At 56.0% G+C, this 57,671-nt stretch carries 46 protein-coding genes and 8 pseudogenes; 28 read left to right on the top strand and 26 right to left on the bottom strand.

The genetic code is table 11. The annotated features are described in order from the left end of the window. Positions 1-244: 244 nt before the first annotated feature. Positions 245-1,573, top strand: coding sequence for a GGDEF domain-containing protein (locus tag ACZ5A6_RS23810; RefSeq protein WP_464111542.1), 1,329 nt, complete (start codon positions 245-247; stop codon positions 1,571-1,573). A 355-nt stretch (positions 1,574-1,928) separates the two neighbouring features. Here the strand turns inward: ACZ5A6_RS23810 and ACZ5A6_RS23805 are convergent. Next, positions 1,929-2,591 (bottom strand): annotated as a pseudogene (locus tag ACZ5A6_RS23805) (alpha/beta hydrolase family protein); the annotation flags it as partial. Between ACZ5A6_RS23805 and ACZ5A6_RS23800 the strand changes: the two are divergent. Further along, positions 2,586-3,419, top strand: a pseudogene (locus tag ACZ5A6_RS23800) (Tn3 family transposase); the annotation flags it as partial. The pseudogenes ACZ5A6_RS23805 and ACZ5A6_RS23800 overlap by 6 nt on opposite strands. 100 nt (positions 3,420-3,519) lie before the next feature. Continuing rightward, positions 3,520-4,628 (top strand): annotated as a pseudogene (locus tag ACZ5A6_RS23795) (IS110 family RNA-guided transposase). Between the two features lie 128 nt (positions 4,629-4,756). Here ACZ5A6_RS23795 and ACZ5A6_RS23790 read toward each other — a convergent pair. Next, on the bottom strand, positions 4,757-5,017 hold the full coding sequence (locus tag ACZ5A6_RS23790; protein ID WP_162714135.1) for a hypothetical protein: 261 nt from the start codon (positions 5,015-5,017) through the stop codon (positions 4,757-4,759). Between the two features lie 232 nt (positions 5,018-5,249). Here ACZ5A6_RS23790 and ACZ5A6_RS23785 point away from each other — a divergent pair, with 232 nt between their 5' ends. Continuing rightward, on the top strand, positions 5,250-6,059 hold the full coding sequence (locus ACZ5A6_RS23785; RefSeq protein WP_112402613.1) for a transglutaminase-like domain-containing protein: 810 nt from the start codon (positions 5,250-5,252) through the stop codon (positions 6,057-6,059). Positions 6,060-6,121: 62 nt separating this feature from the next. Here the strand turns inward: ACZ5A6_RS23785 and ACZ5A6_RS23780 are convergent. Together ACZ5A6_RS23780 and ACZ5A6_RS23775 are read right to left on the bottom strand one after the other, a co-directional pair. After that, positions 6,122-6,286 (bottom strand): annotated as a pseudogene (locus ACZ5A6_RS23780) (IS21-like element helper ATPase IstB); the annotation flags it as partial. Positions 6,287-6,504: 218 nt separating this feature from the next. Continuing rightward, a complete protein-coding gene (locus ACZ5A6_RS23775; RefSeq protein WP_112402612.1) occupies positions 6,505-7,608 on the bottom strand; it encodes a nucleotidyltransferase family protein in 1,104 nt (367 codons plus the stop codon). A gap of 765 nt (positions 7,609-8,373) precedes the next feature. Here ACZ5A6_RS23775 and ACZ5A6_RS23770 point away from each other — a divergent pair. Together ACZ5A6_RS23770 and ACZ5A6_RS23765 are read left to right on the top strand one after the other, a co-directional pair. Beyond that, the gene (locus ACZ5A6_RS23770; protein ID WP_112402611.1) at positions 8,374-10,011 is read left to right on the top strand and encodes an AAA family ATPase; all 1,638 of its coding nucleotides are present in this window, start codon (positions 8,374-8,376) and stop codon (positions 10,009-10,011) included. After that, positions 10,011-10,889 (top strand): hypothetical protein, encoded by an 879-nt coding sequence (locus ACZ5A6_RS23765; RefSeq protein WP_112402610.1) that lies wholly within the window; start codon positions 10,011-10,013, stop codon positions 10,887-10,889. The genes ACZ5A6_RS23770 and ACZ5A6_RS23765 overlap by 1 nt, the downstream gene beginning before the upstream one ends. 79 nt (positions 10,890-10,968) lie before the next feature. On the opposite strand, the gene halB is transcribed toward ACZ5A6_RS23765, so the two are convergent. Beyond that, a complete protein-coding gene (gene halB, locus ACZ5A6_RS23760) occupies positions 10,969-11,652 on the bottom strand; it encodes an anti-phage Hailong system nucleotidyltransferase HalB (protein WP_112402609.1) in 684 nt (227 codons plus the stop codon). A gap of 22 nt (positions 11,653-11,674) precedes the next feature. Then, entirely contained in the window at positions 11,675-12,601 is a 927-nt protein-coding gene (locus ACZ5A6_RS23755) for a helix-turn-helix transcriptional regulator (RefSeq protein ID WP_112402608.1), read from the bottom strand. Positions 12,602-12,819: 218 nt separating this feature from the next. Here ACZ5A6_RS23755 and ACZ5A6_RS23750 point away from each other — a divergent pair, with 218 nt between their 5' ends. From ACZ5A6_RS23750 to ACZ5A6_RS23720, 7 genes are all read left to right on the top strand, one after another. After that, positions 12,820-14,046, top strand: coding sequence for a nucleotidyltransferase domain-containing protein (locus ACZ5A6_RS23750; protein WP_464111541.1), 1,227 nt, complete (start codon positions 12,820-12,822; stop codon positions 14,044-14,046). Further along, positions 14,043-15,758 (top strand): ThiF family adenylyltransferase, encoded by a 1,716-nt coding sequence (locus ACZ5A6_RS23745; RefSeq protein ID WP_112402607.1) that lies wholly within the window; start codon positions 14,043-14,045, stop codon positions 15,756-15,758. The genes ACZ5A6_RS23750 and ACZ5A6_RS23745 overlap by 4 nt, the downstream gene beginning before the upstream one ends. A gap of 38 nt (positions 15,759-15,796) precedes the next feature. Further along, on the top strand, positions 15,797-16,249 hold the full coding sequence (locus tag ACZ5A6_RS23740; RefSeq protein ID WP_464111595.1) for a Mov34/MPN/PAD-1 family protein: 453 nt from the start codon (positions 15,797-15,799) through the stop codon (positions 16,247-16,249). Continuing rightward, entirely contained in the window at positions 16,231-17,310 is a 1,080-nt protein-coding gene (locus tag ACZ5A6_RS23735; protein WP_112402605.1) for an SAVED domain-containing protein, read from the top strand. Before ACZ5A6_RS23740 ends, ACZ5A6_RS23735 begins: the two co-directional genes overlap by 19 nt. 49 nt (positions 17,311-17,359) lie before the next feature. Next, entirely contained in the window at positions 17,360-18,412 is a 1,053-nt protein-coding gene (locus tag ACZ5A6_RS23730) for a hypothetical protein (RefSeq protein ID WP_112402604.1), read from the top strand. Positions 18,413-18,475: 63 nt separating this feature from the next. Next, a complete protein-coding gene (locus tag ACZ5A6_RS23725) occupies positions 18,476-20,713 on the top strand; it encodes a KAP family P-loop NTPase fold protein (protein ID WP_464111540.1) in 2,238 nt (745 codons plus the stop codon). Positions 20,714-20,766: 53 nt separating this feature from the next. After that, on the top strand, positions 20,767-21,735 hold the full coding sequence (locus ACZ5A6_RS23720) for a hypothetical protein (RefSeq protein WP_464111539.1): 969 nt from the start codon (positions 20,767-20,769) through the stop codon (positions 21,733-21,735). A gap of 39 nt (positions 21,736-21,774) precedes the next feature. Here ACZ5A6_RS23720 and ACZ5A6_RS23715 read toward each other — a convergent pair whose 3' ends face one another. From ACZ5A6_RS23715 to ACZ5A6_RS23705, 3 genes are all read right to left on the bottom strand, one after another. Beyond that, on the bottom strand, positions 21,775-22,245 hold the full coding sequence (locus ACZ5A6_RS23715; RefSeq protein WP_112402602.1) for a GIY-YIG nuclease family protein: 471 nt from the start codon (positions 22,243-22,245) through the stop codon (positions 21,775-21,777). Positions 22,246-22,268: 23 nt separating this feature from the next. Next, the gene (locus tag ACZ5A6_RS23710) at positions 22,269-23,186 is read right to left on the bottom strand and encodes a DUF6615 family protein (protein WP_112402601.1); all 918 of its coding nucleotides are present in this window, start codon (positions 23,184-23,186) and stop codon (positions 22,269-22,271) included. 178 nt (positions 23,187-23,364) lie between these two features. Beyond that, positions 23,365-24,504, bottom strand: a complete 1,140-nt coding sequence (locus tag ACZ5A6_RS23705) for an RHE_PE00001 family protein (protein WP_112402600.1) — start codon at positions 24,502-24,504, stop codon at positions 23,365-23,367. Positions 24,505-24,694: 190 nt separating this feature from the next. Here ACZ5A6_RS23705 and ACZ5A6_RS23700 point away from each other — a divergent pair, with 190 nt between their 5' ends. The 3 genes and pseudogenes from ACZ5A6_RS23700 (at position 24,695) to ACZ5A6_RS23690 (ending at position 26,632) form a co-directional block, all read left to right on the top strand. After that, entirely contained in the window at positions 24,695-25,843 is a 1,149-nt protein-coding gene (locus tag ACZ5A6_RS23700; protein ID WP_162714133.1) for a site-specific integrase, read from the top strand. A gap of 145 nt (positions 25,844-25,988) precedes the next feature. After that, positions 25,989-26,233, top strand: a pseudogene (locus ACZ5A6_RS23695) (type II toxin-antitoxin system prevent-host-death family antitoxin). Further along, positions 26,230-26,632, top strand: a pseudogene (locus tag ACZ5A6_RS23690) (PIN domain-containing protein). The pseudogenes ACZ5A6_RS23695 and ACZ5A6_RS23690 overlap by 4 nt, the downstream one beginning before the upstream one ends. An 874-nt stretch (positions 26,633-27,506) precedes the next feature. Here ACZ5A6_RS23690 and ACZ5A6_RS23685 read toward each other — a convergent pair. The 4 genes from ACZ5A6_RS23685 to ACZ5A6_RS23670 all read right to left on the bottom strand — a co-directional run bounded on the left by ACZ5A6_RS23685 (position 27,507) and on the right by ACZ5A6_RS23670 (position 30,457). Then, positions 27,507-27,767, bottom strand: coding sequence for a hypothetical protein (locus ACZ5A6_RS23685; protein WP_464111538.1), 261 nt, complete (start codon positions 27,765-27,767; stop codon positions 27,507-27,509). 410 nt (positions 27,768-28,177) lie between these two features. After that, positions 28,178-28,333, bottom strand: a complete 156-nt coding sequence (locus tag ACZ5A6_RS23680; RefSeq protein ID WP_464111537.1) for a hypothetical protein — start codon at positions 28,331-28,333, stop codon at positions 28,178-28,180. Positions 28,334-28,907: 574 nt separating this feature from the next. Continuing rightward, a complete protein-coding gene (locus ACZ5A6_RS23675; RefSeq protein WP_112403069.1) occupies positions 28,908-29,726 on the bottom strand; it encodes a sugar phosphate isomerase/epimerase family protein in 819 nt (272 codons plus the stop codon). After that, positions 29,723-30,457 carry a GntR family transcriptional regulator gene (locus tag ACZ5A6_RS23670; RefSeq protein ID WP_112403068.1) on the bottom strand — a complete coding sequence of 245 codons (735 nt, stop codon included), beginning with the start codon at positions 30,455-30,457 and terminating at the stop codon, positions 29,723-29,725. Before ACZ5A6_RS23670 ends, ACZ5A6_RS23675 begins: the two co-directional genes overlap by 4 nt. A gap of 248 nt (positions 30,458-30,705) precedes the next feature. Here ACZ5A6_RS23670 and ACZ5A6_RS23665 point away from each other — a divergent pair, with 248 nt between their 5' ends. From ACZ5A6_RS23665 to ACZ5A6_RS23640, 6 genes are all read left to right on the top strand, one after another. Beyond that, positions 30,706-31,599 carry an intradiol ring-cleavage dioxygenase gene (locus ACZ5A6_RS23665; protein WP_112403067.1) on the top strand — a complete coding sequence of 298 codons (894 nt, stop codon included), beginning with the start codon at positions 30,706-30,708 and terminating at the stop codon, positions 31,597-31,599. A gap of 19 nt (positions 31,600-31,618) precedes the next feature. Beyond that, positions 31,619-32,401 (top strand): 2-oxo-hept-4-ene-1,7-dioate hydratase, encoded by a 783-nt coding sequence (hpaH, locus tag ACZ5A6_RS23660; protein ID WP_065658968.1) that lies wholly within the window; start codon positions 31,619-31,621, stop codon positions 32,399-32,401. Positions 32,402-32,408: 7 nt separating this feature from the next. Continuing rightward, on the top strand, positions 32,409-33,179 hold the full coding sequence (gene hpaI, locus ACZ5A6_RS23655) for a 4-hydroxy-2-oxoheptanedioate aldolase (protein WP_065704155.1): 771 nt from the start codon (positions 32,409-32,411) through the stop codon (positions 33,177-33,179). Between the two features lie 370 nt (positions 33,180-33,549). Further along, the gene (locus tag ACZ5A6_RS23650) at positions 33,550-33,690 is read left to right on the top strand and encodes a hypothetical protein (RefSeq protein WP_003518781.1); all 141 of its coding nucleotides are present in this window, start codon (positions 33,550-33,552) and stop codon (positions 33,688-33,690) included. Positions 33,691-34,282: 592 nt separating this feature from the next. Continuing rightward, on the top strand, positions 34,283-35,389 hold the full coding sequence (locus tag ACZ5A6_RS23645) for a Fic family protein (RefSeq protein ID WP_112403066.1): 1,107 nt from the start codon (positions 34,283-34,285) through the stop codon (positions 35,387-35,389). A 50-nt stretch (positions 35,390-35,439) separates the two neighbouring features. Beyond that, complete coding sequence (locus tag ACZ5A6_RS23640) at positions 35,440-35,832, top strand: hypothetical protein (RefSeq protein WP_162714261.1); 393 nt, start codon at positions 35,440-35,442, stop codon at positions 35,830-35,832. 304 nt (positions 35,833-36,136) lie between these two features. On the opposite strand, the gene ACZ5A6_RS23635 is transcribed toward ACZ5A6_RS23640, so the two are convergent. From ACZ5A6_RS23635 to ACZ5A6_RS23610, 6 genes and pseudogenes are all read right to left on the bottom strand, one after another. Further along, positions 36,137-36,568 (bottom strand): type II toxin-antitoxin system VapC family toxin, encoded by a 432-nt coding sequence (locus tag ACZ5A6_RS23635; RefSeq protein WP_065688988.1) that lies wholly within the window; start codon positions 36,566-36,568, stop codon positions 36,137-36,139. Then, complete coding sequence (locus ACZ5A6_RS23630; RefSeq protein ID WP_035200721.1) at positions 36,568-36,867, bottom strand: hypothetical protein; 300 nt, start codon at positions 36,865-36,867, stop codon at positions 36,568-36,570. Before ACZ5A6_RS23630 ends, ACZ5A6_RS23635 begins: the two co-directional genes overlap by 1 nt. A 173-nt stretch (positions 36,868-37,040) precedes the next feature. Further along, a pseudogene (locus ACZ5A6_RS23625) lies at positions 37,041-38,097 on the bottom strand (Fic family protein). 398 nt (positions 38,098-38,495) lie between these two features. After that, positions 38,496-38,699: a cold-shock protein gene (locus tag ACZ5A6_RS23620; RefSeq protein ID WP_065658963.1), complete on the bottom strand. Its 204-nt coding sequence runs from the start codon at positions 38,697-38,699 to the stop codon at positions 38,496-38,498. Positions 38,700-38,824: 125 nt separating this feature from the next. Further along, positions 38,825-39,916 carry a nucleotidyl transferase AbiEii/AbiGii toxin family protein gene (locus ACZ5A6_RS23615; protein ID WP_112403065.1) on the bottom strand — a complete coding sequence of 364 codons (1,092 nt, stop codon included), beginning with the start codon at positions 39,914-39,916 and terminating at the stop codon, positions 38,825-38,827. Next, positions 39,897-40,604, bottom strand: coding sequence for a DUF6088 family protein (locus ACZ5A6_RS23610; RefSeq protein WP_464111536.1), 708 nt, complete (start codon positions 40,602-40,604; stop codon positions 39,897-39,899). The genes ACZ5A6_RS23615 and ACZ5A6_RS23610 overlap by 20 nt, the downstream gene beginning before the upstream one ends. A gap of 680 nt (positions 40,605-41,284) precedes the next feature. Here ACZ5A6_RS23610 and ACZ5A6_RS23605 point away from each other — a divergent pair. The 3 genes from ACZ5A6_RS23605 to ACZ5A6_RS23595 all read left to right on the top strand — a co-directional run bounded on the left by ACZ5A6_RS23605 (position 41,285) and on the right by ACZ5A6_RS23595 (position 44,932). After that, on the top strand, positions 41,285-42,739 hold the full coding sequence (locus tag ACZ5A6_RS23605; RefSeq protein ID WP_113049348.1) for a histidine kinase dimerization/phosphoacceptor domain -containing protein: 1,455 nt from the start codon (positions 41,285-41,287) through the stop codon (positions 42,737-42,739). Continuing rightward, a complete protein-coding gene (locus tag ACZ5A6_RS23600) occupies positions 42,739-43,107 on the top strand; it encodes a response regulator (RefSeq protein WP_112403062.1) in 369 nt (122 codons plus the stop codon). Before ACZ5A6_RS23605 ends, ACZ5A6_RS23600 begins: the two co-directional genes overlap by 1 nt. A gap of 106 nt (positions 43,108-43,213) precedes the next feature. Further along, positions 43,214-44,932: a sensor histidine kinase gene (locus ACZ5A6_RS23595; protein WP_464111535.1), complete on the top strand. Its 1,719-nt coding sequence runs from the start codon at positions 43,214-43,216 to the stop codon at positions 44,930-44,932. 444 nt (positions 44,933-45,376) lie between these two features. On the opposite strand, the gene acuI is transcribed toward ACZ5A6_RS23595, so the two are convergent. The 3 genes from acuI to ACZ5A6_RS23580 form a co-directional block, all read right to left on the bottom strand. Continuing rightward, positions 45,377-46,357 (bottom strand): acrylyl-CoA reductase (NADPH), encoded by a 981-nt coding sequence (gene acuI / locus ACZ5A6_RS23590; protein WP_065658955.1) that lies wholly within the window; start codon positions 46,355-46,357, stop codon positions 45,377-45,379. Between the two features lie 12 nt (positions 46,358-46,369). Continuing rightward, positions 46,370-47,032: an acrylate utilization transcriptional regulator AcuR gene (acuR, locus tag ACZ5A6_RS23585; protein WP_112154675.1), complete on the bottom strand. Its 663-nt coding sequence runs from the start codon at positions 47,030-47,032 to the stop codon at positions 46,370-46,372. Between the two features lie 63 nt (positions 47,033-47,095). Next, positions 47,096-48,025: a LysR family transcriptional regulator gene (locus ACZ5A6_RS23580; protein WP_112154676.1), complete on the bottom strand. Its 930-nt coding sequence runs from the start codon at positions 48,023-48,025 to the stop codon at positions 47,096-47,098. A 160-nt stretch (positions 48,026-48,185) separates the two neighbouring features. On the opposite strand from ACZ5A6_RS23580, the gene ACZ5A6_RS23575 reads away from it, so the two are divergent. The 3 genes and pseudogenes from ACZ5A6_RS23575 to ACZ5A6_RS23565 form a co-directional block, all read left to right on the top strand. Next, the gene (locus tag ACZ5A6_RS23575) at positions 48,186-49,874 is read left to right on the top strand and encodes a GMC family oxidoreductase (RefSeq protein ID WP_112154677.1); all 1,689 of its coding nucleotides are present in this window, start codon (positions 48,186-48,188) and stop codon (positions 49,872-49,874) included. A gap of 24 nt (positions 49,875-49,898) precedes the next feature. After that, positions 49,899-52,412: a CoA transferase gene (locus tag ACZ5A6_RS23570; protein WP_112403061.1), complete on the top strand. Its 2,514-nt coding sequence runs from the start codon at positions 49,899-49,901 to the stop codon at positions 52,410-52,412. 151 nt (positions 52,413-52,563) lie between these two features. Further along, a pseudogene (locus ACZ5A6_RS23565) lies at positions 52,564-52,722 on the top strand (recombinase family protein); the annotation flags it as partial. On the opposite strand, the gene ACZ5A6_RS23560 reads toward ACZ5A6_RS23565, so the two are convergent. From ACZ5A6_RS23560 to repA, 4 genes are all read right to left on the bottom strand, one after another. Further along, positions 52,685-53,356 (bottom strand): glyoxalase superfamily protein, encoded by a 672-nt coding sequence (locus ACZ5A6_RS23560; protein WP_080802252.1) that lies wholly within the window; start codon positions 53,354-53,356, stop codon positions 52,685-52,687. The pseudogene ACZ5A6_RS23565 and the gene ACZ5A6_RS23560 sit on opposite strands and share 38 nt — an antisense overlap. 552 nt (positions 53,357-53,908) lie before the next feature. After that, positions 53,909-55,123, bottom strand: a complete 1,215-nt coding sequence (repC, locus tag ACZ5A6_RS23555) for a plasmid replication protein RepC (protein ID WP_112403060.1) — start codon at positions 55,121-55,123, stop codon at positions 53,909-53,911. A 202-nt stretch (positions 55,124-55,325) separates the two neighbouring features. After that, positions 55,326-56,351, bottom strand: coding sequence for a plasmid partitioning protein RepB (gene repB, locus ACZ5A6_RS23550; protein ID WP_065687698.1), 1,026 nt, complete (start codon positions 56,349-56,351; stop codon positions 55,326-55,328). After that, positions 56,348-57,631: a plasmid partitioning protein RepA gene (repA, locus tag ACZ5A6_RS23545; protein ID WP_003518687.1), complete on the bottom strand. Its 1,284-nt coding sequence runs from the start codon at positions 57,629-57,631 to the stop codon at positions 56,348-56,350. Before repA ends, repB begins: the two co-directional genes overlap by 4 nt. Positions 57,632-57,671 lie beyond the last annotated feature (40 nt).

Here is a 57,671-nt window from a genome sequence, read left to right as displayed (position 1 = left end):
TATTCGGGCAGAGCCGGATGCATGCCTGATCGAGAGCACCGGATACGTTCCGGAGCGCTAGCAGGATATGCCTGATCCGTTCCGGGCGTGGCAAAAGCTGGCGGTGTGGCGGCTGCAAATGCGGATCGGGCCATCCGCTAGTTTTGTGGGTGGGCCCGCCTCTCACCATTGTCTTCGCGATCCCGACGCATGCCCTGCCCATCGTGGAGGCAGACCTAAATGCGCGGACTTACTCGGCAAGCAAATGCAGCGGGCTTCCCCGTATCTGGCGATAGTCCAAGCACCGATAATACTCTCGCGAGACAAGTCCCCTTGTATCGTCGAATTCGATCAGCCGGCAAACACTTTCGCGGAACGCACTCAGATCGATTTACAAACCCTTTGGTATTTAGCCGTCGGAACGCTCCTGGTGTCAGCGTCGCTTCTCCTTTGGGAAAGGCAGGCTCATCCAGGTCGCGCACGCGTGCTCGGTGTTCTGGCCGCGGCACTCTTCGCGTTCGTTCTCGGCTGCATGCTTGCAATGAGCCGCAGCCACCTTCCGGTCGCGCTCGGCATGGGGGCGATCAACATCCTAATGATGTTGGGCTACCTTCTGGTCCTTAACGCCATCGCCGGTCTCGACGGTCACCGGTATCTCTGGTCGTCCGTCGCGGCGCTAAGCTTCCTAGCCATCGCCTGGGCGATAGCTGGCACGCACTTCCCGGTCGCCTTCTGGAACCATGTCTCGTCTATCCCCATCGCGCTGACCTGCGGCCTGACAGCATGGACACTTCTGCGCAGCCGCACGGTCCAGCGGTTGCGCTCACGTCCGATCGCAGTATCGATCTCGGCCGTCCATGCCTTGTTCTACTTTGGCAGAGCGTTCATTGTCCCTGTTCTCCTTGAGCGGTACGGGCAAGATATAATCTCCATCGTCGGGAAGGCGACGATGTACGAGGCCGTCTTGTACTCGGTAGCGATGCCGATGTCCTTTCTGATGATTATTCGAGAGGAGGAAAAGCTCCATCTGCTCCGCATGTCACAAACCGATCAGTTGACCGGGCTTGCAAACCGTCACGCCTTTTTTGAGCAGGCATCTCGGATCCTCCGGGAGCGGCATGGTGACCCGGTCTCACTGCTCGCCTTCGACCTCGACCACTTCAAGGCGATCAACGACCGTCATGGACATCAAACCGGAGATAAGGTTTTGCAGCTGTTCGCCGAAACCGCCCGCGAAGAAGCGGGGCCCGACGCGCTTATTGTCCGGCTGGGCGGTGAGGAATTCGCTGCGCTTCTGCCACGGTGCGACCATTCCCAAGCTCTCAGTCGCGGCTTGGCGATCGCAAGCCGGTTCGCCAAAGCAGCCGCTCGGGCAGAGGGCTTGGAAACCCATGCCACCGTCAGTATCGGCGTTGCGGCACCAGACTGCCACGACCTCGCCGGGATGCTAGCAAGCGCCGATGGCGCGCTGTACCGCGCGAAAGCCCTTGGGCGGAATCGCGTTGAGACCGCAGGACCAAACGAATTGCTGCTCCACCCACAAGCCGATCCCTTGCGTCGTCAGTTGCGGGTAGTGGCGACGGGGGCGTCCTAATTCTGTGTAGCACATTTGGACAAGCACGCCTTGAGCGGAATCGAACCTGCGACCTGCCAATCAGACATAACAGCTAACTGAAATATTGATTGATCGTACGTGGATTGGTAGTGCGGCGTAATCGCCTGTCATGGAAATACTCAATGCGCGGCGGCGTTGGGACCATGAACAGCGCGGATCTGGAAGAGCGACCACATCAACAGGTACGGGCGAGTAGCCCCACCCGCGTGCCCGCGACGTAAGCCGCGAGGGTCGCCTGCGTTGAAGTGGTCGCCATCAATATCGCCAGCGATCTCGATAAAAGCGGGCATAACAAGATCAGTCCCGACGATGCCTAAGACAATCGCCCCCAGGTCTAGATCTGCTTCTCTCTGACCGCCGCAAGCGTTGCGACCTCGCCCTTAAGTGCGAGGCAAGCTCTCGGCCAAGCGCCCTTGTCCGCGCCGAGCGCGGTCTGAAGCCAGGCGAGCGTAAGACGTCGGGTAGCTTCCAGTACGTCTGGTGCTTCAGTGTCTGTTTCCTTTGCGTCGAGAGCTGCAATGCCGCCAAGACCATGCCCGACCCCGTGCATCATCAGCATTTCTTTAGCGCCCGGTGCATCGTGGAATGCATCTGCATGCCACTCAGGACCGCGGGTTGTAAAATGCGGATTGTCCATATCACCGCAAACGACGAGGCTGTGTGTCGAGAGCTTCGAGAAATCGACGTCGAAAAACGGAAACCGGGCAGCACTCTCAGGCGTCATGTCCTTGCCGCCGCGGCCCGGTGTCGTCAGGAGAACGCCGGCCGAGATTCTTGGATCGGAAAAATCCTCACCATCCACCTGCGCGCCGAGCAGGAGCCCAACGGTGTGGCCGCCAAAGGAATGACCGACCGCGCCGATGCGTGCATGATCCATCCGGCCAGCAACGGCTGGCGCCTCCCGTTCAATTTCGGCCAACTGGTCAAGGATCGCCTTCATCTCATTGACACGCTCGCGCCAGAAGAATGGCGTGCCGGATGAATTTGACGTCAGTACGGCTACTTCGGCATTTTGCCCATCAGTCCGACCGAAAGCGAGGCGGCCTATGTGCTCGATGGGCTCTTCGACCAGGACACGGTGCTCGACATTCAGGAACACTTTACCGACACGGGCGGTGCCAGTGATCATATCTTCGGGCTGTTCGCCTTGATCGGAAAGCGGTTCTCACCGCGACTGCGCAATCTCAAAGACCGGAAGTTCCACACGTTCGAGAAGAGCGATGCATATCCAACCCTGTCGAACCATATCGGGGCGCCGATCAACACCGCCCTGATGCTCGACCATTGGGACGATCTGCTCCATCTCGCGGCGTCGATCACGACGCGGTCCGTGGTACCGTCTACGATCCTGAAGAAGCTGTCCGCATCTCCGAAGCAAAGCCATCTGGCGAGGGCGCTCCGCGAACTCGGTCGTATCGAAAGGTCGCTTTTCATGATCGAATGGTACTCAAGTCTGGCATTGCGGCGGAGATGCCAAGCCGGTCTCAACAAGGGAGAGGCCGCCCATAAGCTGAAACGCGCTGTGTTCTTCCACGAGCGAGGAGAGATCCGTGACCGGTCGTTTGAAAGCCAAGCTTTCCGCGCCTCGCGGCTCAATCTCGTCGTCAGTGCGATCGTGCACTGGAATACGGTTTATCTTGATCGCGCGGTCACACAGCTGAAACGAGCGGGGCGAGACATACCTGATACTCTATTGAAACACATATCGCCGCTCAGTTGGGAACATATCAACCTTACCGGCATCTACACATGGGATGCCGAACATCGGATGCCAAACGGATTTCGATCGCTCCGCCTTCCGGCTAGGCTAAGGAACGCCGCGTAAGTTCTCATTCCGTTCGTCCTTAGACCAGATGAGCGATTTTTGGCGGCAAAGCCGCTAGGTTTTCCTTGCTGAGCCAATATTGGTTTCGAAGGGAAAAGCCATGGAGAAAATAGTTTATGTAGGCCTCGACGTTCATGCTGACACGATAGCTGTCGCCATTGCTGACGACGGTCGGAATCGAGAGATCCGATTTCACGGTGTGATTGAAAATACTGCAGATAGTGTTCTACGTCTCACCAAGCGGCTTGTTGCCGCAAACACCCAACCGATCTTCTGCTATGAAGCAGGCCCATGCGGATACGGTCTGCATCGCTTGCTCACGAAGCTTGGATTTGATTGTGCTGTCGTCTCTCCGGCCATGATCCCTCGTCGTGCAGGCGACCGGATCAAAACCGATCGACGCGATGCGGAAATGCTGGCGCGGCTGTGGCGAGCAGGCGAATTGACCCCGGTCTGGACACCGGATGAAGAACAGGAAGCTATGCGGGATCTGATCCGAACCCGCAAACAGTCCCTGGATGCGCTGAAGATTGCAAAACAGCAGCTCCAGAGCTTTCTGCTGCGGCATGGCCTTCGCTACAATCGACCGACTTACTGGACCAAAATCCATTGGCGCTGGATCAATGAGTTGCGCAAATTCCGCTTTCCACATCAGCAACTGGCTTTTGAGGAACTGAAGCGAACCATCCGCCAGATCGAAGAGCGCATCGCCACGTTGGATCAGGCCATTGAAGATGCTGTAAAGGATTGGCGTTTTGGTGCACTGGTCGATGCCCTGCGATCATTGCGCGGCGTCAACACGATCATCGCTGCGACACTGGCCGCAGAGATCGGTGACATCAACCGCTTCGACAATCCACGCCAACTCATGGCCTGGTTGGGGCTGGTGCCAAGTGAGCATTCCAGCGGCAGCACAGTCAGACGAGGTCGCATTACAAAGACAGGTAATGCCCTGGCCCGAACCATGATGGTTGAAGCTAGTTGGTCGTATCGACACCCACCTCGAGAAAGACATCCTTTTTTGAAGCGCAGTCAGCATCAGCCTCAAGAGATTAAAGATATTGGCTGGAAAGCGCAGACGCGATTGTACAAGCGGTACCGGGACCTTTCAAAACCGGGAAGCCACAACCTCGTGTTCTGACCGCTATTGCGCGCGAACTTGCTGGCTTTATCTGGGATATTGCCCGGCACGTGCCGATCCCAGCCTAGCCCGAGACGTACCGCACCTTTCTGCCTGTGCAGCATGCTGGAGATGACGGCCAAAGATCAGGGAACCCTCGACTTACGTTGGGATAGATATCCGTCCTTAGAGAGAGGCAAGCCCGCATCGAATATGGTCAGGCGGTGAAAATCCGCGGATGAGAGTATGATAACCATCGGTTCGGATCGCCATCTCCAGCACCGTGCACAGGCTCCATCAATTGACTGACCTCGCGAAAACGGGGTAGTTTAAATGCGCCCGGAAAACCTAAATCGCTCATGAGAGCGTACGATTTCGGACTGCTCTTGTTCTGACCCCAGAAGGCCGAACTCGCCTTCAGCCACATCCAGACACCGTTCTTCGCAAAAGAAAAAGCGCTTGAGGAGCTCGATTCCATTGCGCAATCCCGCGATGCAAAGACCCTGCGCCTTCGGGAAGCCCGTCTTGCCAAGGAATTGTCGGATCGTACCGCCGCAACATCCGCTCTCCTTGCCAAACGCGCCCGCGCGCGCTGATCGATATCCGCACAAGACCTGCCTTGACAACCTGACCACCGGCCGGAACGTCGCGAGCGTAAAAGCGTTGCAGACTAAAGGACATGACGATGGCTCTTTCAGGGACAGCGCTGCATGAAGATACGCGCCGGGTTCGATATTGCCTATGAATGCGAAAATGAGACGGCGATGCTGCTGGTTCTCAACATCCATCCCGACCGGCGCGCGGATTTGCTCACCGAACAAGTCCTGACTTTCGACCGGCCGATCGAGGCCTGGGGATATCTGGACATCTTCGGCAATGCCTGCAGCCGCATATCCGCACCGCCCGGACTGACGACGATCTCCACGCGCTTCGACATATATGACGGCGGCCTGCCGGATCCCGTTCCTGAAAACGCCTTCCAGCACGATATCAAGGATTTACCGGACGATGTTCTGGTGTTCCTGCTGGGCAGCCGCTACTGCGATACCGACCGGCTGGCGGACTTTGCCTGGAAAAACTTCTCCGCTACACCACTCGGCTGGCCCCGTGTTCAGGCGATCGTCGATTTCGTCCATTCCCGTATTGTCTTCAACTACGAGAAAGCCGATCCGCTGAGGACGGCTTTCGGCGGGTTCAATGACAGGACCGGCGTCTGCCGCGATTTCGCGCATCTTGCCATCACCCTCTGCCGCTGCATGAATATCCCGGCCCGCTATTGCACCGGTTATCTCGGTGATATCGGCATGCCCAAAGACCCCAACCCGATGGATTTCAGCGCCTGGCTTGAAGTCTATCTCAGCGGCCGCTGGTATACGGTCGATGCCCGTCACAACACGCCCCGCATCGGACGCATATTGATGGCGACAGGACGTGATGCCACAGACGTCGCGCTGTCCACCGCTTTCGGGCCGGCCGTCTTGAAGCGGTTCGAGGTGGTTACAGGAGAATTGGCTGGATAACGACCGGTAAAGCGCGAAGGTTCGCGCCTGCCTTTTTTGCCATGGCACCGCTGCGGGCGATAAACGAAACATCCTGTCGCCCTAGAGCGAAAGAGCAGCCGAGATTCATTGACGGGCGTGTCGGCGAAGTCGAAGCCGTCGATGTCTTTTGCCAAAGGCAATTTGGCGATGCTGAACTGGTAGCGGATGGACCGGGCCTGTCTCTCGGAGATCTCCGACTGCAGGAGTCCAGCGTGGCCCAAGCAGGTAGCGAGCGTACAAGACTACCCGTCTTAGTTGACGCAGGCAGAAGCAGAAGCGGTGGCGAAGCTGTAAAATCGTATCAGATCATTCCTGGTAGCGGATAGCAATTCCGGTCTCTTGATGAGATTCGAACCCAAGCACCCCGACTGAATAATCCAGATCCAATTTATTTCCTTTGTTAGACTGGATATCTACTTTTTTATCAAGCGTTCTTTTCCCGTAAGAGGACTCGGGACTTTTCTATTTCATCAGCCGGTAAAATGCCGAACGTGCGATGGATGGCCGGTTGATATTGCTTCTGGACGGCATCAACGCCCGCTGTGATAGCGCTTCTCCAAGATGGGCCCCTGCCCCATGCTTCGCGAAGAGCATCTGCCAGATCGCGGCCAGTTCCGGTTTCTTGCAATGCCTCGAACAGCATTCCGGCCTGACGCAAGTCCTTTTCTTTCTTTGCCCTGCCACCGGCATCATCTTGACGCCGGCCGGCCACGATCAGTTTGTGAACGGCGAACCGTGATGGATCGGGCACCACGACCGAGACACCGGCACCATGCAGCAAGATCGTTCGCACCGGATCACGGATGAGGAAGTCCATATATCGCAGAGGTTCGGCAGACGCGCCGCCGAGAGCCGGCATTTGCGCCGGTTGATCCGCGTAATCTTCCGATCCCCGGTTTGTCGTCAGGAACTCTACTCGATAACCGGTCGAGTTGCGGAAAGCATTGGAGCGAGGGGAACCAGAAACATGAGGTACGGCCCGGAATGACGGATCGATGGACTGAAGGAGAGCGACAATCGGCGGAATTGAATCTTCGACCTCGCTCGAGATCGCGTAATCTTGAGCCAGATCCGCGTCACCTGTCAGGATCGCAGCCATAGGCAGGCGGATACCGAGATGGGCCGCATAACATTGGAACGCGACTGTGCCGACGAGGACACCACGGAGCCGGAATAACCCAGCCGATGCCAACGCCTCAACAACTGTGCCTGTGAAGCGATCCGGAGCAATTAGACCCGCTTCGCGCGTCAGTGCCGCCACTATCTTTCGCCGGTTCTGGTAATCGTCCTTTTCGCCCCTGAAGGCTTCAACCCGGGTTGTGATCTCGTGATCATCAGCAGGGCCGACATAGCGGCGCTTTTGACCACCTTTGCCATCCGGTTGGTCGAAATACCAGTATGAGCGGTTGTCGACCTTGACCGAGACAAAGCGACCAGTTGGGGGGAAATCGGCCGACCACTGCGCATCAAAAGTCCGTTGCTGTAACTCCGCGACCATCGTCCGGAACATGAGGTCGATTTGCTTCATTTGAGGCGCCCTATAACATTTCCTCAAATCTAGTATAGTCAACCTATTTTCGCAAGCCGGACAACGGGAATACGACACAGACCGTTGAGATTTTCAACGGGCCAAAATCGTCAATCTTTTCCAGGCGAACGTAATCTGCAACAATTGAAAAATTCAGCGTCACCTTAAAGGGAACCATCAACCTCGCTATTCCAAAATAGTTTTTTGCTCTTGAAGGGATGTGAACCTGCTACCCGTCGGCCAATGGAAGCTAAAATATTGAAATTATACGACAATATCGTAACTGTCCGCCTTTGCTGGCGTCTTGTGCGAAATCGCTGTGGGTAAATTTTCATTCGCTCGACCGACAACGACTTGCCTGGCATTCAACGTGAGGCCCTACATGCGGGAAGGTGTCCCAGCCACGCAAAGCTATGTTAGTGTTTTCATTTCTGAAGTGTCACTCCGTGCCAATCGGCATGGTCTTGGCCCGTCCGGTCATAGTCATGTGCCAAACGGCGGAAAAACAGCCGCATTCTCACGTTCAACCGCCAAACGCACAGCTAGTTTCACGCTGCCGGGCAAACCGCAACCTCATGGCGATCGACCCCGCAGCCCTTTAAGGCCTGCGAAATAATTACGCCGGCAAGGAGCGGCGCGAGGCCACGTGCTCTGTGCAAAAGACTGCTACTATCAGGCGAAGATAGATTGCTTGCACCACCAAAATAAGTATCTTGCATGCCACGCGAGCGATCAGTTGTTGCGCGAAAATAACATGGAAATCAAATGACGGCCTCGCCATCGGATGCCCCTACAGAAGAGTTCAAGCTCCTTTTCTCTTCTCAGACCCTGTCCGACGCGCAATCGATCGAAAACAATACTATTCTAATCGTCCCGTCTGGAGACCGTTTCGACGATTTCCGCTTCAAGACTAGGGTCACCGTGTTCGTCCGCCGAGATGCCGATCATTTGAGGACCGAATTCTCAGCAATGATCGGCTTTCTTCAGAGCTCCGACGACGAGGCAAATGGCGCTGACCTCATCAAGAAGGTGGCTTCAGACAAAGAATTCGGCTCTGAGGACGAGTTTCCCAAGTTCTTCACGCTTTTGCCTGACCTCGACGCCTATCGCAGCCTTGTTTCAGATGCTCAGGTCGCCGGTGCTCGCGAGATACTAATGAAAATCTGCGATCTCGTCGCTCTGGGCGAGTTTTCAACGCAATCTCAGACATTGCGCGACGCACCGAACACGGCGGTCTTCCAATTTTCTTTGACGCGAACCGCCGAAGCCTTTTTTGCATACAAGAACGCAGGACCGATCCTGAGGGGGTTGGGCCATGAAGAAATCGGGAGAATGTCGCCGACGATTGCCGTCTCGTTCAAGCTTCCCGCCTTTGAAAACGAGCATCAACTTAGGTTCAACTTCGAGCATGGCGGATTCTTGCCAAAACGGATGGCGGTCATCATCGGGAAAAACGGTGTTGGGAAAAGCCAGGCGCTTGGCACCATCGCAAAACGAGCGCTCAAAGGCGGCGGCCTGATCGATCCAGAGACGAAAGAACGGGCTCAATTCAATCGAATGCTCGCATTTGCACCCACCCAGGAGGCGCTTTCCGTTTTTCCGAGCCCTTCCAGACGCCGGCAGTACGTCCGCTACACACGCTATGCCCTCGCAAGATCCTCGACTAACCGGCGGGTTGGAGGTCTGATCGATGCGATCCTCAGTGTCGCCAGATCTAATAAGGCAATCAAGGACGCGTCTCGATGGCAGATATTCCACAAAGCCATTGAAGCGCTGGGCGACGCCAGATCCATTTTCATCTGGACGCGCGATGGCGGGGTCATTCCATTGCGCTCACTGAACCAGGGAGGTGAGCAGGAGCTACTTCAGCGATTTGCTTCAATCAACACCAGGCGGGATCCAGTGCGTTTCGTCAGCGGAAGTGCGCTTCGCCTAAGCAGCGGTGAGATATCGTTTCTCAAGTTCGCGGCTTACGTGAGCTTGGAAATCGACAACAGCTCTCTCCTTCTTTTCGATGAACCCGAGACCCATCTGCATCCGAATTTCATAGCTCGTTTCGTTTCGATCCTGGATAGCCTGCTCGCCCAGACGGGTTCTGCGGCGATCATTGCCACGCACTCCGCCTATTTTCTTCGCGAAGTATTCAGAGAACAGATCTCGATCTTGAGGACCGACGCCGACAGGCGGATCGAGGTTCTGCGTCCACGTCTTGCGACCTTCGGAGCGGACGTCGGGGAAATTTCCTATTTCGTGTTTGGAGAAGATGAGCCTTCGTACCTAGCACAGGAGTTGGAAAGGAACATCCGATCATCGGGAATGACTTGGGATGAGATCCTTGAAAGGTACAGTAGCGAGCTGTCGCTGGAATTCCTGAACGAACTTCGGGCAAAGATTTCCAACTGATGCGCGGACTCCCGCTCCCCAATTTCGATGACATCGCAGGCGTTGATGCCCTCGTCGACAACGCCAAGCTCGGTAGCTACCCGAACCTCCAGGCATTTCGTCAGGCTTTGAAGGATGGCTACACGCAATATCACGTCGCCGCTGGCAACGCTCAGACGGTCCTGCACGTCCCAATCCCGGATCCGTTAGACACGTGGCTGCGTAAACATTACAAGGATCTGCCCACCAGCCATCTTCCGATCGATGACATTCGTGTTGAAAATCTTGCGTTACCATGCTCGATGTGCGGTTCCTCGCATGCGTCCACGCTGGATCATGTGCTTCCGAAAGAAGACCATCCGGCATTTGCGGTCTTTTCCAAAAACTTGGTCCCTGCATGCGATTGCAATATCAAACGTGGCCGTAACTATCGGGGCAATGCCGTTGGCACTCGAATCCTACATCCATATTATGATGCGTGCATGGACGAACGGCTTTATGCGGCGAAGTTCTCCGGCATGGGTAAAACCGCGCTGGTAGAGCTTGAAATTCTGGTTGCCGATACCCATCCTGACCGGACGGCGATCGAATTCCATCTGGATAATGTGATCAAGCGAACCGGCGTGCTTAATTGGCTTGGGACGCAGTGGGTGAAGTTCATCCGCGCGCCCCGAAAGATCGTGGGCAGCTTGAATTTCATTCCCGCAAACGACCAGGAGTTGATTGCGGCTATCTGCGATCATCAAGATTCACGGGACTATGCTCAAGGCTCGCCGAACAACTGGGAGTCGATGTTTGCGCAAGGTTTGCTGGACCCCGCCGTAATAACCTGGCTTTTTCCGAAACTGTCGGCTGTCGGCCGCGGGATCAATGATCCGGTCATTCCCGGGGTAAAGTAGCTGATCTCGGAGCCCGCCTACCACGACCTCTCACCTTGCCTTTTCACCGTTGAACGCCAGTATAGCTAATGGTGTGATTTCAGTAATCAAACGTCTCCGACAATGCCTCAGCCTTGATGAGCGAGAGAGCAACGCTGTTTGAGGTTTCTGAAAAGCGTTTAACGTATGCACCATAGCTTGACTTACCAGGCTGAAACCTCCCCGCGCCAAACTTCGATAGAAAACTGCCGAGCATTGCTAACGCCTCAGGATCAGAACGATCTGTTTCTTTGTTCTTTATGAGCTTCAAAACGTCGCTGGATTCTGCAAATGCCGCCAACTCCGCCGCGGCAAAGACGGGCCGTTTCAGTTCCGCCGATTTTGCAATCAGAATGGTCCGGACACACCAGGCAATTCGTCGGTTAAGTAGGGACTGAAGATGGCTCTCGTGCCCAAAGTCGACAATGAACCAGCCAAGATCCGACGCTTGGGTGATCTCCTGCTTGTAGGACGCCCGCAGAACAAAATGATCGCGCAGCAGATTAAGTTGGTCGGTAGGATCGTAAATCGCCTTCGCCTCGCGGGCGATATGACATACAAAGAGATCGCCGTCTCGCGCTCGCCTCAGCAAGTCGTCAAGTGGATAGATCGATGTTGATAAATGCCCCTTCTGAACATGCTGAGGCCGATCGCCCTCTGAAATGAGGAGCAAATCGGTATCAGAGAAGATGTCTTCATCACCCCTGGCGTGGCTGCCAAACAAGAACATTGCTGAAACGGTCATGCCAGAAGCCCACACATCCGGGTCATGCTCCGGCCCCGACACCCTTGACCTTTCGAAGCGCTTCCACGGACAAACGCCGCACTACTTCCCTGGTTTGGACAACCTCGTCGAGATTCTTAAGCACAAGTTGCTGTTTCTCTGGCTTCAAAATATCGGGCTCGACGTCGAGATTGTGCTCGTTAATGATGTAAAAAGCTGCGCTCAGACGTGAGGGCACCCGCAGTTCCTGATCTACCATTTCGTATTCCGCAGCCACTGCGGCCTGCTTCAGAAGCTCGAGCTTTGGATTTGGAACCAGAACCAGCTCCATCGTGTGATGCCATTCAAGATCCAGATCGGCAGCCACGCTGCTAGTTCCCACAAGGACGGCGCTGGCGATGCGGTTTAGGCTATAATCTCGGAAGTCATTATGATCCCTTGACCAGGCACGCACATACCAGCGGCCTGCGGCAAACAAGAATGAATGAGGTGCGATAGCCCGCTTGCCAGCAGGTGAGCCGGTTAGTGAGGCATATTCAATTTGAAGTTCAGCCTTCTGCTTAATGGCGTCGAGTATTTCAATCAGGTTTCCCGGGCTGGTCGAGCGCCGTTTGATGGAACCCACCACTTCGACAGGAGGCGTCTCTGAGAACCAGGTGTCTGAGGCGCTCATCCAGCCATTTTTCACTGCCATAAGTTGCAGGAGATATCGGTCCGAATAGGGGCCAATAAATTCCGGCTTGTACCCTTCTGAGCGGATAAAACTTTTCAGGCTTCGATCATATTTGAGATTCTGATCAGCTCTAGACTGGTACTGTGCGATGTCGGAGGAGGCCTGCTGCTCGGAAATCCCAAAAAAATCCACAAGATCTTTTCGATTGAAGGATCCATCCCAAAAAAGCCGAAAATCTATAAATTCCAATCTCTTGGAAACTCCCCACCTTAGGTCGCGATCGCCGGAATCCGCCATAGACTCGTCTCCTTTTCCGATTCATCCAAAAAAGATGCATCGCATTACTTGATTGGTTTCCCAATCGCACTTACCTTTTATGGAGGCGCTTATCTGTGCCGTCAACGCATCGGAAATGGCAGTGCATCGATTGTCGGCAGTTTTGCTCGACCTAAGCGCGTAGTCTCTTGAAGATCGCCTGTCGGCGATGACACGCATAACCATGAGGACTCCCAGTCATGAACATGCATGTGAATACCATCGAGGCATTTTTAGAGGCTCTGGTAAAAGAGCTTGACGTTCCGGACCACCGTTATGAGCAGGCGGAAACGAGTTATACCTCTCTCGGGGAATGGCTTCATCGTCCCGCGAGTACCGTTCGCCAATATGATCCGCAGGTCTACTGCCAGGGCTCATTCCGGCTCGGAACTGCGATCCGTCCCCACACTGATGCAGAAGAATACGACGTCGATTCCGTTGTCGAGCTTCGACTCCTGACCAAACGCGACAAGACGCAGCACGAATTGAAGGCAATGCTTGGTGCCGAAATAAAGGCATATCACGATGCCATGGCGATGGTGAAACCCGTTCGCGAAGGCAATCGTTGCTGGATCCTCGACTACGCCGACGGCGCCCAGTTCCATATGGATGTCGTTCCCGCAATACCGAACCATGAACAGCAGTACAGGCTTCTAAATGCAAGGAAGCTCGACGCGAGTTGGGCATCGACCGCCATCTCCATCACGGACCGGCGGGAACCGACCTACACGATCCTTACGGAGGACTGGCCCCGCTCCAACCCCAAAGGCTATGCAAACTGGTTTGCATCGAGGCAAGCAGTAGTCTTCGAGCGCCGTAAGCGCGCGCTCCTTGAGGCGATGCAGAGGCAAGGCGTCACGGCAAGTGTAGAACGCCTTCCTTCATTTAAGGTGAAAACCCCTCTCCAGTCGGCGATCATGATCCTCAAGCGGCACCGGGACAACATGTTCGCGCGCGATCTGGATATGCGGCCGATCTCGGTGATCATCACGACTCTCGCGGCACATGCCTACAACAACCAAGATACCATTGCCGGAGCGCTGTTTGCCATTCTGAACGATATGGACAAGTTCATCGTTTACGACGGCACCAAATACATTGTCGCGAACCCGACTGACCCCTTGGAGAACTTTGCTGACAAGTGGAACCGCGAGCCACAGAAAAAAGCCGCGTTTGATGCTTGGCTCCGCCAGGCCAGGGCGGATTTCCATGCGGCCGCGCAGGCGGCGACGTTCAAGGATATGGCCGACGCGCTTAACCCACGCATGGGATATGCGCTGTCCATGCGCGCAATGGACCGCCTTACCGGAGGTTCGCGTTTGCTGCGGGCAGCCACGGGCGCCTCTGCTGTCACAGCAGGTGTGACGAGTGCACCGAGCTTTGCAAATGCGGAGCGCCGCCCAACGAAACCGCAGGGTTATGCATGATCTGGTGGCTTCTCGATCAGAACAGGGCCAGGGCAGAAAAGGCGGCATTCTCCGCCCTTCAAGAGGAGCATGACTGGCTGACAAACGTGCGCACGAGGCACTTGGCCAATCTGCAACTCTGCGTCGATATCGAGATCACGCACGGTGGCGAGAAATTCCAACTGGCCGTGATCTATCCGGTGACGTTTCCTGACACGCCGCCGATCGTGATGCCACACGGCGAAAAACGACTTTCCCAGCACCAGTATGGTCCGGGGGGCGAGCTCTGCCTCCAGTGGCGCCCGGACAACTGGGAGCCCGCCGTCACAGGAGCAATGATGGCCGAGAGCGCGTACGGATTGATCTCCGGCGAACGTCCGTCGGACGGGCAAGCAGCCTCCGTACCATCTGACCATCGGTCATCCCTCGGGGGGGAGCTGCGCTTCGAGACATGGCGGCTGATGGTTCCGGATGGCGCATGGAACTCCCTTGACCGTCAAATGCCAGAAGCCGTTTTCGAGATATCTTTGACAATGACCGCACGCAGGTCACAACGGGTTGTGCATCTCAGGTCGATCGGGGCTGCCGGCAACGAGATTTGGAAATCACCAGCCCCCGCGCCGACGGCCGCACGACGTCGTGTTGGCTTTTTGCTGCGCACGGGACAAGACATGGGGCTGCTGACGCTGCATGGAGGTGGCGAGTTCAAGGATCTCGCAAAGCGTGTACCGGAACTTGCTTCTCTTCTCGAGCGGCCGGACTGGCCCTTCATCGTCGTCCTCGAAAAGAGCGGCCGTCACACGGCATTCGACATCGTGCGCGGCGACCAAGGCCATCCGATCCTGATCCCTTACAGAATTGTTGAAGAGAACGAGCTGGCCAAGCGGTCGGCGTCGAACCGTGATGCGGTTTCCAACCTGCGGGTAGCCATCATAGGCTGCGGCTCTATTGGATCCAAGATCGCAGCGTCGCTCGCACGTGCAGGCGTCAGGAAATTTGTGCTCGTCGATGAGGACATCTTTCTAACCGGCAATCTGGTCCGGAACGAACTCGATGCTTGGGCCATCGGCTGGCACAAGGTCGATGCTTTGGCTGACAGGATCGGGCAGCTCGCCTCGGACACCGACATTGATACGCACCGCGTTGCGATCGGCAGCCAGACTTCAGGACTTGCGATGGAATCCGCATTGGAGTCGATCGGCGAATGTGACCTTATCGTCGAGGCGACGGCGAACCCCACCTCGTTCAATCTATGCGCGGGAGCCGCACGACGCCACATGAAGCCCATGATATGGGCAGAGGTTTTCGGAGGCGGTGTCGGTGGAATGATCGCCAGGGCACGTCCTGACACCGACCCTCATCCATTGGCTGCGAGAAAGCAGATTGTGACGTGGTGCGATGACCATGACACGCCGTGGGAGTGGAACATCGCGAGCAACTATGAAGCTGCACAGGAGGATGGCCAGCCTTTCATCGCGGACGATGCTGATGTGTCTGTCATAGCAGCGCATGCTGCTCGATTTGCGCTCGATATCCTGCAAGGAGCGGAGACGATCTTTCCGTCTTCCGCCTATTTGATCGGGTTGAAAAAAGCTTGGCTTTTCGCCGCACCGTTCGATACTTGGCCGATCGACCTCAAACTAACCGAACCATGGCAAGTTGCTACCGCCGTCTCTAGCGGCGATGACATTTCAAGCTTCCTCTCCGATCTTATAGACGAGGACGGTCAGTGACAGTGGAGTTAATCCTTCCTGATACGATAGTAGGTCGTATGAGGGTAGGCTTGCGGCGTGCCAAAGATCGCGAAATCGGCGGCATCTTGATGGCGCGGCAGATCGTGCCCGGATGTTTCGATATCATAGATTTTTCGGTTGATGAGCTGACGGGCGAGCGAGCCCATTTCGTGAGGGACCCCGCGTTTCACAACGCCTTCCTCGATCAGTTCTTCGAGAGGACCGGCAATGACTACGAGCGCTACAACTACATCGGTGAATGGCATTCCCACCCCCAGCTTCCAATCCTTCCCAGCCTGACCGATCTCGAGAGCATGGAAGATCTTGTGAATGGCGAGCGCAACATACCTTTCGCGGTACTTCTTATCGTCAGATCGGACACGCCGAGCGAGTTCGTTGCCACCGCGACCTTTCACCAGCGCGGGACGGCTCCAACGCCCGTGCGCATTAAAACTGGAAACCGGAGGCAGCCATGTTTCGTGAAACACTAAACTGGAGCATCCGTGAATTCGTGAAGTTCCTCTTCAGGCCGAGAGGGTTCGAAGGAAAGATTGCTAGTCTCTGCGTGCCAATTCTCGTTGCATTGCTCGGCGGGAATTGGATTTTAAAAGCTACGTTCAGTGGCGACTATTCATTCGAGGTCGGCTCGACTAACATCATTCCGGAATGGGCACAGTGGCCTCTGGTGTTCCTTTTTGTAGTGATCTTCGTTTTTTGCGTCTGGATCGGCTGGAAGAGGTTCTCGCGCGAAAACGAACTTCGAAACAGAAAGAAGGTCATTGTCATCGAAGGCCGCGGGCTACGCGAGGATGACGGGTCTCCGCTTGCTGCGGCAGTTCCGTCAGAAATTGTAGGTCACCGTATCGGCGTTCTGCTCGACCTGCGCCAGCGGAAGGATGGCGTTATCGTAGACCCCACAGAACTCTTGCACGAAGTCGACGCGACCAGAAGGAGCGTGCTGCAGCATTCGAAACATGGCGACGCTCAGGACGTAACGCTCGTTTACGGCGGGCTGACTCCTGTTCCCTTCACCTTCCTTACAGGGGTTATGTTCGATGACGAGGGCCGGGTTATTGTCATGGACTGGGACAGGACACGCGAGGCTTGGCGTGACCTTGACGGGGCAGACGATGGTCACCGGTTCCAACTAGAAGGCTTCGATGACATCGGCGATGCGACGGAAGTCGTGCTTGCGGTTTCCTCATCTTACCAAATCAGGTCGGAAAACATTGCCACGACGTTCGCTTTCCCTGTGGTACGGCTATCGATGCCGGACCTGAACTCATCGCACTGGTCGCAAAAGAAGCAGAACGCATTGGCGGAACAGTTTTTCCACGCCACTAAGGCTCTTGAAGCAAAAGGGGTAACGACCATTCATCTTCTTCTCGCTGCGCAGAACAGCATGGTATTCAATCTGGCTCGCCGCTACGACAAGCGAAATCTTCCAAATATTATTGCTTACCAATTCGAGGCCAGTAGCGAAAAAAAATTTCCTTGGGGAGTACGTATGCCTGTCAGAGGTATGGCGCTCCCATCAATTGTTCAATCTTAGCAGAGAGCGGGCACAGAATACATTCGGCGGGCAAAATCTTGGAACTTGAATGACGGACGAACGTTTTTGCAGCCTTGCTGACCTGTCGCACATAGACAGCTCACAACTTCTCGGACGAACTGTTTTCCTCGTGCCGCTTTGGGACGGAAAGAAATGGAAGACGTGGATGCCTGTCGATGGCGGCAGGCTTCTTATGATGTCTCCACTCGGCGTGGTGCGGTCCAACTATCTTGCCAAAACAGTCGAGCGCGACGAGGATATTCACGTTCCATTCTTGGAGTTTATGTGGCAACACATGAGCTGGCCCGATGTAGCACACGTCGTCAGCGGCCTGTCACAAGACATACACCTCCTGGCGACCAGCGCGGCCAAGCTCGAACATTTTCATCAGGCACGGGACATTATTGGCACGGACCTCCTCGCCACATTCGTCAACTCGGAAATCGAGCACATGCTTGTGGTCACGCGCTCGATCTTCGACTTGCTCCAAGAAGCGTTGGCGCATTTCTGGAATAGGCGCGTGCAGCTCCTCGATCCTGTCATGGAGAAAAGCCGTAAACAGCGGCCGATGCAGCTGACGTTCTCGAAAACGGTTTTGGACAAGGAGAACATCAGAACGGCCGAAGACATCGCCTACAGATATAGCGTCCCCGCCAGTATGGCAGAGATGTATGCTAAACATGCGCCGTTTTTCAAATCAGTTCGCGGAGCCCGGGACCAGATCGTTCATTCCGGGAAAACGCCGGATTCTGTCTATGCGACCAACCGCGGCTTCTGCGTTGACCCAAAAGCTCCATACTTCCGGGATTTTTCCTGGAATGAAGAGCACTATTACAACGAAAATATCGTAACTCTAGTACCGTGGCTTGCGCGGTTGGTAGCTGGGACTTTGGAGGCCTGCTCCGACATCGTCTTTTCGTTGAACGGCCAGATTCAGTTCCCGCCGCCGTTGGCACCCGACTATCGTTTGTTCTTGCGCGATCCAGCCAATCCCGCCCTGTTGCGACTTGTCGAGGCGACCAAGAAGCCCAGCCACTGGTGGCATGAGGCGCCGGTTACTGCGCATGACGAGGTCGTTGCGCAAGGGAGCAGTGTCACATAGGCCGACTGAACCCGGCGCGAAATATTCGGGCAATTGTAGCGATACTTTGAAGAGCTTAGATTTATGGCGAAAGACGAGAGCTTACTGACATCAGAGACCGATCGAGCGCTCGACGATATCTCGGCCGACGAATACGGCTTCAATGAGATTGCCGTAAAGCTTGCACCGTCGCTGGTTGATGCAGCCAAAAGTGACGGGATGGTCATTGGTATCGAGGGTCCCTGGGGGTCGGGAAAGACAAGCCTCCTGAATTTCCTTAAGACGCAACTCGCAGCACAGAAGGTCGATCGGCTGCACGTCATCACGCTCGCGCCGTGGCTCACCGGTGACAATATCAGCCTGGTCGAGACGTTGACTGATGCGATAGCGGACATTCTCGACAAGGAAGAGGAAAAAGCCAATCCTCCCGGCTTCTGGTCCCGCAAGAAAAAGGAAGCTGCGAGCTACACGGATGTCTTTCGGAAATACGGTGCCCGCACGGGACGTGCGCTTGCGCCGGTCGCAAATCTTGCGGGCCTGATCTATCCAGCTGCTGCCATTGTCGGGACCGGGTTGGGGGTGGGAGCCGACTATCTGGACAAGCTGGGTCGAACACCAACCGATGCGGAGGTGAAGAAGCTCATATCCGACAAGCTTGCCTCGCTCGATGTCCGGTTTCTGGTCCTTATCGACGACCTTGATCGCTTGGAGCCGCAACAGGCGGTCGAGGTCATTCGCATGGTCCGGTCAGTGGCCGATTTCCCGAAAGTGGCCTATGTCATGTGTTACGACAGGTCCGTGCTTTCCCACGCATTGGAACGTGGCCTGCATGTGAAGGACGGCGACCTGTTCCTGCAAAAGGTGGTGCAGCTCACCTTTAGCATTCCGCTACCTGAGCCCTTCGATCTGCGGCTCTCGCTTCGAAGCAAGGCGCTTGCCGTCTATCGCGAAATCAATGGGAAAGATCCCGGCGTGGCCGAGCAAAACGAGATCGGTCACGCGATCGATCGGGAAGGCGCCAGCCTCAAAACCCCGCGAGAGGTCAAGCTTGTTCTCAACGCCATCAAATTCGCCTACCGGAGCATGGCCGACGATCTGTATTTTCCGGATCTCTGCCGCATCAGCTTGCTCAAGATTTTGAATCCACCGCTTTACCGCTGGCTGGAGAACTATCTCTCCATCCGGTCAGTGATTTTTTCCGGTGATGCGCACGTAAGCGAAGATGACCGGGTGGATATGGGAACATCGCTCAAGGCATTGCTTCCATCGGCGTCGACGAGTTCGACGCGATCAATCTGGTGCGTCGCGGAGTTTATTCCCGGGCTGCAAGACGATGACAACCCGCAGGAACGGGTGTTTCAGACAGAGCACAGCAGCCAGATCGCGAACTATCTCGCCGTCAAAAGACTTGGCAGCCCTGTCCACTATCGCTTCTACTTCGCACTGACAGGGCCAAGAACCGTGTTGCCCGATGACAAAATCAATGAGTTGAAATCACTGGCTGGTTCCGACATCCCGGAGCTTACGGCAAAGCTCATCGAATATATTCGCGCCCCGCGCCCTTTGGGCCAAAGCTGGCTAGAGCATATTATCGATCGCTTTTCACTTTCCGAACTTCGTACGCTGTCCGTTGCCCAACTTACCGGCCTGGCAACGGCTGTCACCGCCGTCATGGACATTGCGGTCAAAGAGAAAAGTCAGATCCGCTTCCGCTCGCGCACGCTCGCCGATAAAGCCGAAACCTTGGCGGGCGATGTTCTGGATATCCTCCGCGCGAAAGATCCTCAGGCAAGAAACGAACTTCTTCAAACGATTTTCGCACAAAGCCCATCCTTGAGTTGGCTCGTGGCCAGTCTCTTCAGACAGGAATTATTCGACCACGGTGTCGTCGGTGATCGGGCGAAGCGCGTCGAAGACCGTCATCTGACGGCGGATGAGCTCAACACATGCCGGCAGATCCTGCAGGAGCGACTGGCTGCGGCCGCCGCTGACACCTCACTTCAGGACCTTCCAGACCTCGCCGATATTCTTTACGGCTGGCGCGACATGGCGGGGATCGACGAGCCTCGAGCCTGGGTGGCTGATTTCATAGCTGACGACAGCAATCTTGTGACGCTTCTGCTCGAATTGCGGGGAATGACGGTTTCGGACCGAGTCTACCGGCCTCTTCGAAGCTCGACAATTGAACTTTTCATGGATCGGGAAGCGGTGCTGCAGAGGCTAGCGGAGCTCAGGCAGAGCGCCCCGCTCCCAGCATTGAAGGCGAAGCTCGACGAGATCGATGAGGCCATATCCATTGGTGCGACTGACCACTTTAATTGACAGTTCAACAAGACAAGGGGCGCGAGCCAATGTTCAAGAACCTAGAGAAGGAAATGCGGCGGCTTGCCGCCCGTCAGTCGATATCGGTTCCGTTGGAGGGCGATGCCGAAGGTTATTTCGACAAGGAATGCCCGGACAACAATTGCCTTTTCCAGTTCAAGATCTATGGGCAGGACTGGAAAGATATCGTTCGGGACGAGGAAGTGTTCTGTCCGTCGTGCCGGCACTGTGCGCCATCAAACAGCTGGTATACGACCGAGCAGTTGGCGGGTGCGCGCCAATATGCCCTGAATTCAGCCAAAGCTGGCATCAATCGCGCGATGCGCGCCGATGCGGCGGCCTCCAATCGGCACCAGGCACGGAATTCGTTTTTCAGTATCACGCTCAAAATGAAGGGCGGGCATGAGGTCGCGCTGTTGCCCGTGTCGGCAGCTGCCCCCATGCGGCTGAAGACCAAATGTGAGAAATGTCAGTGCCGCTATTCCTATGTTGGTGCGGCGTTCTTCTGCCCGAGCTGCGGCGAGAATTCAGCTAGCCATACGTTCGACCAGACATTGACGACGATCCGCGCTGCAGCACAGGTCGGCGATACGCTTCGGGGAGCACTCGATGCGGATCAGGCCGAAACGCTCGCCCGCAGCCTGCTCGAAAAGGGTATGCAGGACACGGTCATGTCGTTCCAGCGCCTGTGTGAGCAACTATATGAGAGACCGAGTTGGCAGAAGGCCCGCCGCAACGCCTTCCAAAATCTCGACGCTGGTTCCGAACTCTGGGGAAACGCGATCGGTGTACGATACGATCAGCTGCTCAGTGCCACCGAGATGAGCAGTGCGGTACGATATTTCCAGCAAAGACACTTGCTGGCCCATCAGCAGGGTATGGTGGATGCCGACTATGTTTCACGCAGTGGCGACAGCACCTACACACCGGGGCAGAGGCTCATCATAAAGCCGGCTGCCGTACTCGACTTTGTCGACATCATCGAGAAACTCGGACGAGAACTGATTGCCCGGACGTCGTGACGGCACACCCAGTCGGACGTTCGATTGGTCATCACCCGATCAGGTCGTATTGAAGTCGTTATATGGCGAGCCGCAAACGACCGACACATAGACCTCGAGGAGGCATTGCCGGGTTGGATCGGGCTCGGCGACGAACCGAAACTCCATCTGTCGAATGCGCTCAAGCGCATCGGAGAACGCCGTCGCGAAACCTGGATCGAGAAGAAGGCCGGCGCGGGAGTTTTCTCCCGGCTTATAATCGGCCTTCACGCGACCGGTGGCGTGGCGGGCAAGCTTGAAGGCAAACGGAGCGCTATTGTGGCCGCTGGACCGGCGGGTATGCTGGCCATAGCGCCTACGGACGTCGCGGGTACGACCAACATACAGGCTTTTTCCGCCCTCGGAGAACATGTAGATCCCGGAGCCGGCGAAATCGGCGGGCAGTATCCCGGTGACGACCGGCTCTTGCGCCATGAGCGCCTCGAACTTGGGATGTAGGTCTTCCGTGAAAGCGCGAAACCGTTCGTGCATACGATACCTTCTTTCCGGCTCTTCTAGCCGCCGTGCACCGTGCGGTCATAAAGAGGATGCTCACGCGACATCTGTGTCGTGAAGATGACACGAGGACGGGTGAGCTCCTTTCGGTCAGCAGGTGTCATATTGCCCTCGATCGCCCGCTGCAGATCGGCGGGAATCCCCTCGGCTGCCGAGATGCGCCGGTGAAAATCGGCTGGGAGTGGAAATTTTCCGCCCGCGGTCTCAAGCCTTCGCGCCAGACGCGCGGCCACGGCATCGGGATGAAAGCCCGGCGTGACCGACAGCGGCCGCGCCGGACCGCCGGCGATCTGAAACCCAATGGATCCCGCAGGCCCCGTCGGCGCCGGGCTCGGCATGAGCCGCCAGCACAGGATGTCGGAAAGTGGCATGAATGAGCCGCGCCAGGCCTCGACTTTCTTGCGGTTGACACCACAACCACCCGCGACAACGGGCGCCACCTGGTGTGCGAACACGAGATTGACGCCTTCCACCGCAGGCAATGTCGCGGTCTTCGGCGAAAGCGCCGAAGCCGGATGATAGAAGATGTAGAGCGGCAGGCTCGACATGCCGCCGGGTGAACTGGCTGCATGGCTCACCAACGTGCTGGCCTGCTTGCCCTTTTCGTGATCGAGATGCTGATAGAACCAGTATTCACGTTTGGTCTTCGAGAACTGAGCGCGCTTGGCCTGCAAAACGATCCGCAGATACAGGCCGCCGTTGATGTCGCGCGGCGCCGCAAATACCCATTCCATATCGCCGCCAGTTGTCGGCTCGTCTGGAAAATCGACAGTTATGCCGAAGGGTCGCAGGCCGACGAGGCTGAACATCAGCATGTCGGTGACGCTTTCCTCGCGAAAATTGCGCTTCAGCCCGCGATCACGCTCCAGAATCTCAGCGACCTTAGGGGGAAAGTTATGGGCGAGATTGCAAAGCATTGAGTGACCCGAAAATAGATCTTGAGACTATGACTGATGGAATAGCATGCGCTAACGTCAGATCGGAAGAATGATCCGAATAGCCGCGCATGATTGCGAGCTTTCTCTCTATTTCAGCAACAAAAGCAGCTCTGATCAAATGACGCAGGCTGCCTCTTCGAACGCGAACGAAGTCATATCAAATCACGGCCCACGCCCGAAACCGCCCCCTCCCGGTCATCTCCCTAAGTCCCAGCTCCGCCACGATCCGCCGCGCCGCCTGCGGCGTCACCTCGAGCGTCTTCGCCACCATCCCGGCCGACACCAATGGTTTTGCCATGACGAGCTCGACCAGTTCCGGCAGTTTTGAAGACGTCCGCCGTCCCTCCAGTTTTCGCTCGAACATCGTTTTCGCCAACGCCAGCCGGTCATGCTCTTTCATGCCGATCTCGGCGGCTGCCAAAAGACCGTGACCGATGGCGAGCAGCCGGGTTTCCCGGTCGCGATGCCGGCGCCGATCGACGGGGATGGTTTTGAGGCCAAGGTTGATCGCTGCGAGGTGGCCCCCCGTGGTGATGCCGGCTTGCCGCAGGATCGACGCGGCAAACAGTCGGCCGAGCCAGGGCGCGTGCTGCAGCACCGACAGTTCGTTCCAGGCATCGAGTGCCACGATCGCTTGCAGCAACGCCGGCAGGTCTGCAGCTTGGCGCAATACGCCGCGCCATTCGTCGAGCCGAGCATCTTCGTCCCAGTCGAGATCATAGATCATCGGATCTTTTTCTTGAACGCTGCCACGGCCGGGCCGCTTGGCACTCTCGATCGCAGCCTCCGATCGGGCGAGCACCGCATCGATGGCGGCATAGTCGACGCCGGGCAGATTCTCCGTGTCGTCAGCCGCGTCCCCCTCCCCTTCCGGATCGAGGGCAGCCGCGCGTCGAATGACCCCGGCCGTCTCCACCTCGCCCGCACCCGCCGACGTGATGTCCGATGTTTGTCGCAAGGTTCGGATACCCTCTGCCGACAACGCCCAATCCGACGACTGGCCAGAAATCCGCCGGCGGGTGCGCAACACGTCGCGGGCGATGGTGAGTTCGTGGGTCGGTGTGCGGGTATCGCGAAAAGCGTCGTGGAGGACGAGGTCCTCGAGATGGACGAGTTCGCCATCGATCCAAAGCGAGGCACAGGCGTCGGCGAAATTTTGCCGCTCGAGAAAGCCGGCGCCGACCGGCGAGCGAGCGATGCGTTCGTCGAGACGGGTGAGTGCGACACCGGCGTCGAAAGCCGGTCGCATCAGGGCGATCATGCTGATTTCGGAAAAATCGTAAGCCATTGAAATCATGGTAAATGATTTACTAGAGGAACTCTAGTTAGATATTAGAGTTCCTCACATGGTACGGTTTTGGGTGCGATTGTCTACCATCGATAAGTATCTCTTATCGATGATAGTTGATTTCGCGGCGCAAATCGAGGAAAATCGGGGCAAATCACGGTGCCAGCGGCCGCCGAAACCCGCGATTCTGGAGCCTATCGTGCCTAAAACGAAGACATCACACACGTCCGTCGAGTGGCGCGCCGAAGAGCTCGATACCATCGCGTCCGTTTTGCCGCTCGAACGCCGCGACGAGCTTGCCGAGCTGTTGACCGATGATGACATCGAGACGCTGCGGCATCTCGTTAATCAGGGCATGGGCGACAATACGCTAAGGGCCCTGACGTCTGATCTTGCCTACCTGGAGGCCTGGGGTCTCGCTGCCACCGGACAGTCCCTGCCCTGGCCGGCGCCCGAGGCGTTGCTGCTCAAATTCGTAGCCCATCATCTGTGGGATCCGGAAAAGCGCGCAAGTGACCCCAACCACGGCATGCCCGATGATGTCGACAAAAATCTAAGGTGTCAGGGTTTCCTGAAGTCCGTTGGCCCGCACGCGCCTGACACGGTGCGGCGCCGGCTGGCCAGCTGGTCGACATTGAGTAAGTGGCGCGGCCTTTCGGGTGCCTTCGCCTCCCCTGCTCTTAAGTCAGCCATTCGTCTGGCCGTGCGCGCCGTTCCGCGAACCCGTGCGCGCAAGAGCGCAAAGGCCGTCACTGGCGACGTTCTGGCAAAGCTGCTGGCGACGTGCGAGTCAGACAGCCTGCGCGATCTACGCGACAAGGCAATCCTGATGGTCGCCTTTGCTTCCGGCGGCCGTCGACGCAGCGAAATCGCCAGGCTACGCGTCGAGCAGCTGACAGTCGAGCCACCGATCGAGGTGAACGACGGTCCTCCCCTCCCCTCACTTGCCATCCATCTTGGTCGAACCAAAACGACGACCGGCGAGCAGGACGATGTCGTCTATCTCACAGGCCGACCTGTCGAGGCGCTGAACGCCTGGCTGGCGGCCGCAAAGATCGAAAAGGGCAGCGTGTTTCGGGGAATTGGGCGATGGGGCACCGTCTCGCGGCGTGCGCTCGATCCGCAGTCGGTCAATGCGATCCTCAAGCAGCGGGCACAGATGGCAGGGTTGGACAGTGGGGAATTTTCAGCGCACGGGCTACGATCGGGATATTTAACGGAGGCCGCAAATCGCGGAATTCCCCTTCTCGAGGCGATGGAGCAGTCCAGACATCGGTCGATGCAGCAGGCTTCCAGCTACTATAACAACGCTACAAGGCGAAGCGGGCGTGCGGCACGCATTCTGTAATGGCGCTCATGCGTAGCATCAGACGCCCCGGCTTGTGGGAACTGGTTGCACAGTCAATCGGTCTCCCTGACGACCTAGGCGAGGTCGGAAATCCCGCTTCTCTGACGTTCTCCACAGGCTGGCATGGCCTCCTCTGCCTAAGCCGATGATCGATACGTGCAGAAGCAAGGCAGGCTTCACCAGAGACGATCAAAGAGAGTGCGTCCAGTTGGCGCCTCAGACGATTACCCGCAATGGAAACCGAGCGTGGTTGTTGTTTCTGCAGAAGAGTGGCTGAAGAAAATTACTCGCAGGGGATCGTTTGCGGAATTTCTGTCGGCATCGCCGCTATGCGGCGCCGAATTGGATAGTGAGAGACAACACGACGAGCCCCGTTACCTGTCCTTGTGAGACTTCTACTCGATACGAATGTTCTGTCGGAAGTTACAAAGCCTCGCCCTGATGAAGGGTGTCTGAAGTGCCTTGACGGGCTGGACGTGGATCGAACCTTAATCAGCATCGTCTCTATTGCTGAAATTCGCCGCGGTGTCGCGCTGATGGATAGCGGTGGCGCCTTGGACGAACGGCTCACGCATAATCTGCCTCCACGCTTAAGAAAACAGGATTATTCCGGTGGCAGGTCATGCCGCCGTCGCCTGGGCCTATCTGATGGCGCTTGCCAAGCGAAATGGTCGCCGGCTCGGCTCGATGGTTGCTACAGCCGTCACTCACCCATTGACCCTTGCGACGCGCAACATCAAGGATTTAGAAGGCTTCGGAATAAAAATCAGTGATCAGTGGGTGGACTGATCTGGCCGTTGCTTTTTGATTGAAAGGGCTGGACTGAATGCTCTCCTACAAAATTCTCAGGAATCACGCCGTAATCTTCTTATTGCTCACTGCACGCCCTTTATCTGGCTGCATGAAGTCATCCATCACGTGATTGAGGACTCGCCGATTGTGAAAGACAAGGACGCCTCGTTCCTTGGGTTGGGCCACGATGTGCGCCGAACATATGAGCGGCAGCGTCAAATTATTCAGCCGCCTAAACATTTCGAAGAAATCGGCGTCCGATATGACGTTCGGATCCTCTGGCCTGTCCTTTGGGTGCAGCATAGGCTGTTGAGGCGATTTCTCGCGTTTCTCGACGATAGAGCTAAGCTATCACTTATGCGTTGGAGGCCGTCACCGATGATGCATTGCGCGAGGATTTGGTAGGCAGGCAGGTATATCGTCGGTCTCTGACAGCACCTTAGTCCAGCACAGCCTGCAGTATTTGAGATGAACGACCCAAGGGGATATTTTCTTCGTGGACGAAAGCGCAACGGAAGGCCGGCTTTGCGCTGCTCATTTCGAGTTTCGATCAGATCTGGGACCGCTTCTACCCAATTCCATCTAAGAACAGCGAAAAGAACCTGCTATCTTCAGGAAAATTCGCCGCCTGGAAAAAATCAGGAGCGGGATCCTACAAACGGTCTCTACCCTCGTGACCGCCCTCCTCTGCCGACAGGCAGAAATCTCTCTGCTGTCCCTCCAGATAAGCAGGCTTTCTGAAGTTCTCCCCATTCCAATTTTAGTAGGTATTTCCGCTGCAGATGCACCGCTACCAAGGGGAATATTTCGAGAGTACGTGACGGGCGCAGCGAGGATTCGATCGTTCTGGTGGTTCTGGTAGTCAAATTCCTCACTTGCCATGTGCTTGGGATATTCTGATGAGCTGCCTTGGCTGGCCGATAAGTCTTTCAAACGACACAGATCGTCGAAGGGCGGCGTCCATTTTCAGCCGATCGGCAATCCGATCGATACCTTCGCTAAACAAGTCTGTTTTTTGACCGTTCTTTTGCGCCGTCGTGTAGTTGGCGCCAAAGCTGATTATTGAGCGCACGCAAGTCGCTTTCATGGCGGCAAAGGCTGCATCAACCTGACAAAAATGCAGCCTTTTCAAGAGAAGCGCCAGGAGCCAATCAACGCGGTGTAGACGGCTCCGGAAAAGGCTAGACTTCGTTGGACGTTTTCCTCGGCTAGACCCCGGTGCCCGGCCTTTGACAATTTTGCCCGGGTCAAAACTGGTTTAATACCATGCTAGGCTCGCTCCCTGGGGCCGGGACGGGCGACAAAGGCTTTCATGCGCCCTGGACCGCAAAGCCGGCTCGAAGCCGCAGCCAGCAGGACTCACCCGACGAGAGGCGACTTTTTGTCCGCTGATATCTGTGAACGGGCAGAATTGATCCGTACGGTAAAAGCAGCGAAGGCGTGAGCGCATCATCGATGGTTTTGCGACAGTTGACGTCCCAGGCCCAATCGGAAAACCTTGTCAGCTGACAAGGTTTTGAAGACGCGGCTCTAACTTACGGATCAGCTCATCTCTTGAGGAAGCCCAGATACCAGATCATCAGTTGTCGCGACCGCTAACGTTCGCCAAGCTACCAGCGTCAGCGGTTTACGACGCTCGCTATCGAAAACCTTGTCAGCTGACAAGGTTTGCAGTCCTGCTTCAACTTCAAAGGTCAACAGTCATACCGACGCCGGGGCAGGGGGCAGGGGGCAGGTTCATCTCATGCAAAACCGTCACCGCAACCCCGACGACCTACACCAAGCGACAATATCCACTTGAGCAGGGTAGGGACGTGGAAAACCGGCATTCCTAATGCATTTACATCCGAGCCCGTAAGCTGCTGCAACAGACGGATTGGACTATGCTGTAACAGAATGTGCACTTCAGTGTGAGGATAACTTCTGCTGCTCGATCCCTCGACCCAAGGCCACCAACAGCGCGCGTGGGGGCGGAAACTATGAAATCTGACCGCCGAGGCAAACTCGACATGAGTACGGCGAGGGGGCGAACAGGCTGCGACAACCATATTCTTCAGGCCACAAACCTGGTTCCGTTGTTCGTTTAGTTTCAAACCCAATGGCCGCTTAGTTCGATTGCCCAAACCCTGAACCAAAACAAATACTGGTGATCTGTCGTGGCAATCGTACGGCGAGCCACAGGGCCCTGTGGCTCGCTACAGAAACTTTCGTGCCGCACAGCCCCCTTAACGGCGCCCCTGAGCGGGGCAGGGGGAGCCCGACAAAGGCTTCTTTAAAACTGTTCGGCTACCCGCTGAAGAATTTTCCGGGACTTCATATTGAGCGTTGTCAGATGAACCAGCGGATCGATGTCGCCAACTAATGGAACCTCTACCGATATCGTGGCATGGCCAGCAACTTTGTTTAGCAATTGGCTCAACCCCAATATGCCATCACCTGGCGCCAACCGTCCTGCCCGGGCCTCGGTCATCATGTTTTCTGGACGCTTGGGTGCCGGCCCCACTACGTCACAGAGCTGCACATGCCGTACGATATCAGTTTTGATCTCGTCAACGTTTCCGCCATTTCGAAAAAAGTGAATGGCGTCGACCAAGACACCTGCATTGTCTTGGCCGGACGCCATGACCAGCGCAGCAGCCTTGCTATAGGTGGTGATAGTGCGCCAACCCATATTCTCAACGTCGACAGCCAGCCCATATCGTGCAGCAAGCTGGCAGAACTCCGTCAAATTGCCGATTAGCCGTTGCAAGTCGCCATCGTCGCCGCATGCAGACAGGCGCTTGGCTCCAATATCGGCGGCGGCGGCAACGATGTGTTCGACGAGGGCAGCGTTAAAATCAGGGCCGATAATGAAAAACTCGATATCAAAAACGTTGATGCCTTCGCTGTCGAGTAAAGTTCGAAACTCCATTGCATCCCTGCTGCCCTGCGGCAGCTCGTAATAGGGTGCCCCAGGGAAAGCGGGATGCAGCCGAAGTCCTACGGAATTGAAACCTGCGACGGCAGCGTGCCTGACGAACTGCTGGGGCGGCAGCTGGATCGCAGAGAAATGGGCGATGCCGACGGGCGGCTCTTTCACCGCATCGGTCATCGCACAATTCCGGTACGAGCCAAATGATCAAGCAGGTTAGCGCCGGTGCGATGGATGTGCTGACGAAGCTTGTCAGTCGCGTAGTCGCTGTCTCTCGCCACAGCGCCCTGAGCGATTTCACTATGCTCCTGGCTGACATTTCGATCGCCTGAGGTCTGGGTCAGGAATTTTCTGCGATATCGATCATTTAGATTGAGTAGAGTCCTGCAGAACTGCAGGAGAAGCGGCTTTCCGCAGCCCGAAATAAGGGTTAGATGGAAGTCGCGATGCGCCATCTCCCAATATTCGAGAGTTTCCGGCTTGTTCGCATCGCGGTCGGCACGGTTGAGCTTGTGAAGCGCGCGCATGACATTGCTTTCCCACTCCGCGTCACCGAGCCTAATCGACTCTTTCAACGCGAAAACCTCCAACTCCTCGCGAAGACTCGTGATCTCTTCCAGATTTGCCAGTGATACTGGCGCGACCCGGTAGCCGCGATTGTCTTCAAACTCTACCAGCCCGTCGGAAATCAAGCGCGCAAGCCCTTCGCGCAAGGGGCTGAGGCTCACATTGAATGACTGTCGCGCCTTGTCGAGATTGATCTTGCTGCCAGCCTCCAGCCCTCCCGAAATAATTGCTTCGCGCAGCCGGAATGCCAGTTGGCTTCCAATCGTATTCTTGCCGTCATCGGCAAAGTCACCATTTCCAGCTTGCTCGCTGGGTGCGTCGGGTGAGGCACTCTGTCGCTTCATAAAACCTCCCACGCGAATGTCGCGCTTGGTTGATGGGCGATATTATAAACGATTATTATTGTCAACGAATTTGGAGTTGTCCATGATAGTTTGACAGGACAATTCAGCATTTCGAGAGAAAATAGCTTCTATATCGGCTATTTATCTCGCAGTCTTGAAATTTCACAAAATCCTGACGCTGGAGGCGTTGATGAGCGCTTGACAGATAATCGATTATTTACGTATCACTCGAGCGTTGGGAGGTAACGATGGTGATCAAATCTGAAAGGAACTTAACGCCCGCCGTGATTGCGGCCATGGGCCAGACCTCTGATCCAAGGATGCGGGACATCCTGATGGCTCTGGTGAAACATCTCCATGCTTTCGTTCGCGAAGTGCGGCTGACCGAGGTGGAATTCCGGGAAGCGACTGCTATTCTCAACGAGATCGGCCAAATGCAAACCGACAGTCATAATGAATTTGTCCTCATGTCCGGCTCACTTGGCGTTTCGTCCCTTGTCTGCCTGCTCAATAACGGTGACAAGGGGCAAACAGAGACTTCACAGTCGCTTCTTGGACCATTTTGGCGCCTGAATTCTCCAAGAGTTGAAAACGGCGGCACGATCATCCGGTCCTACACGCCTGGTACCCCGCTTTTCGTCCATGCTCGTGTAATCGATCGCGAAGGCAATCCGATATCAGGTGCCGAAGTCGACGTCTGGCACGCATCCCCTGTCGGTCTTTATGAGAACCAGGATCCGGATCAGGCGGAGATGAACTTGCGCGGCAAATTCACGACGGACGGGGAGGGACGTTTCTGGTTCCAGACAGTCAAGATGGTTGGTTATCCCATCCCTGTCGATGGAGTCGTCGGACGCATGCTCAAGGCTCAGGGCCGTCATCCTTATCGACCAGCACATTTGCACGCGCTGATCTTCAAGCGAGGCTACAAGACGCTGATTTCGCAGGTTTTCGATCCGAGCGATCCGAATATCGAATCCGACGTTCAGTTTGGCGTGACTGCGGCACTCACCGGCGATTTCATTCGCCACGACGAACCGCATCCAATCAACCGAGACATTCAGGCGCCGTGGTTCTCGCTCGACTACACTTATGTCATGGAAGCAGGCGAGGCTCTTTTGCCGCGCCCGCCAATCAAATAACGTTATTTGGAGCCGGATAATGATTACCGAGGAACAACGCCTGTCAGCAGCCAGGGCCATCCTGGAGGCCGAAACCACGCGCACTCCCATTGTCCAACCCAGCAAAACTTATCCCGAGCTCGAAATTGAGGATGCGTATCGCATTCAGGCGCTTTGGGCCGAGTTGCGTGTGTCGCGCGGCGCGCGGATTGTCGGTCACAAAATAGGTCTGACGTCTCGCGCCATGCAAATGGCATCCAAGATGACCGAGCCGGATTATGGGGTGATCCTGGATGATGCGCTCTACAATGATGGCGCGCAGATTAATGCGGATTTGTTCATCAAGCCGCGCCTGGAAGTCGAGTTGGCGTTCGTAATGGGTGAAGACCTGGAAGGTGCGGGCACCCGTATCTATGACGTCATGCGCGCGACGGAGTTCATTCTGCCTGCGCTCGAGATCATCGATTACAGAACCGAAGTTCCGCGTGCGATTACCGACACAATCGCCGACAATGCAGCCTTCGGAGCAATCGTCGTGGGTGGGCGGGTGATCCGCCCGTTTGATATCGACATACGCTGGGTCGGAGCAACTCTGTCGAAAAACGGCATTATCGAAGAGTCCGGGGTTTCAGCCGCGATCATGGGTCATCCGGCCGCCGGCGTTGCATGGCTGGTCAACAAACTTCATGCCGTCGGCGGCGGCTTGAAAAAAGGTCAGATCGTCCTTGCGGGCTCATTTACGAGACCGGTCGACATCATGAAGGGCGATGTCATTCAGGCTGATTATGGGCCAGTTGGCTCAATCGGCGTCTCTTTCACGTGAGGTTGAGATGGATCTTCCAGTCAATAAATTTAAAGCAAAACTGCAGGCCGGGCAAAGCCAGATAGGACTTTGGTGCGGGCTTCCAGGGAGCTACGCTGCCGAAATCGTGGCGCCAGCCGGGTTCGATTGGCTGTTGTTTGATACCGAACATTCCCCCAGCGACGTGCTGACCGTGCTGCCACAATTGCAGGCGATCGCCGCTTACGATGTCGCCCCGGTGGTGCGCCCAGCTGTCAACGATCCAGTGCTGATCAAGCGATTCCTGGATATTGGTGTACAATCTCTTCTAATCCCCTTTGTTCAAAATGCAGACGAAGCGAAAGCCGCGGTGGAAGCAACCCGCTATCCACCGAAAGGAATTCGAGGCGTTTCGGCCCTTACGCGTGCCACACGTTTCGGCAGGGTAAAGAATTATGCCCAGCAGGCGGAGGGGGAGATTTGCGTTCTCGTTCAAGTCGAAACGCGGGAAGCTATTACTCATATCGAGGCCATGGCATCGGTCGAAGGGGTGGACGGGATATTTATCGGCCCGGCGGATCTCGCAGCCAGTTTCGGCTATCCGGGACAACCAGGCCACCCGGAAGTGGTCGAGGCGATTGAAAATACGATCGCATTACTCAAACGGCTCGGAAAGCCGGCAGGAATACTCACGCCTGACGAGAAATTCGCGGCACGTTGCATGGAATTGGGAACGCTGTTCACTGCCGTCGGTGTCGATGTCGCATTGCTGGCGCGCGGATCAGAAGCACTGGCGGCCAGGTTCTCGAAACAGTTGTAGACATGCGAGCTTCCGGGCACGTCGGCACCGAACTTGCGCCTATGGGCGTGAACCGATTGGCATGTGAGAGCGATGCGGCCATCCGATCCAAACGCGTGCCAAATCGCATTCGAGGCCGAGACCGGTCCGACCGTATCGGTGTCAACAGTCTTTCCATCCGGCCTGATAGCCAGCATGCACCTGCGCGCGGCGGCGTGTCGCTCCTGATTAAGGAGCCCTGTATCACGTTAGCAGCCGGCACAAAGGAGGCGAGGCTGCGTCAAAAAGACCATGCCTGTCGATCTTGTAATTGAGTTGTTAAAGGAGCATTTCGGGTGTGTCCTATGCAAAAGCATAGACAATTCCAAGCAACAGACTGGAAGTACTCGAAATGGCTGACCTGGAATGGGTGGACTTTTTCCCAATAGTTTTCTTGCCGTTCAAAATTATCGTACTGGGCATTGGCATGTACTACGCCATCAAGTGGCATCACGATCAGGCCAAGAAAGATAACGAGGCCAAAGGAAACTGAGCGCCGACAGGTGTCAACTTGCTTCAATCCACATTGGTTTGGAAGCAGAATGGACCTTCTTCAAACCCGCCTCGACGAAACGTAGGAGGCGATTTGCGTAGCAGGAGATCGAGCATAGACCTCGCCTCACGCACCTGGCCCAACAGATTATCCGCAAGCCCTTATCCATGCATTTATTTGACCAGCCCCGCCCGTAACAAGGTGGGGCCGAACTAATTTCTCTCGACCGGGCATCTCTGACGGTAAAGTCGAGGCACAGTTTGAGAAACGTAGCGGGTAAGCGCGGCTTAAAGCAGTGGCACGCGAGTCGTGGAGCTTACTTGCTCAGCGTTTGCGCGATAAGATCGAGACGCCATCTTCGCACTTATTGAATCGCATAATCCGTCAGCTTCCATCATGGCCGACGAACGGATCGTTTTTGCAGCTCTTCGCTTGAGCGCCCGTTAACAAAATATGTTTAGGGCAAGTGGTTAGCTGTTGATCGCTGCCTCTTGAATGGAGAGCTGCAGATTGTGGTGCTGAGCGATAGACGGGCTTGCAATAGCTCATTTATGGCAATAATTATGAGTTATAGAGAGAGATTCTATAACTCATGGAATGGAACTGGCAAAACACTGATTGGCCAAACTTCAGGTGCGACACCGCAAGCCTGGTACCGCTGGAGCAGAAATTCCTGCAGTCAGCCGGAGAGGTTATCGGTGCTGTCCGGCATTTCAACGAGGACGACAGCAACCAACTTCGCATTGAGTTGCTGAGCGACGAAGCGGTCAAGACCTCAGAGATTGAGGGGGAATTTCTGGACCGCGTGAGTGTCCAGTCGTCACTCCGCCGACAGTTCGGGCTAAACACTGATGATAGAAAGATCCGCCCCCAAGAGCGGGGGATCGCCGAGATGATGGCAGATGTCTATCGAAGTTGGCATGGGCCGCTGCGTCATGAGGGACTGTTCCACTGGCATTCAATGCTGATGGCGGGAAACCAATATATTGAAACGGTTGGGGCTTACCGCACGCATGAAGACGCCATGCAGATCGTGTCAGGTCGATTGGACAAGCCCACCATCCACTTCGAGGCTCCCCCGTCGCGCCGGGTTGCCGCTGAGATGGAGACCTTCATCACATGGTTCAATCAATCAGGGCCAGATGGCCAATGCTCGCTTCAAGCTTTGACGCGTGCCGGAGTAGGCCATCTTTACTTTGAAAGCATACATCCGTTTGAGGATGGCAACGGCCGAATTGGACGCGCGCTCGCCGAGAAATCCCTGGCGCAAAACATAGGGCAGCCAAGCCTCATTTCACTCGCCTTCACAATCGAGAAACACCGGAAGGACTATTACTCAGAGCTTGAGCGGCATCAGCGCACGCTCGATATCACCGACTGGGTCATTTTCTTTTCAGAAACTATCCTGGATGCTCAACGGGCGACGCTTGATCGCATAGACTTCTTCATTCAGAAAGCAAAGTTCTATGATCGTTTTCGGGGCCAGCTAAACGATCGGCAGGAAAAAGTAGTCGCGCGCATCTTCAAGGAAGGCACGGCAGGCTTCAAGGGGGGGCTAAGTGCCGAAAACTACATTTCGATCACAGACACCTCCCGCGCTACAGCAACACGCGACCTTCAGCAGCTCGTGGAGATTGGCGCACTGACGCGTACGGGTGAACGTAGGCATACCCGGTACTCGCTGTCATTGCAGAAATAAATTGCCGCTAGTCCAGTGAACTCCACCAACGTCATTATCTAGGTAACCTATTGTTCGATTCCGCTCACATCAGGTTTTTCGGAAGGACGTCGGCCGGTGATATCCTTCTCACCGGAGATGCGCGGGGCGATCATATTCTCAACGGCCTCGAACAGAGCGGTGCTGTCGCTACAGGTGCCGCCCACCACCTTCGCCTTCTAAAGGTCCAGCACCACGGCAGCGATAGAAACGTCGCAAAAAACTACTTCGAACGCCTCCCTGCTGACATCTATCTGCTCTCGGCGAACGGCAAACATGGGAATCGGGACCAGGAGGTCCTGGCGATGATCGTAGATGTCGCAAAGGCTCATCAACGCGAACCGCTCATAGTGGTCACGAACGAGGCGCCTTCGCTCGAATGGCTACACCAGAATCGCTCTCCTTCGCAATTCGGTTATGAATAGGTCGTTCGAAAGCCAGCCAACCACGCTGTCGTGATCGATCTGGTTGCAGGTAACGCAGCCTGAGGTGCCGTCTTAGAAATGGTCAGGGGCGACTGCCAGATATCGGTCATGGCTCATAATCGGGCTCAGATGCAGAGAATAACAAGCGTAATCTCCGCATCGCTACCGCACACTCATATTGACCGATAACGCGAGTTACATTTGATGTTTCGTTCCCGTGCCTAGAAATTTTGTGGCGATGAGAAAATAAAAACAAAGGCGTCCTTGGTTCCTATCCTTTCAAGAGCTAAATCTAGCAATTGTTTTAGATTGCGTTCCCTCGGACAGGATTGATGATTTCGATCCCGTGAAAATCTCGTTCATTATCGGTGACAACAACGCAGCTATTGGATTGGGCGATGGCAGCCACAATCATGTCCAGCGCACTACGCGGGCGGCCGGTTGCCCTTCCTTGTGCCATCAGCTCTCCCCAAACGAGGGCTGCCTTCTCGTCAAACGAAAGGATGCGACCTGCGAAGAGTGACAGCGGCCCCTCCTTGCCTCCAAACCAAGTTTCGAGATCGGTTCGCTTTTTACCCGCCGGCTTCTCGAGTATCCCTCGGTGTATCTCGGCGATAGTGAGCGACGCGATGAACAAATCATCGTCAAATTGTTCAGCCATCCATGTCAACAATGACGCTGAAGGCTCTGGTTTCGTGATATTGCTGAGAATGTTGGTGTCGAGCAAATAGCGCATTACAAATCGATCTCGCGACCTTCTTCGCGTGAACGGGGTGTGTCGAGATCTGCTCCAACCAAGGGTGATCGGCGAAGTGCCGCGAGAATCCCTCCCTTTTTCGGCGGCTCTCCAGCGAGAGTTTCGCTTACAAAGGCTCGTAGATTGGCTGCTTCCGGGCCATCTTCGGCCAATCGGCGCGCAAGTGATCTAATCAGGCTGCGATCACTATCGCGCCCGAGCACCTCAAAACGAGCGAGACCGCGGTCGCCCAGGCGGCTTCTATAATTCTGAATTGCGCGTGTCTGAGAGCTAGCCATCTGATCCTCCAGATATTTCCAGTAATATAGCTGGATATCGAGGTTTCGACAAGTCGTCAGGAGGAATGATATTGGCGCAGCTAGAGAGCTAGTTTGATTAGAATATTGGGGTCGTCAGTTCGTATCACCTCAAGAGCATAAAACCCATTCAAATGGGGCTGACATCAGATTCATCAGGAAAGACCGTACCAGGCGCCGCGGCCAGCACCGTGCAGGACGAGGTGCCCTTGATCCACGAGTGCCTTGAGATGATCCTTGATGGTGTGACGGCTTGCATCGGTGAACCGTGCAGCCTCCGCGACCGTAATCCGCCCGTGCTCGCGCGCCAACTCGAGCAATGTGACGGATAACTCCGGCATGTCGGCGAGGATGATACGCTCGCGCTCCATTTTCTTCTCTAGCCGGGTCTTCTGCCGATGCAGGGCTCTCAGGAAGAACTCGATCCAGGGATTCCAGTCGGGGTCGGTGTTGCGGATCGTTCCCTGCGTGCGCCGAAGCGAGATGTAATAGCTCTCCTTGCTTTGCTCGATGATGCTTTCGAGCGAGCTGTAGGGGACGTAAGCGTAGCCGGCTCGCAGTAGCAACAAGGTGGTCAGAATACGCGATAGGCGGCCATTGCCTTCCTGGAATGGATGGATTTCGAGGAAAACGACAACGAAGATCGCAACGACCAAAAGTGGATGGAGCCGCTTTTCTCGCCCTTTCTCATCCAGCCAGGCGATCAGCTCTTCCATTCGACGCGGCGTATCGAACGGCGATGCCGAGGCTCTCGCCCTGCCCGTTAAACGCTTCCACGTTGTTGGAGAGGGTTTTGTAGGCGCCGCGATGCCGCTCGTCCTTTGTCGAATGCGCAAGAAGGTCGCGGTGGAGCTGACGGATATGATTCTCGGTGAACGAAATAGCTTCGTAAGCATTGAAGATGGTTTCCATCACCTCCGCATAGCCGGCAACCTCTTGCTCGTCGCGTGTCGTAAACGACCCCAGGCGAATGTTTGCCAGTAGCTTTTCCACCTCCCGGTCGGTGAGGCGTGCCCCTTCGATACGTGTGGAGGAGCCGACGCTTTCGATTGTGGCAACTCGCCGGAGGCTGGATAGCCGCTCAGGCGCGATCCGACCGATCGCACGCCAAGCACCTTTGAATTCATCGATTTCGGCGATCAGCGACAGGATTTCGGGCGTGATCCGGACGGTCGCCGTGTTTAGAAATTCCATTTGCCCATCCATTCTCATCCGATACCTGAGGCGCTGTCATGCTCTATTTATCCATCCATTTCCATCCATTTCCATCCAATTTCTACAAGAGAGTTTGTCAGGTCTATGAGGTGATGGTGAGCTAGGTGATTGGCCAGTTTTCACTCGAGCGAATCCAGCCTTTTTAAGGCGAGACGAGCAACCAACACAATCAAGGGTCTCATCGACTCGCCTATACACCTCTTACGTCTGCAGGGAGGAGGGGAGAGCAGTTTCATGCGCGCGGCCTGATCACAGGATCATTGGTTATGTTCGTGCCCGATATGCACATTGATACGTTGAAGATGAAGAGATGGAATTTTCAGTAAGCCCCGTAGAGCGCCCACAAGACCAGCCTGCCCGAATCTATCGGTCAGGCTGGTCTCGTGGCCCGCAGGTCATAGCACGCTGACGTTCTCAGCCTTCGATTTTCCGGTCTTGCGGTCCTGGCCGACTTCGAAGCTGACTTTATCGCCTTCTCTGAGCGAGCCGCCTTGCTGCAAAGCGGACACGTGAACGAACACGTCCGTTCCGCCATTCTCCGGCGTGATGAAACCAAATCCCTTGTCATCGTTGAAAAATTTAACAGTACCGGTGGGCATGACAGTTCCTCTCCAATTCCCGCAGCCATTTGACTATGCAATAGGCTTTTTATAGCGCGATTGCTTGATCAACAACCGCCAACAGGGCAATAGCGGCATCGAGGCTTATTTTTAGAGGAGATGGGTTATTTGGTCGTGTTGACCGCTGCCTCGAGCTCTTCAATACTTTTCATCATCGCTTCGAAGCTAGGCGGCGTTGCAAAGATCATCGCCGACATCCTTTCGTAGTCGACGGCGAGTTTCTTGCGCATGTCTGGTGTCGGTACGAGGCGATATGTTCCTGGCACGGCCCGATCATATCGGTGGTCGGGAGATCGGAACATCAGTTCCTTATGCTGTCGGCACGCCTCAGCGAGTTCACGCATCGAAGCCGTTGCCAGTCCGTAGTCCTGGTGTGTCCAAATCTGGTGGACGTCGTAATAGTGGCGTGAATATCGATTGAGGTCCGGGATCCTTCTCTCCGGGTCTACTTCTGCGCTGCGCTTTTCGGTCGTTTCCGTCATCGCGTGCAGAATGAGAACCTTTTCCCAAAACGTCCTCTCCGGCCTGACGGTCGTGACGTAGGGAACGGTGAAATCGCTTTCTCCCATCTCCGTGGCGACATAGGCCAGAATCGTCCGCGCCTCTGCCGGGAGTGGGTCTGGACGCGCTCCGCCTTCAATACGAACTGATGGCTCAACATAGCCCGCGCTTGTATCGAAAACGCTTTTGTATCCGACCACGAGAACGTCGAGGGCATCTTTCTTCCGGTAGGCATCGTAACCGAATTTGAGAGAGAGATGCCCGGCTTGTCCGATCTCGGCCTCGAACGCAGCAATCTCTTGGCCGAGACTTTCCTTGAGGGGGCCGGAGATATACTGACGCGCGGCCTCGTCGACTTCTTCCGCCAGCGCCTTTTGCTGCTTGGTCACCGAGGAGAGAGCGGCGATTTCACTCTCAGTCGGTACTTTGAGATCGGTTTTGTAAATGCCGATATCGATATCCTCGGAGAAGCGATTGATCAGGCCGTAGGCTTTGCTGAGGCTGGTTCCACCCTTGAAGTAGAGGCCGATCGGGTCGCCGGTGCGCCCATTAAACAGGAAGTCGAGGACCCAGCAGACGTAGAGATCCTTTTCGATATTCTCAGCGCGCGTCTGCAGCTCGGAAGCCACTGTTTCAAACAACGCCCGGCGCTCATCGGCGCTACTGCGAAGCACATTAATGAAGCCCTGACGCATTTTCTTCCTCTGTGACGCGAGTGTCGCGCGTTATCGTATCCACTACGGGATACATCCAGGCAGGGAGTGCGCGAATGTTAACGCGCAGATCCTCGACGATTAATCGCTTTTGCGAGCTTTGCGCGAGATGACGGACCACGCCGTCGATGATGGTTTCGAAATTAGATCGTTCATCTCGAAACCAGGTCAGGGCCTGGACGATTCGCATCGCAGGTCGCCCCGCCCAAAAGGCCGTTTTTGCCGCTATTCTCTTGAAATCGAGCCGGTAGATTACCGGCTTCGTTGCGTTCGGATCGCCGGAGTTGGCTTCGATCTCTATCGTGCGGGGGTAGGTATCCGCATAGATCGTCGAACGGGCGGGGACAGCTGTCGTCAAGCCAAGGTCGTTAGCGGCTGTCATGCCGTCAACCAGGACCCGCAACTTGTCACGCCGCGCAATCGCGTCGACAAACGCGGCCCGGGGTGGGAATACCATTTTCCCAGTCAGCTGGCTGATGCCTGGCTTGTCGTAGAAGCCTCGATATGGGCGCCGGATATCTCCGCGGGTAGTGAGCCTCTGCAGCGCTTTTTCGACCGCATTGGGCGTTCCGATATCGAGGAAGTCGTCACGCGACCATACGCCTCCGGGGGACGCGGCAGCTATGCGATCGTGAATGCGCTTAAGAGTGTTTGATGTGGGATCCGGCATGGTTGTCCTACTTTCTGACCGAAGATTATATACAAACTTTGGTCACTAGCAACCAGCGCTGTTTTACTGACCAATTTTTATATCGAAATATTGGTCAGTAGCCTAAGTACAAAAGTCGGCGTAGTGGGAGAGCCGACGAACCGTTCGCTCAGTCTTAATGACGAAAATTTGCTGCATTCAAGAAGGCAGCGCAGGAGAGGGCCGGGCAATCGCAGAGCCGTCAACATTGGTCACGACGCGTTGTGATTAACAGCATTGGGTTTGGTGTATCCCTATTGCTGATCCCCTTCTTCTTGATAGTTGTGCCTATACTCGGATTTTCGTACTTCCCCGAAATTCTACTGTTCCTGAAGTCGGTGAACAGCGAAATTAGCAGCGAGCTGGGTGCCTCACCGAATGCAGCTCAGGTTACGATGGCTGCAGTGAATCGACTTCTCTTGATTGGCGCGCCGGTCGCACTTTATTTCTGGTTGGTGCGCATTCTCGTTCGATATAATTCAATGGCACTCGCTTTGAGGGAGCCTCGCGTATTTAGCGACGACCGAATTTATTTGAAATGAGTTCTTTTTTAGTTTTTGACGCGGAACCTTTTTCGTCGAAATCGAGTTTAGGGTCGTCGATCTAAGCGAAAATGAAAGAGTTCTGTAATTGAACGTACTTCGGGCAGGCAATCTTTCGTCGTGGATCATCCGCTTGGCGGAGTTTTCATCCTATTGACCCTCATGCAACCAATAGCCGACTTCGCTGCAATAGTCCGGGGAATGCCGCAGCCCTACCTCATCCTGGACCACGACTTGAGGATTGTGGGCGCAAGCGACAGCTATCTCCGCCTCACCGATCGAACACGTGACGACATCGTTGGGCGTCATATCCTTGAGGCCTTCCCTGAAAATCCCGACGCCGTAGGCACAGTAGAGCAGGGCCCTCTGGAAGTCTCGCTGCGACATGTCCTGGCCACGGGCAAGCCACACGAGATGGCTGTCATCCAGTACGACATTCCTCGACCAGAGGGCGGTTTTGTGCAGAAGTTCTGGACTCCCGTCCATACCCCAGTTGCCGGGGACGATGGAGCCATCGAATACATCATTCAAAATCCGATGGATGTGACGGAAAGTGTCGTCAAGTCGCGCGAAGCCGATGCTCGGTTGCGTATCGCCCATCACGCCGCTGACCTTGCGTCCTGGGAATATGAGCCTGAGACCGACATCTGGCGGCGGAGCCATTCTGTCGATGAATTGTTCGGGTTTGAACCGGGCACCGGCGGGCCTGTCGCTGCGCCGTATTTTGCAAAGATGCATCCCGACGATCTGCCGAGAGTGAGAGCGATCGTCGAGAGCGCGATCGGCAGCCCCGATTTGACAGTGCTGAATTTCGACTACAGGATCGTTTTGCCAACGGGCGACATCCGCTACGTCGCCTCGCGAGGAGAGGTTTTGAGAACGTCGAGCGGTGCGGTGCGGATGATCGGCGTGTTGATGGACGTCACGGCGGATCGTGCTCGCGAGGCAAGGCTTTCCAACTCGGTCCAAGCCCAAGAAGAACTTTTGCAGCAGAAGGATGTTCTTCTGGCGGAAGTGAACCATCGCGTCAAAAACAGTCTCCAGCTTGTCGTCAGTACGCTTCGGCTACAGGCCCGCCGACTGGAAGACCCTGATGTCATCGAAGCCTTCGAGCAGGCCATCGGTCGTGTCAGGGCGATCATCTCGGTTCACGAGGGGCTCTACCGGACGGACAATTCCCTATCGGTGGATATGGCCGACCACCTTACCAGGCTGTGCCTTGACCTGACCAACTCCGCTACCAGCCGTCAAATCGAAGTCGATGTCGATCCGATCGCGCTTACGACCGAACGTGCGATACCGGTATCTGTCATCGTAAACGAACTCATCGCCGAGCGACTACGACGAACCGAGGACATCACGTCTTCCGTCCATCTATCGTTGAAACAGCTTTCCTCTGGTTGTATTGCACTGACGGTTTACGATCAGCATGCTTTTCCGACAGATGCTCCAGCGAGCGAACTGTCATCGAAGCTCATTGCAAGCATGGCGGCTCAGATCGAGGGTGAATTCCACGAAGAGATGAGCAGTGATGGTCTTCGAGCAATCGTGAAATTTCCGGGGAAAGGCACCTGATGCCTCTACGGGTGATGATCGTTGAAGACGAAATGCTGCTGGCGCTCGATCTGGAAGACATGCTTCTCGATGCGGGCCACACAGTGATCGGACAGGCGTCTGACATGCCGCAAGCCATTGCGCTCGCCGAGAAGGTAAGCGGCGGGGTGGACGTCGCCATCATGGACGTCAATCTCGCTCGCGGAACGAACGGTGTGGAAACCGCAGCAGCCCTTCGCCAGCGTTGGAATATTCCATCCCTGTTCGTCAGCGGAAACCTTGATGAGCACACGCGGGCCGAGGCGCAGCAGTGGCATCCCATCGGTTTCGTCGGGAAGCCCTACTCGGAACGCGAGGTCCTCTCTTCATTGATGCTGGTCGCCATTTGAGCCTGTTCGCTTTATATTTGCGACAGGGGCATCGTTCCTGCTATTGAAGTTCCCTATATAAGATCAGGCCCACAACTCCGCGGCAATGCCGGAAAGACGATGGTCGATGGATCAAAGCACACGACGTTCCACACCCTTGTCTTCGCTCTCTAAAGCTCTTGCGAAAATAGCTGGTGCACGGAGTGTGGATGAGGCGGTCGACACAATCCGAACCAGCGCACGGTCCCTCATCGGATGTGAAGGTGTCGCGGTGATCCTTAGGGAAGGTGACCTCTGCCGCTACGTGGAGGAGGATGGGATCGGCCCGCTCTGGAAAGGTCACACGTTTCCAGCGGTTGCTTGCGTCAGCGGGTGGTCGATGATCAACAGGAAGACGGCAGTCATTCCCGATATCTCGACTGACGAACGGATACCGCAGGAACTGTATGCGAACACGTTCGTGCGGGCGCTAGCAATGGCGCCTGTTCGTGCAGAGCAGCCGATAGCTGCGATTGGCGCATATTGGTCGCAGCCATATTCTCCTGCAGAGTGGGAGATCGGAATACTTGAGGCGCTTGCGGAAGCTACAGCGGCCGCTTTCGAAAATGCCGAGTTCATCGCGGCTCTCACCAGACCGCGCATTAAGCCTGCAATTCCGCATCTTCTGGTGCAGCAGAGCGACTTTTCTGAAGACATCAGCCGCGTCTCGGGGATAGCTGCGGTTCCGAGGATCCTCGACGTCGTGCTGCAAATGACGGGGATGGGATTTGCAGCGGTTGCACGCGTAACCGAAACCCGCTGGATCGCGTGCCAGGTCCTTGACCCGGTCGGGTTCGGTCTAAAACCGGGCGACGAGTTGCCGATCGAAAGCACCCTTTGCAATGAGATCAGAGGGCACCGCCAGACCATCGCTTTTGATGACGCCGCCGAAGATCCTATGTATCGCGACCATCACACACCTCGTATTTACGGCCTCAGGGGATATATATCCGAACCCATCATACTCTCGAATGGCATGTTTTGGGGAACCCTTTGTGCGATCGACCCAAACCCCGCGAAGGTGAAAAACCCGCAGGTTCTCGAAACGTTCAAGCTGTTTGCAGAACTCATTGCCCATCATCTCGACACTGAGGAACGGTTGAGAGCGACAGCGGCATCGCTGGAGAGCGAGCGTGAAATCGCCGAACTGCGCGAACAGTTTATCGCTGTTCTCGGACATGATTTGCGTAATCCGATCGCTGCCTTGAACGCAGGTACCAGCCGGCTCATGAAGGAGGGATGGACCGAACGCAGTTCAGTCATTCTAAAACTCATGAAAACGAGCATATCCCGTATGTCGGGACTTGTTGACAACGTCATGGATCTGGCAAGAGTGCGGATGGGTGGGGGTCTCTCGCTAACGCTGTCAGAGGGCGATATGGGCGACACGCTTCAGCACGTGGTTGATGAGCTGCGCGTGGCTCATCCTGACCGCGAGATAAGCGCGTCTTTCGCTTTTCCTAACGCCATCACGGTTGATCATCCGCGAATAGCCCAAATGGTATCAAATCTGCTGTCGAACGCTGTCGTGCACGGCTGTGAAATGATGCCAGTGAAGATCACGGGCGAGGATGAAGGTGGCGTCCTGAGGATTTGCGTCGTGAACGGCGGCTCCGCAATCCCGCCAGGCCAGATCGACAGTATGTTTCTTCCGTTCAGGCGTGGTGAAGGTCGGTCGGGTGCACAGGGTCTGGGGCTGGGGCTGTTTATCGCGTCTCAGATCGCCCATGCACATAGCGGGCAGATTGAGGTGAGGTCGGACGAAGTTGAAACCCGTTTTACGTTTCAAGCGAAGAGTCAAAGCTAGGTGTATGAATAACTCCTAGTCTGATTTTTGGAGCGAGGCACGTTCGTATCCTTTCAAGAGCTTCACTTGATCCTTTGAGCCTTGGGTCACATTTTGAAACATGACTATCTCTCGCCGACACGTAGCCAACTCAAAAGCATCACTCCCAGGATTTTGCGCCCCAGATCGCCGCGCGAGCGCCGTCTCGCTCGTCATAAGCGGCTTTCGCCATGCGTGGATCTTGGCGCGGCCTGCTTCTCTGCCTTCAGCTATTGTAGTAATGTGCATGGTGTACCAGGCCGTGACCGCTCCTTCCGGAGGATTTGAGAATTTTGGGAAGCCTGGTCCTGGCGGCAACTTTATCCTCTGGACTTTGAACCATCTCGCGAAAGCGTCTCCAATTATCTATTTCGTGCCGGTTTTATGAGTTTGTTGAACGTGTCGTCTGCCGCCCCATGAACTCCGTCAGGATGCCACCGGCACAACAACCCGCCCGCGCACAGCCCCGTCGAGAAACTTGGGCGCCGTCTCGATGACGTCGGAAAAACGCACTGCTGTGATCATCTTCTCGAGCTTGCCCATGTCGAGGTCCGAGGAGAGCCGTGTCCACGCTTCGAGACGATCGGGCTTCGGACACATCACGCTGTCGACCCCCGCCAAAGTCACGCCGCGCAGGATGAAGGGAGCGACAGAGGCGGGCAAATCCATGCCCGCCGCCAGACCGCAGGCCGCCACAACGCCGCGATAGCTCATCATCGAAAGCATGTTTGCAAGCACGGTGCTTCCTGCAACGTCGATCCCGCCGGCCCACCGTTCCTTGCCAAGCGGCCTTAGCTTTCCGGTCAGCTCGGCGCGGTCGATCACGGAGGACGCACCAAGCTCACGCAGGTAGTTTGCTTCAGAGGCGCGGCCGGTCACGGCTGCCACGGCATAGCCTTTTGCCGCCAACAGCGCGGTGGCAACACTGCCGACACCTCCAGCTGCGCCGCTGACTATAATCTCGCCTTTGTCGGGCGTGATGCCATGCCGCTCCAAAGCCAGCATGCAAAGCATCGCCGTGTAGCCAGCAGTGCCGATCGCAGCAGCTTGCCGCAAGTCGAGGCCATCAGGCAGCGGCACCAGCCAGTCTCCTTTGACGCGAGCACGCTCGGCCAATCCGCCCCAATGGGTTTCGCCAACGCCCCAGCCATTGAGGATGACCTGGTCCCCGGCCTTGAAGTCCGGATGGGTGCTGTCAGCGACCGTGCCGGTGAAATCTATGCCCGGTACCATGGGGAAGCGCCGAACCACAGGCGCCTTGCCAGTGATCGCCAGCGCATCCTTGTAATTGAGAGTCGAATAGGAGACGTCTACCAGCACATCGCCTTCAGGCAGGTGCGCTTCATCGACTTGGGTTAGCGATACGGTCTGATTATCGTCGACATTCTCAATCAGGATGGCTTTCAAAGCGGGTTCCTTTCAAGGTTGAAGAGATCGGCTTTCGATCAGACGAAAAAAAGTCATGGCGTAGTGGCGGAGGGGCTCCGGACGCAGTTCAAGCTTGGCGCGAAGCACTGCGCCTTCCCAGCCGATCCAGAAGGTCTCGGCAAGGATATCCGGGTCCTGCTCGGGATCGATCATGCCCTCCGCTTGCGCTTGACGCAGCACATGCGCCGTGCGTGCCTGCCATCCCTCCAGAGTTCTGGTGAGCGCGGCGCGAAAATCGTCTGGCAACGCCCCCATCTCTTGTCCCAGATTGCCGACGAGGCAGCCGCGTCTAAAGCCATGGCGAGCCATGCCTTCTTCTGCCCTTGTCGTAAAGTCTCGCAGCCGATCGAGGGGTGCCCTTGCTTCTTGGAGAAGGGTTTGGTCGAGCAGCTCGACAAAATAGTCGTTATATGCGGCAACGAGCGCGAGGCCGAAATCGGCCTTGCTGTTGAAATGATGATAGAAACAGCCCTTCGGCACGCCGGCGGCCTTGAGGATTTCGTCGATGCCGACCGCGGAATAGCCCTTCTCGGTGAGGTGCTCGAGCCCGGCTCTTATGAGGTTTTGCCGTCTTGTCGATTCCTCCGGTGCCAGGCGCGGGCGACCGCGCTTGGGCTTTTGACTCTGGGCGAGTGAAGGGTTTTGCTGAGGCATGGCTTTTAGTAGACCGGTTGGTCTATTAAATCAAGGAGGGACTTTTTAGACCGCGAAGTCGGTTTACTGAACCCAAACTCGTTTGATTGCGTCAAATGCAGCGACGATCGACGGATCGCCCAAGCGCGCTTCCAGGCAAAGGAAACTTAAGGTCGTCGAGAGCTTCACATTATCAGCGATGACCAGTCCATGAGACTGCTGTTCATAAAGGGCAATCGACTCCCGGCAAAGGCTCAGCCCTATCCCTGTGCGTGTCATGGCAATCATTGACGCTTCCTGGTCCACCTGGGCGACAATCTGTTGGCGAACGCCAAGATTGGTGAACAGGCGGGCCAGCATCCGGTTATGGACTGATGCGGGTGGGGTGCCGATCCATGGGAGGGAGGCAAGCTGTAACCAATCGGCTCCTCGCACAAAGCTTGCGAGCGATGGCGGAGCGACGACGCAATAGGTCAATTGCGCAAGTGCGCGAGAGTGGAAAAGCGACGCTGTACTCCCTCCAGTAACATCGGTCGGCGGGTCATAGTCCCTTGGATCACCAAGATAAAAACCGGCGTCGAGTTCGTTTCGCTTCAGCCTCTCCGGCACATCGCCGCTCATGCCATGACGCAGCGTTGTCTCGATACCTGGCCCGTTTTCGATAAGTGCTTTCAGAAACGCCCCTAATCGTGTGAACTCCGGATCGATGATCGTACCGATCCGCAATTTTCCCCGGACGCCGGTCGATAAACGTCCGGCTGTCTGGCCGAAGTCCGCCAGCGCCGCCAGCACTTGCTCGGCCTTTGCCGCCAACAGTGAACCTTCCTGTGTCAACTCCAAACCTGTCGACGTCCGCCGGAACAGGGTTAGCCCGGTGTCAGCGGCCAAGCGTTTCAACTGAAGCGTCACCGCAGGCTGCGTGACGTGCAGGTGCTCGGCGGCGCGGGTGACGTTCCCTTCTCGCCCTACGGTAACAAACGCTCGCAATGTTCTCAGATCGATACCTTCCAGCATATTAATTTCACTTATAATGCTTGGTTGAATTTGTCATTGGATTTCACGAGCGAATGTTGGCTATGGCTGCATATAAAGCAGGGAGGAAGCATGGCATGCCACTGCAAAGTGTCCAGTCTTATAATTGTGTGGTGTTCCATCGCGATTGGAGGGTAACCCAATGAGGAATGATGGTTCCGGCAATTTCCACGACGTTTTTGACTACATTATTGTTGGTGGTGGCTCCGCAGGCTGCCTGCTCGCCAATCGCCTCAGTCGTGACCCGTCAAAACATGTTCTGTTGCTGGAAGCCGGCCGCAAGGACGACTACCCATGGATACATATCCCGGTCGGGTATCTTTATTGTATCGGCAACCCACGCACAGACTGGCTTTACAAAACCGAACCGGACTCCGGACTGAACGGTCGTTCGCTACGCTATCCTCGCGGTAAGACGCTTGGTGGCTGCTCGTCGATCAACGGCATGATCTATATGCGTGGTCAGGCACGCGATTTTGACGGGTGGGCAACGGCAACCGGCGACGATGCCTGGTCTTGGCAAAATTGCCTGCCCGATTTCAAGGCGCACGAGGACCACTACCGTCTGGACCATGGCGCAGACCCGAAGACTGGTGGCAACAGCAGATTTTCCGACATGCATGGCCATGGCGGCGAATGGCGCATCGAGAAGCAGCGGCTGAAATGGGATATCCTCGAATCCTTTGCAGAAGCCGCGGTGGAAGCGGGCATTCCGCGTTCGGACGATTTCAACAGTGGCGACAATGAAGGCGTCGGCTATTTCGAGGTGAACCAGCGCTCGGGCTGGCGCTGGAACACGTCCAAGGCTTTCCTGCGCCCAGCGAAAAACCGCGCAAACCTGAAGATCTGGACGCAATCTCATGTCGAGCGTTTGATCCTTGCGAACGAGGCATCTGGTCGCAAGCGGTGCATCGGAGTTATTGTTGAGCGTCAAGGGCAGCGCGCGGAGGTTGGGGCGCGGGGAGAAGTCATTCTGTCGGCCGGCGCCATCGGCTCACCACAAATCCTGCAATTATCTGGCATCGGTCCAGCGGGATTGCTGAAGCGTTTCGGTATTGAGGTCAAACACGACCTGCCAGGTGTCGGAGAAAATCTTCAGGACCATCTGCAGATCCGTGCCGTCTTCAAGGTCGGTAATACGAAAACGCTGAATACGCTCGCCAACAGCGTCTTTGGTAAAGCGATGATAGGGCTCGAATATGCGTTGAAACGCAGTGGTCCGATGAGCATGTCGCCCTCGCAGCTGGGCGCCTTCACCCGTTCGGACGAACGCCAGGCCCACGCCAATCTGGAGTATCACGTCCAGCCGCTCAGCCTCGACGCCTTCGGCGAACCGTTGCACACTGTCCCCGCTTTCACAGCCAGCGTTTGCAACCTCAATCCATCGAGCGTGGGCAGCGTTCATATTCGCTCCAATAAGGCGTCGGAAGCGCCCGCGATTGCGCCGAACTATCTCAGCACGGACGACGACCGCAGGATTGCTGCCGAAAGTCTGCGGCAAGTGCGCAAAATCGTGTCGCAGCCAGCATTGGCGAAATATAGGCCGGAGGAGTGGAAACCGGGCCCGCAGTTCCAAAGCGATGAGGAGCTGGCGCGGCTTGCGGGCGATATTGCCAACACCATCTTCCATCCGGTTGGTACGACGAAGATGGGCGGGGATGACGATCCTATGGCGGTTGTCGATAGTCGCCTCAAGGTTCGAGGAATCGCGGGACTGCGGGTCGTCGATGCGGGCATCATGCCGAAGATCACCAGTGGTAACACCAATGCGCCGACGCTGATGATCGCCGAAAAGGCAGCCGGCTGGATTATTGCTGACGCACACGCATAGAAAACTATTGGGGGAGGTTACAGGATGACATCAATAGCACGTTCAACGCTTCCGCTTTCCGGCGTTCGAGTCGTTGATTTTGGGCAGTATATTGCTGGCCCGGCCGTGGCCATGATCCTTGGCGATCTCGGCGCGACCGTCGTGCATATCGATCCCCCCAGCGGGCCGCTCTGGGACAACCCCGCCAACGCCATCCTCAACCGCAACAAGCTGATCGTCGCACTCGACCTCAAAACGGAGAAGGGTTTGCTTGAGGCGAAAGCGCTGGTGGCCGAGGCTGATATTGTGATCGAGAACTTCCGCCCTGGTGTGCTTGCCCGGCTCGGGATCGATTTTTCGGCTTTGCGTAAATCGCGGCCTGAGCTGATCACCCTGTCTATCCCAGGTTTCGCCTCCGACGATGAACTCCGCCGGGACTGGCGAGCCTTCGAGACAGTGATCGCAGCCTCGTCGGGCGTCTTTACGGATATGGGCTTAAACCGCGTTCTTATGGGTATCAACCCGTCTTTCTCGCCGCTCCCACTCTCTTCCGCATATGGTACGATGCTTGCGGCCTCCGCGACGGTGTTGGCGCTTCAGGCGCGTGAGCGCACCGGCCACGGCGATCATATTGAGGTGCCGCTGGCAAGCGCCGTCATGGAGGGCCTGTCCTACAATTCCATTCTGATTGACGACTATCCGTTGCGTTATAAAACCCAGCGCGAGCGGGAAATCGAGCGTCGGCGCGGCGAGGACCTGCAAATGGACATGTCTTTTGACGACCTCCAGGAGTTTCTCGATCCCTTCTATCGCAGCTATAGGTGCGCCGACGGGCGGATGTTCTACTTGGTCTGCCCCAGCCACAAGAACCATGCCAAACGCTGCCTGCAAGCGCTTGGCATTTACGACGAGCTCGTTGCTGAAGGACTGCGCGAGGAGGAAGACACCTATCTTCCAGTTTCGCAGTGGTCTTCGGACGTTTCGCTCGGTGTCTATCCGCTCCCGAAATTCTGGGCTGACAAAATCGCGGCTCGCATGAAGGATGTTTTCCTGACCAAAACGGCTTCCGAATGGGAACGTGTCTTCGGAGAAGGGCTGTTCCCGGGTGCGCCGCAACGCTGGCTGAAGGAATGGATCGCCGACGATCCTGCCAAGGCTGCCGGCCTCATGATCGAAGTGGACGATCCGATCTTCGGCCGCATGACCCAGCCGGGGCCTATGGCCTGGCTGCAGGAGAGCGCCGAATCTATGTTAATGCCAAGCCCGAGACGTTGGGGAACGGCCAAGGAGGCGCTAGCACTGCTCGCCGGCATGGAGCACCCTTCCTTGCCAGTTGTAGCGAATGAGGCCCCCGGCAGCTGGCTGGACGGCGTCAAGGTTCTCGATCTGTGCAATGTGATCGCCGGTCCGCATTCGGTCGCCTATCTTGCCCGCTTCGGTGCGGAGGTCATCAAGATCGATCCGGCCAAGCCGCTCTATGACTGCTGGAACACCGTGATCTTCGGCATGTCCCACATGCGCGGCAAACAGTCCGTGCTGCTGAACATAGGTTCGCCCGATGGCCGCATCGTTTTCGAAGAACTGGTGCGCTCAGTCGATGTCGTTGTCTGGAACGCCACCGACCGTCAGGTCAAGGCGATGGGGCTCGATGCCGAAAGCCTGAAAGCGCTCAACCCCCAAGCGATCTTCTGCCAGCTCGACTGCTTCGGCGGCGTGCGCACCGGTCCGCGTACCGACTATCTCGGCTATGACGACCTCGTGCAGTCGGCAACCGGCATCATGTTACGTTTCGGCGGCTCCATGGACACGCCGGAGGAACACGCCCATGTTGGAACCATTGACGTGATGTGCGGTTTCGGCGCGGCGCTCGGGGTCGCCGCCGCTCTGTACCAGAAATCCAGAACCGGGGTCATTGGTCGCCCGCGGACATCGCTGTCGGCGCTTACCGGTCTCGCCCAGATACCTTTCTGCTATGACTATGCCAACCGAGGTCCCTTCGATGAGCCTTCCGGTCGCGAGACCAAGGGATGTAACGCCCTGTCGCGTCTCTACGAGACGGCGTCGGGGGATTATATTCTTCTATGTGCTTCGGAAGTTGATTTGCCACGCTTCGGCAGGGCGGAGGGGCTTGAGGCAATTGTCGAGATGACCGCATCCGATCGCGAGGCCTATCTGGCGAAAGCCTTCATGACGGCACCTGCTGAAACCTGGCAACAGCGCCTGCAGAAAGCCGATATCGGCGTATCTCTGTGCGAGAACATCGAAGAGATCCGCAGCCGCAGCGCCCGCATTGCCGACGGCACGCCGGGGATCGACCGGGGTAGTTATTCATTCTCGGTTTTTCCAGACCATCCGAGCGGGCACACCGTCACTCAGCTTGACCCCTTCGCCATCCGTCCGGCAGTCGGCAAGGTGACGGCTATAACGCCAGCGGAGAAGTACGGCACCTCCACGCGTGCCGTTCTCCGCGACCTGAACTACACCGATAATGAGATCGATCGGTTGATTGCATCCGGCACGATCAGCGAGAGTTGGAGCGCAGAGTATCTGCCGAGTTAGCAGGACACGGCAGCTTCGTGTTCTGAGGAGGATACCGAAGCCGGTCACGGCCCGTCCAAGTACGCGATGGCATTAACGGGTTAGATATTCAACATGGCACCTTGGGAGGAAGTGACATGAAAGAACTTTTTGCCTCGACATGACTTATACAGCGCAGGTGCGTTTAGCGCAGGCCGCCATGGCTCAGCGTGACACTTCCGTTTCCGAGTTGTGCAAGGAACTGGGGATCGAGCGTGTCACCCTTTACCGATATGTCGGCCCAAAAGGTGAACTCAGAGATTATGGCCGGCGGGTTCTGGGGCAGGCGTGACGCCTCTGATTTCCCGCGCACGGGCCAATTCGGCCGCGCGCAATTTATCCAGTTCCCGAGGCGAAATCTTCATCCGCTGCGCTTCGGTTAAAGCCCAGACATGCCCGAATGGATCGAAAAAGCTTGCCACTCGCTTACGTTCGTCACTGATCTCGAGGTGATTTCGGACCGTTCCTCCTGCAGCAATTGCCTGCTGCAGTGTCTTTTCGGCATCTGCGACCGTGAGCGAAAAAATCGAATTCACCGCGCCATTTGCCTTGGGGAAGAAAGGGCCTCCTCGATGCGGCTCCGCCTCGCGCCTCGGATTGGCGCCCGAGACCGTAATTTTGATCCCGCCTAAGTCGAGATCTATTGCATAGAGAATATTGCTATCTTCATGTGTTCGCACATGGGAGGCGTTAAACGCCGACATATAAAACGCGGCAGCTTCTCGCTGGCGACCATGTTCAACGAAAACAATGACGGCAAGTTGTTTTTCGTGTTCGCAGGCGGCACTCAGAACCTGCCAATTTGCAAAACCAAATTGGCGAGCGACGATTTCAAGGCATGCGCTGTGTGAAAGCTGCAGATTGTGCTCCTCCAGCAACTTGCGAAGAGCCTTGGCCATAGATTTCGAGTCTGAAAAGGAAAGCATAGTTTGATCCTCAAAGGGCGCGCCGTTGTCAGTGCTTGCATTGCTGACGGTCGCCCATAAGGGTCAAACCAGGATTATCCGTGCCTTCGCCATTCCAGAGGAGCAAGCGGCTGGCCGCACGGTGCCAAGCTTCAAACTATTGGCGGAAAATGATTCGCGCAATGTCGAGCCCGCAAAAGTGGTCCTCGGCTTAGCGTAGGATTTCGCCCCCTCCCGCAAACGACCCCCAATAGTCGCGTTATTTGACCGTCACAGTCACGAACTACCCTTCCAAACGGAAGTCCGCCGCAAGTTAGGCACCCAACGTCCGCCGCATCAGCTCCGTGAACAACGTCCGGTAGCTGATGTCAGTCTCTCTCGGCCTTTTAACCTGGCTGCAATCCGACAAGAGTTCAGCTGTCGTTGGGTCGTAAACATTGAGGCGGAAGGAACTGATATGGAAGGCCGGAAAATGAAGGGAAAGCCCCCAAACCTGGATATGGATTCCTCAAATGCTCCAGTCTCCAGATGGAAACACCGGCGCAACGGGAACCCTCATCCATTACGTCAACGTCACCCCGTTGCCTTCACCGAATGACCGGCCGCCCGCAATAGCGCCATCAGTACCGGCCCCAGCGAAAACTCACCTCGCTTGGCCCGATTGGTTAGGTCTCTGAGATACCCGCCGGCCGAATTGATGTGGCCGCCCCGCTCGAGAATGCAGGCGATCGTCACTGCCGCGTTCTCCGGACCCATCACCTCACAGGCCTCCTGATATGCGGACGGGCTCACCCCGAGCATCGATCTGACCACAACGGCGGCCGTCATGAGTTCTCGCCAGTTTCTGATCTGGCCTTCAGGACCGTAGTTTAAAATCTCGGGGCAGGCGCGCAAGACGAGACCAATCGGAAAAGCCTTAATCGGCACATGCTCGGCCTGCTTATTCTGGCTCGGCTTCGCCTCCTGCTCTTTTTCAGAGCTAGGTTCAAGTTCATTAAGGAGGTTGGTATTTGAATTCTGTATGTGACGCTCATTTTGAGCATCATTGGTGGTCATTTCTGAAGAAAAATCATCGGAATTCAACTGGTTGATGATGTTCTGCCGCAAATTATCCATCTCGATGCCCAAATCTCTCAGTTCGTCGAGCGTCGGGTTTCGAGGAATTCGCCTGACAGCGGCCAGATATTGTTCTTCCAGCTCGTCCCAATCGCCTGCAGCTCCCTCTTCGACGGCTGCCGTAATCAGCTTGCGGATATCCCGCCGGCAGATCGTTAGGTTCTCCTTTGCCCTGCGGAACGCGATCCGATCGGCAGCCACCTGCTGGGCAAGGCATGCCAGTTCCTCGGCGCGCATCAAAAGCGGCGATATGTCAAAACCGAAGGCGTGCTCGATCGAGCCTTCACCATCCTTTCGGGCGTAGCGTTTGCCGTTTGCACTATCCTTGCGGATGATCAGCCCTGCATCGACAAGCAGGGCAAGATGACGCCGCAGGGTAGCGCCCGCAATGCCATGCGCACGAATTGACAGCTGGATGTTCGACGGGAAAACGATAAGCTGTGCGTCCTGGCGCAGCTCATTTTCAGGATAGAAACTCAAAAGCGCATCGAGCACTGCAAGGCTGCGATCCTGCAGACCAAGCACCTCTCGCGCCTCCGATGCGTCGCGGAAGACTTTCCATTTGTCTGCCGACTTGCCTTCCTTGATCCTGGTCGTGGCAATCTGCTGCTTCACAAGCGCAAGCGTTACCGACCGCCGCCCAAACGGCGTCGTCACTTGTCCACCTTCCATGTCCCTCGCCTCTTCAAAAAGGCAAAAGATTTACGCTCACCAAAACGGTGCCAAAGACTCTTGACTAGGATTCATGGAAATGCGATTCTCTAGCTCTCACACGACGAGAAGGGCTTCCATGACGGCAACGTTTCGGGGGCCTTTTTCTTTTGCGCGTTTTCCTTACTTAAAATGGTTCCGAAGTCTGTTTCTCAGCTTCAGTTCAAATCTTTGATCTTTCGCGCGTGAACCGCTCAGCCAGTGATGGCAGCTGCGCTTCGATGAAACGCAGGAATTCTGCTCCGGCCGGTGTATCCGCAGAAATACGGATATCCTTGTTCGTGCGCGAAAAGCTGCCAAGTGGTTCGCCTGCGGCGCCGGCAATCATCTTGCCGGCCTTCGACGGTGCGGCAGGTTTCAGGGCGTTAAAGGCGGCCAGAAACTTTTGATCGGATCCAAGCCGTCTTTGCGTAGCGGCCGAAAGCACCCTGCGCAGTTCATCATGCAGGTCAGGCTGTTCGGAGAAAGCCTTCGCAAACTCCACCCACCTTGGACGACCGACCTTGGCTGCCCGACCAATTGTCTCGACGATATCGAGCGGAAGTGCGCGATAAACCGCTCGCATTCGTGCAAGCTCGGGATCGTCGATAGACAATGCCGCCTTGATATCACGAGGCTTCACATCGGCATCATCCATACGGCGGGCAAACAGGGTGCGCTCGATCCAGGTCAGATCCTGGCGATCGGCATTTTCAATACCCTGCGCAATGACAAGCTCGACGTCGGAAATCTCGACTTCGATCGCCTTGACCGGAATTCCAAGATCTCGCGCTGCCTGGAGCCGGCGATGGCCGTAGATAACCTGATAGCGATCGGGCGACGCTGGTGACTTCCGGACCTGGATCGGGACCTTCTGGCCCTCGGACTTTATCGAGTTCCTGAAAGACTCGAAATCCGATGCATCGTCATCTGGAAGTCGATCGGGAAAGGGAGAGGGATCGACCTTTGACGGGTCGAGCTCTCTGATCGCACCACCACCCGATTCAACAAGCGCCTTGAGGCGGTCGCGTTCCGATTTGATGTCGTCGATCGCCCTGTGCGCCGCACCGATCACGCCGGCACCGACACGTGCAGTTGGTGCAGGTTGCTGCGGGGAGGCAGGAGCATCGGTCGCCAGCCGGTTTTCAAGTTCCGCCGACAGCAGGCCAAAATTTGCAACGATGGATTTACGCGATGACTTGTTGGTCATGTGCGTCCCCAGCTGGTGTTGATGAGTTTCACGACCGCTTCGTTGACGGCATCAACCGCCTCGCGTGCGCGTTTATGCGTGTCACGGCCGATCTGGCCCATTTCGAGTTCGTAAATCGAGCGCTTTGCAAGTCCTGCTGCCTCGACAGCAGTGCTTTCAATCAGCGTCGGAAGAAGCACATCCGTTCCGAAGAGATGGCGCATCAACGCAACGACCTGCGACTGTGGTGCGTCGTTGGGATCATGGCGGGTAATGAGATAGCGGATGAAATCCTGATCAAGCTGCGCTCCGCTCTCGTTGAGCACGCTTATCAGGTCCCCCATCATCAGGAGAAACTGGCTCATGGATGCGACATCGAGCATCGCCGGGTGTACCGTGATAATCATGCTGGTCGCAGCATAAATCGCACTCAGCGTCAGAAACCCGAGAGACGGCGGAGTATCGAGAATGACGACGTCGTAGTCCTGATCAACCTCGGCAAGAGCAAGCTTCAACCGTTCGAAGAAGATCGCTCCCGAGCCCGATTTCTGCGCCAGAACCCGCGGCGTTTCATGCTCATATTCCATCACTTCGAGGTTGCCGGGTATCAGATCGATCCCGTCGAAATAGGTCTTGCGGATGATATCGCGGATTGGCCGGCGCTCGGCGTCGTCGTAGCGAAGAGCAGCGTAGATCGTTTCGTTGGCACCAACGTCAAACTCAGGTTGCGCGCCGAACAGTGCAGAAAGCGATGCCTGCGGATCGAGATCAAGAGCAAGGACGCGGTAGCCCTGCAGCGCGAGATAATGCGCAAGATGGACGCAGGTCGTGGTCTTGGCACTGCCGCCCTTGAAGTTGGCGATCGCAACGACCTGGAGATGCTCGCCCTCGCGTCGGCGAGGAGAAAATCTCAGCGCTTCAGAAGGCTTTTGGGCGGCAAAGAGCTCGCGCAATTCATTGATCTGAGCAAGCGTATAGACACGATGGTTATTTTCCAGCCGGCCAGGGATCGGTCCACGGCCTTCGCTCGACATGAGTTTCAGCGTAGAATCGGGTATTGAGGTCAGCTTGGAGACTTCGTTGGTGAGGAACGGTCGCAGGCTTTTCTCCGACTTCGGAGGATACATGCGGGTGCGAAGGTCCTGCAACTGCTGAGACAGAAGACCCGCATGGCGCATGATCTTGGCGCCCGCGTCTTCCTTCTGACCGCTCGTCATTTCTGCGTGTTTTGCTATCGCCATATTTTCCTCTTGGCGGGCATTCGCCGGTTTGCCGACCATCGTCCGCCAAAGGTACAACATGATTCTGTTTCGCCGTCCAGTTATTTACGGTTAACCGGAT

This window comes from Agrobacterium sp. 6Ca8 (assembly GCF_055382765.1).
This window is presented reverse-complemented; position numbering and strand designations above follow the sequence as displayed.

Excerpts from the sequence above, each read along its gene's own strand:
- ACZ5A6_RS23725 (WP_464111540.1), top strand. The coding sequence starts at position 18,476 with ATGGCGAAAGACGAGAGCTTACTGACATCAGAGACCGATCGAGCGCTC.
- ACZ5A6_RS23705 (WP_112402600.1), bottom strand. The coding sequence starts at position 24,504 with ATGATTTCAATGGCTTACGATTTTTCCGAAATCAGCATGATCGCCCTG.
- ACZ5A6_RS23755 (WP_112402608.1), bottom strand. The coding sequence starts at position 12,601 with ATGGCGGATTCCGGCGATCGCGACCTAAGGTGGGGAGTTTCCAAGAGA.
- ACZ5A6_RS23645 (WP_112403066.1), top strand. The coding sequence starts at position 34,283 with ATGGAATGGAACTGGCAAAACACTGATTGGCCAAACTTCAGGTGCGAC.
- ACZ5A6_RS23735 (WP_112402605.1), top strand. The coding sequence starts at position 16,231 with ATGTTTCGTGAAACACTAAACTGGAGCATCCGTGAATTCGTGAAGTTC.
- ACZ5A6_RS23595 (WP_464111535.1), top strand. The coding sequence starts at position 43,214 with ATGGATCAAAGCACACGACGTTCCACACCCTTGTCTTCGCTCTCTAAA.
- ACZ5A6_RS23615 (WP_112403065.1), bottom strand. The coding sequence starts at position 39,916 with ATGCGTCAGGGCTTCATTAATGTGCTTCGCAGTAGCGCCGATGAGCGC.
- ACZ5A6_RS23810 (WP_464111542.1), top strand. The coding sequence starts at position 245 with ATGCAGCGGGCTTCCCCGTATCTGGCGATAGTCCAAGCACCGATAATA.
- ACZ5A6_RS23600 (WP_112403062.1), top strand. The coding sequence starts at position 42,739 with ATGCCTCTACGGGTGATGATCGTTGAAGACGAAATGCTGCTGGCGCTC.
- ACZ5A6_RS23665 (WP_112403067.1), top strand. The coding sequence starts at position 30,706 with ATGGTGATCAAATCTGAAAGGAACTTAACGCCCGCCGTGATTGCGGCC.
- ACZ5A6_RS23580 (WP_112154676.1), bottom strand. The coding sequence starts at position 48,025 with ATGCTGGAAGGTATCGATCTGAGAACATTGCGAGCGTTTGTTACCGTA.
- ACZ5A6_RS23620 (WP_065658963.1), bottom strand. The coding sequence starts at position 38,699 with ATGCCCACCGGTACTGTTAAATTTTTCAACGATGACAAGGGATTTGGT.
- ACZ5A6_RS23765 (WP_112402610.1), top strand. The coding sequence starts at position 10,011 with ATGCGCGGACTCCCGCTCCCCAATTTCGATGACATCGCAGGCGTTGAT.
- ACZ5A6_RS23770 (WP_112402611.1), top strand. The coding sequence starts at position 8,374 with ATGACGGCCTCGCCATCGGATGCCCCTACAGAAGAGTTCAAGCTCCTT.
- ACZ5A6_RS23745 (WP_112402607.1), top strand. The coding sequence starts at position 14,043 with ATGATCTGGTGGCTTCTCGATCAGAACAGGGCCAGGGCAGAAAAGGCG.
- hpaH (WP_065658968.1), top strand. The coding sequence starts at position 31,619 with ATGATTACCGAGGAACAACGCCTGTCAGCAGCCAGGGCCATCCTGGAG.
- ACZ5A6_RS23675 (WP_112403069.1), bottom strand. The coding sequence starts at position 29,726 with ATGACCGATGCGGTGAAAGAGCCGCCCGTCGGCATCGCCCATTTCTCT.
- halB (WP_112402609.1), bottom strand. The coding sequence starts at position 11,652 with ATGACCGTTTCAGCAATGTTCTTGTTTGGCAGCCACGCCAGGGGTGAT.
- ACZ5A6_RS23785 (WP_112402613.1), top strand. The coding sequence starts at position 5,250 with ATGAAGATACGCGCCGGGTTCGATATTGCCTATGAATGCGAAAATGAG.
- ACZ5A6_RS23610 (WP_464111536.1), bottom strand. The coding sequence starts at position 40,604 with ATGCCGGATCCCACATCAAACACTCTTAAGCGCATTCACGATCGCATA.
- repC (WP_112403060.1), bottom strand. The coding sequence starts at position 55,123 with ATGGAAGGTGGACAAGTGACGACGCCGTTTGGGCGGCGGTCGGTAACG.
- ACZ5A6_RS23635 (WP_065688988.1), bottom strand. The coding sequence starts at position 36,568 with ATGCGCTATTTGCTCGACACCAACATTCTCAGCAATATCACGAAACCA.
- ACZ5A6_RS23740 (WP_464111595.1), top strand. The coding sequence starts at position 15,797 with ATGAGGGTAGGCTTGCGGCGTGCCAAAGATCGCGAAATCGGCGGCATC.
- ACZ5A6_RS23630 (WP_035200721.1), bottom strand. The coding sequence starts at position 36,867 with ATGGCTAGCTCTCAGACACGCGCAATTCAGAATTATAGAAGCCGCCTG.
- ACZ5A6_RS23560 (WP_080802252.1), bottom strand. The coding sequence starts at position 53,356 with ATGCTTTCCTTTTCAGACTCGAAATCTATGGCCAAGGCTCTTCGCAAG.
- ACZ5A6_RS23775 (WP_112402612.1), bottom strand. The coding sequence starts at position 7,608 with ATGAAGCAAATCGACCTCATGTTCCGGACGATGGTCGCGGAGTTACAG.
- ACZ5A6_RS23710 (WP_112402601.1), bottom strand. The coding sequence starts at position 23,186 with ATGCTTTGCAATCTCGCCCATAACTTTCCCCCTAAGGTCGCTGAGATT.
- ACZ5A6_RS23670 (WP_112403068.1), bottom strand. The coding sequence starts at position 30,457 with ATGAAGCGACAGAGTGCCTCACCCGACGCACCCAGCGAGCAAGCTGGA.
- ACZ5A6_RS23570 (WP_112403061.1), top strand. The coding sequence starts at position 49,899 with ATGACATCAATAGCACGTTCAACGCTTCCGCTTTCCGGCGTTCGAGTC.
- ACZ5A6_RS23720 (WP_464111539.1), top strand. The coding sequence starts at position 20,767 with ATGCGGCGGCTTGCCGCCCGTCAGTCGATATCGGTTCCGTTGGAGGGC.
- ACZ5A6_RS23790 (WP_162714135.1), bottom strand. The coding sequence starts at position 5,017 with ATGGAATCGAGCTCCTCAAGCGCTTTTTCTTTTGCGAAGAACGGTGTC.
- ACZ5A6_RS23715 (WP_112402602.1), bottom strand. The coding sequence starts at position 22,245 with ATGCACGAACGGTTTCGCGCTTTCACGGAAGACCTACATCCCAAGTTC.
- repB (WP_065687698.1), bottom strand. The coding sequence starts at position 56,351 with ATGACCAACAAGTCATCGCGTAAATCCATCGTTGCAAATTTTGGCCTG.
- ACZ5A6_RS23575 (WP_112154677.1), top strand. The coding sequence starts at position 48,186 with ATGAGGAATGATGGTTCCGGCAATTTCCACGACGTTTTTGACTACATT.
- acuR (WP_112154675.1), bottom strand. The coding sequence starts at position 47,032 with ATGCCTCAGCAAAACCCTTCACTCGCCCAGAGTCAAAAGCCCAAGCGC.
- ACZ5A6_RS23730 (WP_112402604.1), top strand. The coding sequence starts at position 17,360 with ATGACGGACGAACGTTTTTGCAGCCTTGCTGACCTGTCGCACATAGAC.
- ACZ5A6_RS23650 (WP_003518781.1), top strand. The coding sequence starts at position 33,550 with ATGGCTGACCTGGAATGGGTGGACTTTTTCCCAATAGTTTTCTTGCCG.
- ACZ5A6_RS23750 (WP_464111541.1), top strand. The coding sequence starts at position 12,820 with ATGAACATGCATGTGAATACCATCGAGGCATTTTTAGAGGCTCTGGTA.
- hpaI (WP_065704155.1), top strand. The coding sequence starts at position 32,409 with ATGGATCTTCCAGTCAATAAATTTAAAGCAAAACTGCAGGCCGGGCAA.
- repA (WP_003518687.1), bottom strand. The coding sequence starts at position 57,631 with ATGTTGTACCTTTGGCGGACGATGGTCGGCAAACCGGCGAATGCCCGC.